We start from the raw sequence: 52,230 nt of genomic DNA, 5'->3' as shown, positions 1-52,230 counted from the left end.
TGCGCCAGCTGTTCATTGCGCTGGCGATGATCGTCCTTTTCTTCAGGCGCTGCGTCGATCTGGTCGTAGGCCTTGGCCGAGCCGCCGAACTTGGCTGCCAGCACGGTGGTGATGGCCGCCGTCAGCGTGGTCTTGCCGTGGTCCACGTGACCGATGGTGCCAACGTTCACGTGGGGCTTGGTCCGTGCGAATTTCTCTTTTGCCATATCAAATCTCCAAAGAGCATGTCCCGTGACGAGGTTTTACGTCTGCACGGCATTGCTGGTTCGTCACGCACGGGCACGTGACGGCATGCCGTCGCAGACAGGGGAAAGTTACTTGGCGCGGGAAGCCACGATGGCTTCGGCCACGTTGCGCGGAGCTTCGGCGTAGTGCTTGAACTCCATCGTGTAGGTCGCGCGGCCTTGCGTGGCCGAGCGCAGCGTCGTGGAGTAGCCGAACATTTCGGACAACGGCACTTCGGCACGGATGGCCTTGCCGCCACCGACCATGTCGTCCATGCCCTGCACCATGCCGCGACGCGAGGACAGATCGCCCATCACGGTACCGGCGTAGTCTTCAGGCGTTTCGACTTCCACGGCCATCATGGGCTCGAGGATGACCGGGCCGGCCTTGCGGCAGCCTTCCTTGAAACCGAAGATGGCGGCCATCTTGAACGCCAGTTCGTTGGAGTCCACGTCGTGGTACGAACCGAAGTGCAGCGTGACCTTGACGTCGACGACCGGGTAACCAGCCAGCACGCCTTGCGTGACGGCTTCGTTGATGCCCTTTTCCACCGCAGGAATGAACTCGCGCGGCACCACGCCGCCCTTGATCGCGTCGACGAACTCGATGCCCTTGCCGGCTTCGTTCGGTTCGATCTTGAGCACGACGTGGCCGTACTGGCCCTTACCACCGGACTGGCGCACGAACTTGCCTTCGGCTTCGTCGACCGTCTTGCGGATGGTTTCGCGATAGGCCACCTGGGGCTTGCCCACGTTGGCTTCGACGCCGAACTCGCGCTTCATGCGGTCCACGATGATTTCGAGGTGCAGCTCGCCCATGCCGGCGATCAGGGTCTGGCCCGATTCCTCATCGGTCTTGACGCGGAACGACGGATCTTCGGCGGCCAGGCGTTGCAGCGCGATGCCCATCTTTTCTTGGTCAGCCTTGGTCTTGGGCTCCACGGCCTGCGTGATCACGGGCTCGGGGAACACCATGCGCTCCAGGATGATCGGCGAGCCGACATCGGCAAGCGTCTCACCCGTGGTCACGTCCTTCAGGCCCACGCACGCGGCGATATCGCCGGCACGGATCTCATCGACTTCCACGCGGTCGTTGGCCATCATCTGCACGATACGGCCGATGCGTTCCTTCTTGCCCTTGACGGAGTTGAACACCGTGTCGCCCTTGGCCAGCACGCCCGAGTAGACGCGCACGAAGGTCAACTGGCCCACGAACGGGTCGGTCATCAGCTTGAAGGCCAGCGCGGAGAACTTCTCGGCGTCGTCGGCCTTGCGCGTGACGGGCTGCTCTTCCTCGTCGGTACCGGTCACGTCCGGAATGTCCACGGGCGACGGCAGATAGTCGATGACGGCATCCAGCATGCGCTGCACGCCCTTGTTCTTGAACGCCGTGCCGCACAACATCGGGTGGATCTCGGTGGCGATCGTGCGCGTGCGCAGGCCCAGCTTGATCTCGTCTTCCGACAACTCGCCCTCTTCGAGGTACTTGTTCATGAGCTCTTCGGAGGCTTCGGCTGCAGCCTCGACCATCTTCTCGCGCCATTCGGCGGCCAGAGCTTGCAGCTCGGCGGGAATCGCGGTGTAGTCGAACTTCATGCCCTGCGAAGCCTCATCCCAGATGATGGCCTTCATCTTCAGCAAGTCGACCACGCCCTTGAAGCCTTCTTCGGCACCGATCGGGATCACGACGGGCACGGGGTTGGCCTTCAGGCGCAGCTTCATCTGGTCGTAGACCTTGAAGAAGTTGGCGCCTGTGCGGTCCATCTTGTTCACGAAGGCCAGGCGCGGCACCTTGTACTTGTTGGCCTGGCGCCAGACGGTTTCCGACTGGGGCTGCACGCCACCCACGGCGCAATAGACCATGCAGGCGCCGTCCAGCACGCGCATGGAACGCTCCACCTCGATGGTGAAGTCCACGTGGCCGGGGGTGTCGATGATGTTGAAGCGGTGCTCGGGGTAGGACAGGTCCATGCCCTTCCAGAAGCAGGTCACGGCCGCCGAGGTGATCGTGATGCCGCGCTCTTGTTCCTGCTCCATCCAGTCCATGGTTGCCGCGCCATCGTGCACTTCGCCGATCTTGTGGTTCACGCCGGTGTAGAACAGGATGCGCTCGGTCGTCGTGGTCTTGCCGGCGTCGATGTGCGCCGAGATACCAATGTTGCGGTATCGCTCGATGGGGGTTTTGCGGGCCATGAAATAACTCCTTTAACGGCATAGAGCCCGCCCGTCGGCAACGACGGGTCGGGCTCCACGCCTCTCAGACAGGGGGGATGAGGATCAGAAACGGAAGTGGCTGAAGGCCTTGTTGGCCTCGGCCATGCGGTGCACCTCGTCGCGACGCTTCATCGCGCCACCGCGGCCTTCGGTTGCTTCCATCAGCTCATTGGCCAGGCGCAGGGACATGGACTTTTCGCCGCGCTTGCGGGCGGCTTCCTTGATCCAGCGCATCGACAGCGCCAGGCGACGCACCGGTCGCACTTCGACAGGCACCTGGTAGTTCGCGCCACCGACACGGCGGGACTTGACCTCGACCATGGGCTTGACGTTGTTGATGGCAATGGTGAAGGCTTCCAGCGGGTCCTTGCCCGGGTTCTTCTTCTCGATGAAGTCGAGCGCGCCGTAGATGATGCGCTCGGCGATGGCCTTCTTGCCACCTTCCATGATCACGTTCATGAACTTGGACAGCTCGACATTGCCGAACTTGGGATCCGGCAGGATTTCACGTTTGGGGACTTCGCGACGACGTGGCATTTCTCACCTCTTTGCTTCAGTTGGCCTTCTCTCGAAAGCCGCGGGAGCCATCTGGACCCCCACTTACTCGACCCGAACTTGGGTCACTACGCTGCGTCACCGCGCCACGCGGGAAACAGCACCTTGTTACATTCGAACCGACAGAAGGACTTACTTGGCCTTCGGCTTCTTGGCACCGTACTTGGAGCGCGATTGCTTGCGATCCTTGACGCCTTGCAAGTCGAGCGAGCCGCGCACGATGTGGTAACGCACACCGGGCAGATCCTTGACACGGCCGCCGCGGACCAGCACCACGCTGTGTTCCTGCAGGTTGTGGCCTTCACCGCCGATGTACGAGATGACCTCGAAACCGTTGGTCAAACGCACCTTGGCGACCTTGCGAAGTGCCGAGTTTGGCTTCTTCGGGGTCGTGGTGTAGACCCGGGTGCAGACGCCGCGGCGCTGCGGCGAGTTTTGCATCGCGGGGCTCTTCGAGTTGATCGTCTCGACTTGGCGCCCTTGACGCACGAGTTGGTTGATGGTTGGCACTGAAGCCTCCTCTTACTATGACGTCCCAATAACGTCGATGGAGCCGTTTAAAAACGGCAAACGTGAATCCCTCGGAATTTTCCGAAAAGCCCGCGAGTATAGCCAGATTACGGCTGGGCCGCAATCGACGCGCGGGCCTGCGCGGCTATTTGATCCACAGCCGCACGGCGTCCCACGCGCGGCCGAGCACGCCGGCCTGCTCGACAGGCTCCAGCACCACGAGCGGCACGCTGGACAGCTGCTGCTCGCCGAGCATGACCTTGAGCGTGCCGACGGGCTGCCCCTTGGTGAAGGGCGCGACCAGCGGGTCCGGGCGCGCGATGTCGGTCTTGACCTTGGCGGCGCTGCCCGCGGGCACGGCGACCACGACGGCCTCAGGCCGGCCCAGCTTGACCGTGTTCTCCTTGCCCTTCCAGACGGCAGGCGACACGATGGCCTGGTTGGCGTCGAACAACTTCACGCCCTCGTAAGCGGTGTAGCCCCAGTTCAACAGCTTTTGCGACTCGTTGGCGCGCGCGGTTTCGCTCGTGGCGCCGAGCACGATGGACAGCAGCCGGCGGCCGCCGGTCAGGTTCGGGAAATCGCGCTTGGCCGTGGTGATCATGCAGTAGCCGGCCGCGTTGGTATGGCCGGTCTTCAGGCCGTCGACCGTGGGATCACGGAACAGCAGCTGGTTGCGGTTGGTGTCGTTGGAGACCGGCGTGCCCTGGTAGCGGTACTTCTTGATGCTGTAGTAGTGCACGTACTCCGGAAAGTCGTGGATCAGCCGCGTCGACAGGATGGCCAGGTCGCGTGCCGTCGTCGTGTGGCCGGCCTCGGTCAGGCCTTCGGGGTTGCGGTAGCCCGTGTTCTTCATGCCAAGCGCCTTGGCCTGCTCGTTCATGAGCTGCACGAAGCGCTCGGACGTGCCGCCGACCGCCTCGGCCAGCGCCATCGTGGCGTCGTTGCCGGACTGCACGATCATGCCCTTGATGAGGTCTTCGACGGGCACCTGCATCTTCGGGTCGATGAACATGCGCGAGCCCGGCATCTTCCAGGCCTTGTGGCTCACCGGCAGGGTCTGGTCCAGCGTGAGCTTGCGGGCCTTGAGCGCGTCGAACACCAGGTAGGCGGTCATGAGCTTGGTCAGCGACGCCGGCTCGACGGGCATGTCGGCGTCTTTTTCCAGCAGCACCTGATTGGCGGTCACATCGACCAGCAGATAGGCGCGTGCAGCCACTTCGGGGCCTTGCGGCGCCTGGGCCGAAGCCAGGGAAACGACGACAGCCAGCAGCGGCGCTGCCAGCATTTTCAGAAAACGGTTCATGGAATCAGGGCAAAGAAAAAAGCACCGTCGCTCAGGCGAAGGTGCAGTCAGACAGCAGGCGAGGCTCGCAGGTGGCGCACCACCAGGCTCTTGAGCAGCGGCAATTGTCCGTGAAAGAAATGGCCGCCACCTGGCACCACGGTAACAGGCAGTGACTGCGGCCGCGCCCAATCCAGCACGGACGACAGGGGAACGGTGTCGTCCTGCTCGCCATGCACGACCAAGCAGCGTTCGTGCAGCGCGGGCGGCAGCACGGCGACCTCGAAGCGCGAAGCGGCCGTGCCGATCAGCACCAAGGTCTCGATGCTGCGCCGGGCATGGACGGCCAGCGCCGCGTGGCTGGTCACGAAGGCGCCGAACGAAAAGCCTGCCAATGCGACCGGCACCGTGGTGTCGGCCGCCACCTGGGCCAGCACGGCCTGGAAGTCCTCGGCCTCGCCGCGTCCTTCGTCGTAGGCGCCGCCCGTCTTGCCGACGCCGCGGAAGTTGAAGCGCACGGCCGCCCAGCCGCATTGCACGAAGGCCCGTGCCAGCGTCTGCACGACCTTGTTGTCCATGGTGCCGCCGAACAGCGGGTGCGGGTGCGCGATCAGCGCGACGCCGCGCGCAGGCACATCGGGCGCCGGCGCGTCGCGCAGCACCTCGATGGGGCCGACCGGCCCATCGAGCATCAAGCGCTCGGTCGCTGCGTTCATGGCTGCACCCCGGTCACCGGCCGACGTGCGGCGGCGTGAGCAGGCGCTCGACCACGCGGCCATTCTTGAGGTGGGACTCCACGATCTCGTCGATGTCCTCGGCGTCGACGTAGCTGTACCAGACGGCTTCCGGATAGACAACCGCGACCGGCCCGCCAGCGCAGCGGTCCAGGCAGCCGGCCTTGTTCACGCGCACCTTGCCAGGGCCGGCCAGGCCGGCCGCTTTGACCTGTGCCTTGCAGCGGTCGAAGCTCTGCTGGGCGTTGTGGATGGCACAGCAGTCCTCCCCATTCTTGCGTTCGTTCAGGCAGAAGAAGATGTGCCGCTCGTAGTAGGTGGGGTCGCTCATGCCTGCATTCTAGGAAGCTCGAGGACGGCGCGCCGCCTCGCTGCGCGACAGCCGCAGCACCAGGTACACCCCGGCGGCGAACGGCCAGACCCAGCCCAGCCACTGGGCCAGGCCGTGGAAGCGGATGAAGCGCCCTTGCTCCCAGGTCTGCAGGGTCTGTGCGAAGTAAGCGCTGGTGGGCGCCTGGTTCAACAGGCTCAGGTGCAACGCCAGGGCGAACAGGGCCAGCGCCGCGCAGGCGCGCGCGGACACCGGCAGCAGCAGCACGGACAGCAGCACCGCCGCCGTCCAGCCCACACGCACGGGCAGGCTCCACCAGGCCCAGGCATGGGCCGGGCCATAGCTCAGCGCGGCCGACAAGGCGGTGGCGCCGACGCCGACCAACGTCAGCGCGAGCAGGAACCAGGCGCGCCGCCGAACCACCGTGACGACGCCATAGCCGATCAGGCACGGGATCAGCGCGCCCAGCAGCACGCACAGCATTTCGGCGCCCGGCACCAGGGGCTGCAGCTCCACGTCGCGCACGGGCAGCCATTCCAGGAACGGCGTCTCGGCGAGCTCCTCGGCCAGGCTCGTTTCCAGGCGCTCGAACACCTGGCCCAGGCCGAGCGGCACGGCGGCCGGGAACAGCAGTGCCAGCGGCCACAGTGCCAGCAACACCATCGCGCCACGGGCATCTGCGCTCAGCCAGCCGGCACGGAAGCGGCTCCAGCGGTCGATGGTGCCCAGGCGCTGCAACAGGCCGGCCAGCACCGCGCCCAGGAACGTGCCGGCCACATTCAGCGCGAAGTCCACGTTCGAGGGCACGCGCCGCGGCAGGTAGGCCTGCAGCGTCTCCATCAGGAACGACACGCTGGCCCCGGCCAGCGTGGCCAGCAGCAAGGGCCAGCGCGTGCGCCCCGCGCGCAGCCCGCCGAGGGCCAGCAGAAAGCCCAGCGGCGCGTAGCCCACGACGTTGACCTGCACGTCGAACCAGGTCCACCAACGCGGCAGCGCGGCCGTCAGGAAGGCCCAGGGCACGATGCCCTGGTCGCGCCAACCATCGAACGGGAACAGGCTGGCGTAGACCACCAGGCCCATGTAGAGGAGCGCCAGAGGCCACGCCGAAGTCTTGTGCATCGCGTGCAGGCTGCGTGCAGCCGCGTCAGAACGGCTTGACAACGACCAGCACCACCGCGGCCAGCAGGAGCAGTACCGGCACCTCGTTGAACCAGCGGTACCAGACATGGCCGCGTGTCGAGCGCCCGTCGCGCAGGCGGCGCAGCTGCAGGGCGCAGGCGTGGTGGTAGGCCAGCACCAGCAGCACGACCAGCAGCTTGGCATGCATCCAGCCGTTGCCCGGCCCGCGGCCGATGCCGTAGTACAGCCAGAGCACCAGGCCCAGCGCCAGGGCCGGCACGGCCAGCAGGGTCGTGAAGCGCAACAGCTTGCGCGCCATGAGCAACAGGCGCGCGCGCTCGGCCTGCGAATCGGCCGGCACCATGGCCAGGTTCACGAAGATGCGCGGCAGATAGAACAAGCCGGCGAACCAGCTGGCGACGAAAACGAGATGGAATGCCTTGACCCAGAGCATCGCCAAAGTGTAGGGGCTGGCAAGGGGCGGCGCCGTCGCCCCGCGGCCGGGCAAAAAAATACCCCGACCGGCGCAGTGCGATGGGTCGGGGCCGCAAGCCTGTCGACTCGAAAGCTTCGAGGCCCCCGCTCAGGGAGGTGAAGCGGGTGGGCGGCAAGCCGCCCGCAGGCAATCTAGCAGCCGCCGCATGCCGCAGCAAGAGGGCTTGTCCGCTCCGGGAACGACTGCCGGGCGCGATCAGGCACAATTTTCGGCATGAGCCTTCACGACCTGTCCGCCCTCGCCTCCTTCCCCGCCGCCCGGCCCCGTCGCCTGCGGCGCGACGCGTTCACGCGCAACCTCGTGCGCGAGCACGCGTTGAGCGCGCACGACCTGATCTACCCCGTGTTCGTACTGGACGGCCAGGGCCGGCGCGAGCCCGTGGCTTCCATGCCCGGCGTGGAGCGCCTGAGCCTGGACCAGCTGCTGCCCGTGGCCGAGGAATGCGTGCGCCTGCAGATCCCGGTCATAGCCCTGTTCCCGGTCATCGACGCATCGCTGAAGACCGAGGACGGCCGCGAAGCGCACAACGACCAGGGGCTGATCCCGCGCATCGTGCGTGCGTTGAAGGAGCGTTTTCCCGAGCTCGGCGTGATGACCGACGTGGCGCTGGACCCGTACACCAGCCACGGCCAGGACGGCCTGCTGGACGCGACCGGCTACATCCTGAACGACGAGACCACGGCCGTGCTGGTGCGCCAGGCCCTGACCCAGGCCGAGGCCGGCGTGGACCTGGTCGCACCCAGCGACATGATGGACGGCCGCATCGGCGCGATCCGCCAGGCGCTGGAGGCGCGTGGCCTGGTGCACACGCGCATCATGGCCTACAGCGCCAAGTACGCCTCGGCCTTCTACGGCCCGTTCCGCGACGCGGTCGGCTCGGCGGCCAACCTGGGCAAGAGCAACAAGAAGGTCTACCAGATGGACCCGGGCAACACCGACGAGGCCTTGCGTGAGGTGGCCATGGACATCGCCGAGGGCGCAGACATGGTCATGGTCAAGCCCGGCATGCCGTACCTGGACGTGGTGCGCCGCGTGAAGGACCAGTTCGGCGTGCCAACCTTCGCCTACCAGGTCAGCGGCGAGTACGCCATGCTCAAGGCCGCAGCCGCCAACGGCTGGCTGGACCACGATGCGGTGATGATGGAGTCGCTGCTGGCCTTCAAGCGCGCCGGCGCCAACGGCGTGCTGACCTATTTCGCGCTGGACGCGGCCCGGCTGCTGAAGACCGGCTGAAGCCGCCGCCACTGCCCATGCGGATTTTCACGCTCCATGGCGGCCGCATCGCCGAGACAGACGTGCTGCCCGACGCGCCGGCCACCGGCGGTTTCCATTGGGTGTCCTGCGCGCGCGACGAGCTCAAGGCGCGCCTGCCTGAGATCCAGGCCGCGCTGCTGCGGCTCACCGGCACGGCGCTGGTCGACCTGCATGTGTCGGACCTGTTGAACCGGCAGCTGCCCTCGCACTACGACTACACCTCGCAGTACGACCTGCTGGTGTTCCGGCGGCTCGCGACCGGGCACGACAGCGGCGAGCCGACCCTGCAGCGCGGCGGCCCGCCCGTGCTGCGCCGTATCGACACGAGCGCCGTGGGCTTCGCCGTGTTCGACCAGGTGCTGCTCAGCGTGCACCCGCAGGACTGCAGCGTGCGCGATGCCTTCGCGGCCCGCATGCTGCAGGGTGCGGCCACGGAGATGCGCGAACTGAGCCTGGTGCGCCAGCCTGGCTCGCCGGCCGACCTGATGCTGCGCATCGTGAACCAGATGGTGGACGGCTACCTGGAGCTGCGCCGCGAGCTCACGCGGCAGATCGACCACTGGCAGGCCGAGCTGCTGCATCCGCGGGCGCGGTTCGAGAACTGGTCCACATTGCTGGACGTGCGCCTGGGCCTGCACCACCTGGACGAGATCTGCGAGGACCAGCACACCGCGATGCAGGACTGGATCGATGCGCTGGAAGCTTGGCCCCCGGCCGAATCACCCGCGGCCCAGCGCGAGCGCGACCTGCTGGCCGTGCGCAGCCGCGATGTGCTGGAGCACATCGAGCGCGTCGTCCATCACGTGCAGCGGCTGGAGCACAGCTCGGAGACCGCGGTGCAGATGCACTTCAGCATCCAGGGCAACCGCACGAACGACATCATGCGCACGCTGACGGCGCTGACGGCGATCTTCCTGCCGCTGAACCTGATCGCCGGCATCTTCGGCATGAATTTCGAGTTCGTGCCGCTGCTGCACAGCCAGCGCGGCTTCTGGTGGGCGATGGCGGCCATGGGCGCCATCGCCGTGCTGCTGGGGCTGCTGTTCTGGCGCAAGCGCTACCTGGTGTCGCGCGGCGGGCGCTGAGCGGCACGGCCAGGACGGGCGCTCCAGATTCGGCGGCCCGGGCGGTGGCCGTCAGTCGGCCAATGCCAGTTCCAGCGGCTGCTTGGCGCGGAACGCCCATTTCGGCCCCAGGCGAAACGACTCCAGCTTGGTCGACGATGCCGTGGCGAAGAACAGGTCTTCCGACAGGCCGAGCCGCTCGAACGCGCGGCGCTGGCGCACCGAGCGGCGGCGCAGGTCGCCTTCGAAGGCATTGCCCTCGCCGCGGGACTGGTCGAAGAACGCTGCCGCACGCGCTAGGTTCTGCAGGGCCTGCGCGGTCAGCGCCGGCACGGCGCGCGGCGCCGACAGGCGCGCCTGCGTGATGAACGGGTTCTGCCCGACCAGCAGGCCCCAGGGGCGCCGGCCCTCGACCGGGTCCACGCTCAGCGCCTCCAGCTTGGTCAGGCCGAAATCGCGGGCCAGCGTCAGGCGCACGGCCAGCCAGGGGTCGGCCTGGCGCACCTGCTCGATGGCCTCGCGCGCGGCTGCGTCGTCGCCACCCAGCGGCAGCACCAGCGACGCCAGCAGCCCTTGGGCGTGGGCATCGTCCTGGCTGGCCGCGGCATGCAGCCAGGAAATGGCCTGCTCGGATTCGGCCAGCGAGGAGGCCGAGCGCAGGATCAACGCGCCCAGCTTGCGCTGCGCCTCGGCCTGGCCCAGCGCCGCCGCCTTTTCCAGGAAGAACCGCGCCATCTGCGGGTTCGACACCGAGAGCCGGTGGTCGGCATGCGTGGCATACAGGTCCAGCCAGGCGTCGTCGCGGCCCGCATCAGCCGCGCGCAGCAGCAGGGCCACGCCCTTGCGCATGTTGGAGCTCGCCGTCAGCCGGGCCGGCGCCAGCATGCCGCTGTCGATGCCGCACAGCGCGCGGCCCAGCAGGCAGGCCGCGTCGCGGTCGCCACGCGCGATCGCCAACTCCAGGCTGGCCTCGACCTGCGCGGGCGCCAGGCCATGCAAGGCATGGCCTTGCGTCTCGGCGCGCAGCACGGCCGCCACCACCAGGTCGGACAGGGCATGCGTCAGCCGCGGCGCCACCAGCAGCGCGATGTGCAGGCAATCGGCCTGCAAGTCCAGCGAGCCGCCCTCACGGGCCAGGCGCGCTGCCATGACGGCGACCTGGACCACGTCCACCGCCACGCTGGACGCGATGGACCGCACCATGGCCGGCAGGGCCTCGTCCGCGGGCGCCTGGCGCACGGCGGCCATCGCCTGGCGCGCTTCGATGTGGCCGCCGGCGGCTGCGGCTTCCAGCCAGGACTGGCCCGCGGCCACACGGCTGCTCTGCAGGCTGGCCCACACGCCGAGCTTGAACTGCGCGAGCAGGCTGCCGTTGGCCGCGGCCTTGTGCAAGGCATCCTCCTGCTGCAGCTGCAGCAGATCCTGCAGCGGCAGGTTTTCGGCGATCGTGCGCGCGGTCTCGGGCCGGTCGCGCACGCTGGGATGCGACAGGTACTCCATGCCCGTTGCCACATGCCGCGGGAAGCCGTCGCCACCGACCAGGTAGCGCCTGCCGGCCTCGCTGCGGGCGGCCGCGTCGCCTTGGCGGGCCAGGGCCAGGAGTTGGATATCTTGACGGCGCATGTTGCATCTCCAGTATGTTGCGGGGACCCAACACCGAGAGGCGATCCAGGCGCCAGAGCCAGGGTCGGCCCCCGTGTTCGGGACTGGTTTGGAGAATAGAAATGCGCGCCTGACAGCAAGATTGCACCGACATGACATCCCTGTAATGCAGCGATGCGGCCCGCCCAACACGAAAAAGCCCGCTTCCCTTGCGGGAAGCGGGCGAAGAAATCACCTTGGAGAAGCTCGCTACCCTCAGGCAGCGAACTTGGTGAAAGCTTGCTTAGAACGCGTGGCGCAGACCGATGTCCAGGCCCTTGGAGTTGCCGCCGGCGCTGGTCGACGAACCGTTCAGGGACAGGCTGGAACCGTCCTTGTTCTTCAGGTAAGCGAACGTGGTGTACAGAGCGGTACGCTTGGACAGGTTGTGCACGTAGCCCACTGCGAACTTGTCGGCACGGGCGTCGCTGTCACGCTCGCTCACGCGGGTCCAGCCAGCGCGGATCAGGCCCACGCCAACGGGCACGGTCGTGCCGACTGCGTAGTAGCGGGTCTTAGCGCTGTCGCCAGGAACTTCGCCCTTGTCTTGACCAGCCGTCAACAGCAGCTTGGCCACGCCGAAGTCGTAGGAACCACCGATGTTCACGTTCTTGGTGTCGACGCGGGTCACGACGGGGGCACCCGTATCGAAGTCGGTTTCGCCGTAAGCGACGCCAACGTTGACCGGGCCGTTTTCGTAACCGACGCGGATGCCGTAGCCGTTGCCGACGGAGTCAGCGTTGTTCGTGGGGCTCAGGCTACGACCGTTGCGGTAGTACTGCAGCTGGGCGTTGAAGCCACCCAGGGTCTTGGGCGTGAAGTACGAAATGGCGTTGTCGGTACGCGTTTGCACGCCGTACGTCACGAGGTCAATGCCTTCCAGGATGGCGCCGGTGCCGTTGTCGCCGAACGCGTCGTAAACGTTGTTGTAGACAGCCGTGAAATCACGGCCCAGGCGCACTTCGCCCCAGCTGTCGCCCATCAGGCTGACCGTCGAACGACGCTTGAATGCCAGGCCGGTTTGCGCGCCTTGACCGTTGCCATTGCCGTTGTTCAGGTTGTAGCCTGCTTCGAGCCAGAAGCCAGCCTTCAGGCCGCCACCGAGGTCTTCGACGCCACGGAAGCCGATGCGGCTGGAGTTCAGACCACCGCTGCCCATGCCGCTGTTGTTTTCGAGGTTACCGCGGCCGAATTGCACCGTTGCGTCGGCGATACCGAACAGGGTGACGGAAGATTGTGCGTAAGAGGAAGCGCTGACTGCTGCGAGCACTGCCAGTGCGGCGAATTTTTTCATGGTCATCCTTGAATAAGAGGTTCGATCGGGGTCATGTCTCGGCCGTCTTGGCAGGACATGGGTGAAGCGTAGGGACCGGCCGCCCGTGCCGACAGGCCCGGCGATCCAAACCCGGGGGGTGTGCATGCACCACCCCACCGTTTTTGGTCCACGCTGTTTCGCAGCCGCCACAAAACGGCTGCAGACCGTCTATTTCTGGATTGGCAACAGTGCGTTGCAAATGTTCGCCTTGCTCAGCGCCTCGGGCCCTAATACAGTCAACCCGTAATTTCCCCTAAGAGGCTCAAAAATCATCGTCTTTCCCACAGACGGTGCTGAAAAGTTTGCTCGTATGCGTTTGCTGTCCATCGAAGACGAACCCAAAACCGCGGCCTATCTGCACAAAGGCCTGACGGAACACGGCCATGTCGTGGACACGGCCCATGACGGCGTCGAAGGCCTGCACCTGGCCAATTCGGGCCAGTACGACCTGATCCTGCTGGACGTGGGCCTGCCGGGCGCCGACGGCTGGCAAGTGCTGCAAGGCATCCGTGCGCACCAGCAGACGCCGGTGTTCTTCCTGTCCGGCCACGACGATGTAGAGGACCGGGTCAAGGGCCTGCAGCTGGGCGCCGACGACTACCTGGTCAAGCCATTCGCGTTTTCCGAGCTGCTGGCGCGCATCCAGGTGGTGGCGCGCCGCACCGCGCCGCCCGCGCCCGTCAGCGCCGTGTTGCGCGTGGGCGACCTGGAAGTCGACAGCGCGCGCCGCCGCGTCAAGCGCGCCCAGGAGCGTATCGACCTCACCACCAAGGAATTCGTGCTGCTCGACTACCTGGCGCGCCATGTGGGCCAGGTGGTGTCGCGCACGCTGATCGCCGAGAATGTCTGGGACATGCATTTCGACAGCGACACCAACGTCATCGACGTGGCGGTGCGCCGGTTGCGTGCCAAGATCGACGACCCCTTCACCAACAAGCTGATCCACACCATCCGCGGCGTCGGCTATGTCCTCGATCCCCAAGCCGCCTGAAGCCCAACCCGCCGCGCCGGACAGCGCGGCCCCTTCCGCCGCGCCCCCCGCCTCCCTGACCACCCGCCTGATCGGCCACGCACGCCATTCGATGGCGACGCAGATCGCACTGGCGATCTCGGGTGTCACCGTGCTGCTGATCGTGGCCGGCTGCTGGATGGTGGGCCGCCTGCTGGCCCAGGAATTCGACGACATCCAGCCGCATGCCATCAGCGCGCAGGCGCTGACCACCGAGGCCGACGCCTTGCAGGACGCCGCGCTGGACGCCCGGCGCCGCGATTTCGCCGCCCGGGCCTGGCGCATCATGTTCATCACGCTGGGAGCGGGCGCGCTGGCGGCCAGCCTGTTCGCCTGGTGGATCACGCGGCGCATCCTGGCCGCGGCTGAGCGGCTGGGCGACACGGCCAACCGCATCAGCGCCCAGGCTTTGCACGAGCGACTGCTGCCGGGCAACAGCCCGACCGAGCTGGAACCGGTGACCGAGGCCTTCAACCACATGCTGGACCGGCTGCAGGCCGCGTTCGACCGGTTGTCCGACTTTTCTTCGGACCTCGCCCACGACCTGCGCGCGCCCATCCACCGGCTCATGACGGCCACGCAGGTCACGCTGGCCCGCCCGCGCAGCGCCGACGAATACCGCGCGGTGCTGGAATCGGCCGTGCAGGACTACGAACGCATCGGCCGGTTGATCGACAACATCTTGTTCCTGGCCCGCGCCGACCATGCGCAGGCCACGCTGCGCCCCACCGCGATGCCACTGGCCCAGCGGCTGGGCGCCATCGCCGAGTTCTTCGAACTGCTGGCCGACGAACACGGCGTGCAGCTGGCGCTGCAGGTCGAGGGCGAGCCGCGCATCTGGGCCGATGACGTGCTGCTCGGCCGCGCCGTGGGCAATCTGCTGACCAATGCCCTGCGCCACGCGCGCGCGGGCAGCACGGTGGTGCTGTCGGCCGCGCCCGCGCCCGACGGCGGCTGCAGCATCTCGGTGGCCAACGAGGGCGAGCCGATCGCGCCCATCCACCAGGCCGGCATCTTCGAGCGCCGCTACCGCATCGAGAACGCGCGCACCCAGGCCGAGCCCGGCAGCGGCCTGGGCCTGGCCATCGTCAAGAGCACCATGGATCTGCACGGCGGGACGGCCGGCGTCAGCAGCGCGCCGGGCCAGCCGACGGTGTTCACGCTGCGCTTTCCACCGCCGCAGCGCGTGGTCGACCTCAGACCAGAACGTCGCCGATTTGCTCGGTAGCGTAGGCGCGCTGCACGGCGGGCCGGGCCAGCACGCGCTGCAGGTACCGGCCCAGGTACGCATGGTCGCGCGCCGGGTGGCCGAAGTTGCGCGTCCAGCGGCCCAGCATCAGCAGGTATGGGTCCAACGCGGTGTAGCGCTCGCCCAGCAGCCAGGGCTGGCCGTGGCGCTCGAACTCCTGGTCCAGCAACTGCAGCAGCTGGCCGACGCGCGCCTCGGCCCGTGCCTTGACGGTGGTCGCGCCGTGCACATGGTCGGGCGAGGCCCAGCGCTCGGGATAGAAGTACAGGTTCAGCGTGGCATGCAATGTATTGCTGAGCCACATCAGCCACTTATAAAAATGCGCGCGCTCGGCCGTGGCGAGCGTCGGCGCCAGCCCGGCCTGCGGATGCGTGTCGGCCAGGTGCAGCAGGATGGCAGCAGTCTCGTAGAGCACGAGCTCGCCGTCCACCAGCACCGGGATCAACCCGTTCGGGTTCAGCCGCAGGTAGGCCTCGGACTTGTGCTGCTGGTTGGCGCGGTCCACCAGCTTGAGCTCGAACGGCACGCCGAGTTCCTCCAGCAGCATGTGCGGCGCCATGCTGGCGTCCGTGGGGTGGTAATACAGCTGCAGCATGGCCAGGCCCTGCCCTACTTGGCGGCGACCACCATGATCTCGACCAGCAGCCGCGGGTCGGCCAGCTTGGATTCCACGCACGCGCGCACCGGCAGGTTCTTCGGGTCGACCCAGGCGCTCCAGGCTTCGTTCATGGCCGGGCGGTTGCCGATGTCGGTGAGCCAGATCTGGGCCGACAGCAACTTGGTCTTGTCGCTGCCGCAGGTGGCCAGCAGCGCGTCGATGCGCTTCAGGATCTGCTGCGTCTGGCCTTTCACGTCCGCCGAAGGATCGTCGGCGACGATGCCGGCCAGGTACACGGTGTTGCCGTGCTCGACCGCGTTGGACAGGATGGGCGTGGGTTCGTGGCGGGTGATGCTCATGTCGGTTCCTCGAATGAAAAAAGTGGAGTCAGTTGGGCGCAGGCACGCCGAACAGCTCGGCGGCATTGTCCCAGGCGATGCGGCGTGCCAAGTCGGGCGGCAGGTCGCCCAGCCAGCGGCGGTAGCCCTGCATCAGTTCGTCGTACATCTGCCAGCGCTGGTTGACCCAGGTATCCGAGCCGACCAGGAAGCGCGTGGGGTACTTGTGCAGCAGCGCGCGCCAGGCCGGGCACAGCAAGCCGCCCTCGCAGGTGAGCCCCGGCCGGTACGACAGCTCGCCCATGAGCTGCGGGTACTGCGTGAACAGCGCGTCCACACGCTCGGGCGATGCGCCGCCGATGCCGGTGTGGGCCCAGATCAGCCGCGCCTGGGGCGCGTGCGCGAGCAGCAGGTCGATGGCCACGTCGTCCACATGGGCCATGACGGCCAGCCGGTGCTGCTGCGCGAACTGCATGAGCTTCTTTGCGACCGGGCCGTTGGCGTTGGCGCTCTCGTACAAATGGAACTCGCCGATGCCGCGGTACGGCCCGCCGGCCGTGCCGCGCGCGAACTCGCGCTGCACCATCGCGTAGATGCTCTCGTCGCGGAACCAGTTGCTGTAGTCGTCGCGGTTGCGGTAGAGGCGAATGAAGGGCACGACGGCCACCCCGGCCGCGCGCGCCTCGGCGCTCTCGGCCAGCAGCCGCGTGCCGTCGTTGGTGCGCGAGTTGGCCACGATGCCGCGCACGCCGTTGCGCTGGAAGCGCTGCAGCACATCGGCCGGCGGATGCGGCCCGCTCGTCATGTTCCAGGCCTCGACGTTGTAGTGCAGGTGCGCGTCGAACAGCGGGCCCGCGTAGTCGGCCGCGCGCGCCGGCCAGGCGGCTGCCAGCAGCAGCGCAACGCAGGCAGCGAGCCGGCCCAGCATGCTCAGCCCACGTGCTGCTGGAAGAACGACAGCGTGCGCTGCAGCGCCAGCTGCGCCGCGGGCGCGTCGTAGGAGCCGCGCTGGTCGCAATTGAAGCCGTGGTCGGCCGCGTACACATGCACCTCGACCTCGGGGTGCGCCTTCTTGAACGCCTCCACCGACTCCAGCGAGATCCAGTGGTCCTTCTCGCCGAAGTGGGCCAGCACCGGCACCTGGGGCGTGCGCGCGATTTCCTCGGGCGTGGTCACGCCGCCGCCGTAGTACGGCACGGCCGCCGACAGCCCCTTCAGCACACAGGCGCTGCGCCAGGTCAGCAGGCCGCCGTAGCAGTAGCCGACGATGCCCACCTTGCCGCCGCTCAGCTCGGCCGCGTGGTCGATGGCGGCCTGGATGTCGGCCAGCACGCCGGGCGCGGGCAGCGCCTCGACCGCGGCTTTCAGCGCCGAGCCGGCCTGCATGTCCTCGCCGCTGTAGCCCAGCTCCACGCCGGGCTTGACGCGGTGGAAGGTGGCCGGTGCCACGGCCAGGTAGCCCTGGGCCGCATAGCCGTCGGCCACGCTGCGGATGTGCGAGTTCACGCCGAAGATCTCCTGGATCACGACGATGGCGCCCTTGGGCTTGCCCTCGGGTGTGGCGACATAGGCCGGGAAGACGAAACCATCGGCGGACGTGAGATTGGTGGACTGGCCCATGCTGCTGCGCTCCTTTTAAGTGGTGGGGGTGCGGGGATTCCCGCGAGGCCCTGGGTTGTAGCAGCATTCGCGTTGACCCTGCGGCCGATGGCGTCATGCGCGCGACCCGCACTACCATGCGCCCACATCGAACACCCGGAGGAAGACATGGCCCAGGACAAGATCGTGCTCATCACCGGCGGCAGCCGCGGCATCGGCGCCGCCACCGCCCTGCTCGCCGCGCGCCAGGGTTGGGCCGTGGCCGTGAACTACACGCGCGACGCGGCGGCGGCCGAGGCCGTGGTGCGGCAGATCACGGATGGCGGCGGCCGCGCCATCGCGGTGCAGGCCGACGTGGCCGACGAAGCCCAGGTGCTGGCCATGTACGAGGCGGTCGACGCACAGCTGGGCCGGCTCACGGCCCTGGTCAACAACGCCGGCGTGGTGGACACCACGCAGCGGCTGGAAGACATGAGCGTGGCGCGCCTGCGCCGCATGTTCGACATCAACGTGATCGGCGCGCTGGTCTGCGCGCGAGAGGCCGTGCGCCGCATGAGCACGCGCCATGGCGGCCAGGGCGGCGCCATCGTCAACATGTCCAGCGCAGCCTCGCGCCTGGGCGGCGCCGGCCAGTACGTGGACTATGCGGCCAGCAAGGGCGCGATCGACAGCTTCACCATCGGCCTGGCCAAGGAGGTGGCGTCCGACGGCATCCGCGTCAACGCGATCCGCCCCGGCCTGATCGAGACCGACATCCACGCCTCCGGCGGCCTGCCGGATCGCGTGGCCCAGCTCGCGCACCAGGTGCCCATGGGCCGCGGCGGCTCGGCCGACGAGGTGGCGCAGGCCGTGGTGTGGCTCATGGGGGAAGGCGCGAGCTACACGACCATGACCTTCATGGACGTGTCCGGCGGACGCTGACGCTCAGTTGCCCGGCGTGAGCCGGATGCGCTCCACGGTGGCGCGCTCCACCGCGGCACGGCTGTAGACCAGCGGCACGTACTTGCCGTCCAGCCACAGCGGCGCCAAATCGCGGTAGTTCGGGCTGGCCGGGTTGCCGGACTGGCCCGGCGTGTTGATCACGCGCGAGGCGTCCCAGTTGCCCACGTCCAGCACCATGCGGAACGAGGCGCCCGAGGTCAGCTTGTAATCGCTCGCGCGGTAGGTGGCGGCCATGGGCGTGAAGGCCGAGCCGGACATGGGCCAGTCGCCCACGTCGAGCTGCTTGCGCGTGGCCGCATCGACGACCGCGCCGAGCGGATGGCGGAACTCGGCGCGGTGCAGTGCGCCCCAGGTCCAGCGCGCCGGGTCGGCACCGAGCTTGGTGGTCAGCTCCGCCATCGCGGCCGGCAGGCTTTGCAGCAGCAGCGCATCGCGTTGCGCAGGGCTCATCCAGCCCGTCGGGTCTTCGAGCAGCAGCACCATGCGCGTGTTGTCGCCCGTGCCGGCCAGCGCGGCGGCCTCGCCGGCACCGGCCTTGAGCACGGCCTGGCGCAGGGTCTTGCCTGCCCACACTTCGTACAGCGCGGCGGCGGCGCTGTCCTTGTCCATCGTGCCGTCCCAGCCTTGCAGCAAGCGCAGGCCGGCTGCGGTCTGCGCATCGTCGCTGCGCAAGCCCCTGAGCAGCACCAGCACGCGCTGCGCGGGCGTGGACACGATGTCGTTCTGCATGCGCTCGGAGTCTTCCAGCGTGAAGCGCCCGCCCGCAGCGGCCTTGTCCTGGAACAGCTTCTTCAGCCGCAGCGCACGCGCCGCGTCGCTCCACTCGTAGCCCACGCCCTTGGTGGCTGCGGGGTGGCCGGGCGGGATGTTGTTCTCGTTGGCCGTGACCACGTAGCCGCGCGCGGGGTTGAACTCCCACGGCAACTCGTCGCCGTTGCGAAAGCCCGACCACTCGTAGCGCCCGTCGCCGGGCACGGGCGACAGGCCGTCCCAGTTTGGCCGGATCGGCGTGAGCCCGCCCGGGATCCAGCCCACGTTGCCGTGGCGGTCGGCGTAGACCTGGTTCTCGCCCGGCGCGCCCCAGCGGTTCATGGCGGCGCGGAACTGGTCCCAGTTCTGCGCGCGCATGTAGTCCATCGAGCCGAAGTAAGGCGCCATGCCCTGCTCCAGCCAGGCCGCGCGCAGCGCATAGGCGCGTTGCTTGCCGGGCTCGGCCAGCAGCACCGGGCCATGGCGCGTGAAGTGGTTGACGAGCTCGCGCGGCTGGGCCTCGCCGCGCACGGCGATGCGCTCGGTCACGCGCGTCATGGGCTCCCAGCGGCCCTGGTAGCGGTACTCCTGCGGGTTCTGCGGGTTGAGCTCGTACACGTACAGGTCTTCCTGGTCCATGTAGAAGCGCGTGAGGCCGAAGGCGATGGTGCCGTTGTGGCCGATCGACAGGCCCGGCAGGAAGGGCTCGCCCGCGCCGATGGCGTCCATGCCGGGCGCGCTCAGGTGCGCCATGTAGCGAAGGCTGGGCGCGCCGTGCGCGCGGTGCGGGTCGTTGGCCAGGATGGGCCGGCCGGTGGCACTCAGGCGCGGCGCGATGACCCAGTTGTTGCTGCCGTACGCGCCCAGCGGGTCGCCCTGGGCAACCTGCTGTTCGACGGCCGCGTCGGCCGTGGCCGAGGCCAGCGGCGTGTTGGCCTTGGTGAATTGCGGCGACTCGGTGGCGCGCAGGTAGGCCGCGCGCAGCTCGGCGGCCGGGATGCCGCAGGGATCCAGGCCCTCGGCCAGCTTGGGCGTGACGGGTGGGTCCAGCTCGCGGCGCAGCCACTCGGCCCTGGCGCCCGCCAGGCCGGCGCAGAAGGTGCGCGCGCGCTCCAGCTCGGAGGTGAAGTTCAGCGTGAGCCCGTGGTGGCGGATGCGTACCACGTCCTCGGGCGACCAGGCCGCGGGTTGGTAGCCCAGCAGCTTGAACTCGGGCGGCAGCAAGGCCGGGTTGGCGCGCACCTGGCCCACGTAGGCGTTCACGCCGGCCGTGAAGGCCTCGGCCACGCGCTTGGCGTCGGACCCATAGGCCAGCCACTCGCGGTACATGTCGCCGCGGTACAGCACGGCGCGCGCGGCACGGTCGCGCTCCACCCACTCGGGGCCGAAGTCGCGGGCCATCTCGCCCAGGCCGCGCTTGCGCCACAGGTCCATCTGCCAGAGCCGGTCGCGCGCGGCGATGAAGCCCTGCACGAGGAAGGCGTCGTACTGGTTGCCGGCGTAGACATGGGGCACGCCCCAGCGGTCGACCAGCACGTCGGCCGGTTGCGCCAGGCCCGGCACGGCGAAGGCCGAGGGTGGGCGCATCTCCATGGGCGGGCCGCTGGCGCAGCCGGCCAGGGCCAGCGCGAGGGCGCAGAAGGTGAAGCGTGCGGGCATGGCGCGGCGCGCCTTCTCGTTGTGCATGTTGTCTCCTCTGGTGGTCGGGCCGGGCCAGTCTATCCACCGGCACTGCGGCGTGCTCAGCGCTGCACGACGCGCCAGGCTTCGGTCTTGGCAGCCAATGGCATGCCGGCGTGCGCCGGGCTGGTCGAGGGCAGGCGCAGGAACTCGATGGGCTGCGGCAGCGCGAGCCCGGGCGCCACATGGCGGCGGAACACGGCTTCGGCCTTGGCGCCGTTGAAGCACACGCGTGCAATGCGCGGGTGCGCCTGCAGGAAGGCCGCGAAGTCGTTGGGCACGATACTGTCCGGCACGATGGCGCTGTCCAGGCTGCCGGGGCGCTCGCAGCGGGCCAGCACGTCCCACAGCGCCACGCCATGGGCCTGCAGCGCGGCCAGGCGTTCGGCATAGGGCGTGAGCGCGGGGTCGAAGCCGAACAGCGCGCCCATGATTTTCCAGAACGCGTTCTGCGGATTGCCGTAGTACTGCTGCAGCGCGAGCGAGCGCGCGCCCGGCATGCTGCCCAGCACCAGCACGCGCGCATTGGGCCGCGCCACGGGCGCGAAGCTCTCCAGCGGCGCGCTCACCACGGCAGCAGCGCCTCGGCATGCAGCCAGGCGATGAAATCCTGCGCGTCGGCATTGGCCGCGGCCTGCGGCGAGGCCGCGACGAAGTAGCCGCGTTGCGACTGGCCGCTGCCCCCGAACGGCGTGACGAGCTGGCCATCGCGCAGCAGCGCCGCCACCAACGGTAGCCGGCCGATGGCCACGCCCTGGCCGGCCAGGGCGGCGGCCACGGCGTCGTTGTAGTTGGAAAAGCGCAAGGTGTTGGTGCCGCGCAGGCCACTCAGGCCCATCACCTCCAGCCAGGGCGCCCAGTCGGCCATGGGCGGCATGCCGTGGTGGGCCTCCATGACCAGCAGCGTGTGGCGCGCCAAATCGGCCGGCTGGCGCAAAGGGCGGGCCGCGTCCTGCAGCAGGCGCGGCGCGCAGACGGGCAGCACGGTCTCCTCGAACAGCGGCGCGCCCTGGCCGGCGCCGATGGCGCAAAAGCGCACCGCCACGTCGATCTGGCTGCGCTCCAGGTTCAGCAGGTCGTTGGTGGCCGAGACCAGCACGTCGACCTGCGGGTGGTCGGCGGAAAAGCGCGCCAGCCGCGGGATCAGCCACAGCGAGGCGAAGCCCGGCGTGGTGGTGACGGCCACCTGGCGCGCGCGCTGGCTGGCCCGCACGCTGGCTGTGGCGTCTCGCAATCGCTCCAGGCAGTCGTGCACGGCACGGGCCATGGTCTCGCCCGCGGGCGTGAGCGCCAGCGCGCGGTGGCGGCGCTCGAACAAGGCCACGCCCAGGCCCTCCTCCATCTGCTGGATCTGCCGGCTGACGGCCGACTGCGTGAGCGCCAGCTCGTGCGCGGCCTGCGTGAAGCTCAGCGTGCGCGCGGCCACGGCAAAGCTGCGCAGCAGATCCAGCCGCGGCAGCTCGTCGCGTGCCGTGGCAGCGGGCAACAGGGGTTTCGCATTCTCTACACGCATGCAAGCCATTCGGAATGACCGTTTGAAGCGGCGGATTCTAGAACCTACATTCATTCCACCCAAGCATGCATGGAGCATCACCATGAACCACCCCACCCACTACGAACTGGCCCCGCGCGGCATGCTGCGCCTGCCCGCCGGGAGCACGCTGGCCTGCGACAGCGGCAAGCTGTGGATCACCGAAGACCACCAGGTGCACGACACCGTGATCGGCGCCGGCCAGGTCTTCACGCCGGTGGCCGACGGCGCGCTGCTGGTCTACGCCTTCACGCCGGCCCAGCTGCACACGCACTAAGGAGCTGCGAACGAATCCTCACGCCCATGCGAGGCCCCCAATGAACAACCGTTCCATCGCATCTGCCGCGCCCAGGGGCCTCGCCCTTCGGGCCGGGGCGCGCCAGGCTGCATGCGGGCGTTGCAGTCCTGGCCCTGGCATCAGCCAGGGCGGCGGACTGCGCCTACGCCTGCAGCCCTTCGCACCCCGTCGTGGTCGCGATCGATTCATTCACAGCTTCTAGCCATGGACACCGCCCCCCGCCTGCCCCCTGCGCCACACCAGCGGCGTGTGGGCATTGCCCGATGGCCGCGCCGTCACCGTGCGTGCCGTGGAGCCGCAAGACCTGCAGCTCGAGTCGGACTTCGTCGCGCGCGGGCTCACGCAGCAGTCGCGCTACCAGCGCTTCCAGACCGCGCTGCAGGAGCTGCCGCCTGGCATGGCCAGGTACTTCACCGACATCGACTTTCGCCAGCACGTGGCGCTGCTGGCGCTGGCCGCCACCAGCGACGGCCCGCGCCAGGTGGGCGAGGTGCGCTATGTGTGCGATGGCGCCCTGCCCGACCAGGCCGAGTTCGCGCTGGCCGTGGCCGACGACTGGCAGGGCCAGGGCCTGGGCGCGCGGCTGCTGCGCCAGCTGGTGCGCATCGCGCGGCGCCATGGCGTGCGCACGCTGTATGGCGACGTGCTGCGCACCAATGAGGCAATGGTGGCGCTGGCCCGCGCGCAGGGCTTTATGCCGCAGCGCGCAGGCGATGCGCGGCTCACGCGCATGGCCTTGGCGCTGGACGCGGTCACTCCTGCAGCAGCAGCCAGGCCAGTTCCTGCCGCGTGAAGCCGTCAAAGCGCAGGCCGCCCAGGGCCGTGGAGCACAGCGCCTCGTAGGGCTCGCTACCGTTGTCCAGGTGCTCGACCAGCTCGAGCACGACCATGTTGGCCAGGTGGCAGAAGGCCTGGGCCTGCAAAGCCTCGCGCCGGTGCTCGGGCATGGCGTCCAGCCGCTCGCAGATCCAGCGCAGCACCTGCGAGGCCTGGCGCAGTTCGGCGTCGGTCATGTCGACCCCTTCACCAGACACAGCCCATCCGCACGCCTGGCGCGCACCGCCATCGCACAGCGCTGGGCCTGCCTCCTGCTCCGCTCCATTTTTTGATCTCGTCGGCTCAAAAACTTGCACTACCTCTGAATGAGTGGTCAATTAAGACATGGACTGGGCGTGCAAAGCCCGGTCGTACGCTCAACTTTCAGACGGATTAAGGAAGCCGTGCCGCGCCTGCGCCAGTGCCGCATCCAGCGATCCGAAACACAGGGGCGCCGCCTCATCACACGACCGTTCCACGCGTTGCGCTTGCTGGCCGGCGTGTTCGAGGCGGGCCTGATGCTGAGCCTGCCCATCCTGGCCGGCGCGCGGGTGTTGGCCGCGCCGCCGATGCGCTTCGTGCCGCCGGCCAGCGCGCTGCCGCTGCGCGCGGCGTCTGCCTGGCGAGCGGCGGCCCGAAGCCGCCCGCTGCGCCGCTCACAGCGCCGGTGGCAGGCTGCGGTAGGCCGACTGTGCGCGCTCCCAGGCCGCGGCACGGCGCTCCAGGTCGGCCTGGCTGGCGGCCTCGGCCAGGTAGGCGTTGCGTGCGGCCTCGCTGTCGGTGCAGACCGTGCGGCCCACGCGCTCCAGGGCCTGGTGCGCCAAGCCGGCCAGCAGCGTGCGCAGGCTCGGCGTCTGGACGACCGGCGGGTAGGGGCTGAACACGTCGACGAGTTGGGCGGAAGTGGTCTTCATGGCGATCTCCTCAAGGGCTTGCGGTTAGGAGGCTCCAGCTTCTGCGCATGCGACTGCGGCGTCCTGAATGCGCGCTGAATGGCGCTGAAACAGGCTGAAGCCCGCGCCCGCCAGCCGGTTTCAGGACGCTTCAGGCGGGCTTCAAGACCTGCGGCCACGCCGCGGACACAGTCGGGCTCCCATCCCAAGCGAGTGCCCCGCCATGAACGCCTTCCCGATCGAACTCCCCCTGGCCACGTTGGCGCTGGTCGGCGTTGCGGCGCTGGCCTACCTGGCGGTGTGCAGCTTCATCGCGCACCGCTTCACGCACATCCAGCGCAAGCTGCCGCAACTGCAGAAGGACCATCCGGACCTGAACGAGCAGCTCGTGCACTTCCGCTCGCGCGACGGCCGCGCCCGCATCGACGCCTGGTACCTGCCGGCCAAGCCGCGCCAGGGTGCGGTGATCCTCGTGCACGGCAAGGACGCCTGCCGCGGCAACGAGCTCAAGTCGCCCACCTTCGCGCTGGCGCAGCGGCTGTACGACGCCGGCATCTCGGTGCTGATGATCGACCTGCGCGGCCACGGCACCAGCAGCGCCGCGCGCCTGAGCTACGGCTGGCACGAGCGCCACGACGTGCTGGGCGCGGTCGACTACCTGCTCGAGCGCGGCTACGCACCGGGCCGCATCGGCGTGCTCGGCGCCTCGCTGGGCGGCGCCGCCGCGGTGCTGGCCACGGCCGAGGAGACGGCCATCGGCGCGCTGGTGAGCGACAGCGCCTTCGCCAGCTTCGAGGGCATGATCGAGCGCCAGTACCGCAAGCTCGCGCACCTGCCGCCCTGCTTCCTGCCGGGCGCGCTGGCCATCGGCCGGCTGCTGCTGGGCGTGGACGTGCGCCGCGTGCAGCCGCTGGCGCTGATGCCGCTGCTGCGCGGCCGGCCGGTGCTCGTGATCCACAGCGAGGGCGACCGCTTCGTGCCGGCCAGCGACGCGCAGGCCCTGGCCGAGGCCTGCGGCGCCGAATGCTGGCGCACGCAGAACGACGGCCACATCGGCTCGTACCGGGCACAGCCGCGTGCCTACGAGCAGCGCGTGGTGACCTTCTTCGCGCGGCACCTGGACGTGCTGCCGCAGATGCACCACGTCCTGCGCGGCGAATCGGAGCTGGACGAACTCTTGCTCGCCGCCTAAAAAGGCGGCCTCGCTCCGAGAACGCCCGATGCCCCACTGCACCCCACGCTACGTCTGCCTGTCCGACCTGCACCTGGGCGCGGCCTACAGCACGCTCAGTGGCGCCGACCCGGCCCGCTGCAGCGACACGCTGGCCGCGCTGGGCGCCGCCATGCGCCAGCTGCTGGCGCAACTCGCACCGCCCGCGGGCGAGCCGCCGCCCACGCTGATCCTGCTCGGCGACGTGCTGGACATGGGCCTGTCGCCCATGGGCGCCGTGGCCCAGGCCTTTGCCGTGTTCGCGCGCGAGGTGCTGGTGGACGCGCAGGGCCGCCCGCTGTTCGCGCCGCGCGTGCTGTGCGTGCCCGGCAACCACGACCACCACCTGTGGCGCGCCGCCCAGGACGCGCAGTTCCAGGGCGCGCTGGACGCGGGCGCCATCCCGCGCGACCTGCTGGAGCACACGGCGCTGTTCGATACCCCGGGCGCCACGCTGCCGCCCTCGCCGCTTCTTACGCGACTGCTGCGCAGCGTGCCGGGCCTGGCCGGCGCGCAGTGCGACATCGCCTACCCCAACCTGGCGCTGCTGGACGGGCCGCGCCAGCGCTGCGTGGTGCTGCACCACGGCCACTACGTGGACCCGATGTACCGCCTGGTCTCCAGCCTGAACGCGCAGCTGCCCGGCCCCGGCGGGCGCAGCGCGCGGCCGGCCGACACGTTGACGGTCGCGCAGCTGGAGGCGCAGAACGGCGCCTGGGTCGACTTCCTGTGGTCCGACCTGGGCAGTGCCGGCAGCACCGGGCAGTCGGCCACGACGCTCTACGAAATCATGCGCGACGGCGGCGCCTCGCATGCGTTCTCGCAGCGCGTGGCCAGGCAACTGGTCGCCGCAATCGGCGCCACCATGGGCACCAGTGGCCGCGCGGCCATAGTGCAGGGCATCACGCTGGAGCAGCTGGTGCTGGGCGCGGTCGACGCCACGCTGGGCCAGGCCGCCGAGTCGCAGCGCGGCAGCTACGCGCAGGTGATGGCGCCGGCCGACGTGGACGACCTGCGCTGGTACCTGGCCGGCCCGGTGCGGCGCCAGTTGCGGCGCGAAGGGCTGCAGCATCCGGACGCGCTGGACCTGGCCTTCGTCTTCGGCCACACGCACAAGCCGTTCGAGGACCAGCTGCCCGTGGCCGGCTTCGCGCGGCCCGTGTCGGTCTACAACACCGGCGGCTGGGTCATGGACCAGCCCACCATGGCCGCCACGCAGGGCGCCTCGGCCGTGTTCCTGGACGCCGACCTGAACATGGCCGCGCTGCGGCTGTTCAACGACCCCGTGAACGGCCGCATCGCGCCCGTGCAGGCGCGCGGCACGGGCGGCTTCGGCGACGCAGGCAACCCCATGCTGGCCGCGCTGGCCGACGCCGTGGCGCAGACCGCGCCCACCTGGCAGGCGTTCTCGGCCTGCGTGCAGCAGGCCACCGAGCAGCGCGCGGCGACGCTGCTGGACGACTTCTTCCATGCCCCCACCCAGGAGCGTGCATGACCATGGAACGCATCGCGCGCCCGCTGGCGCAGATCGGCGGGCGCTACACGGCCGTCGTGGTCGGCTCGGGCTACGGCGCCGGTGTCGCGGCCTCGCGGCTGGCGCGCGCCGGGCAGACGGTGTGCGTGCTCGAACGCGGCCGCGAGATCCTGCCCGGCGAGTACCCCGACACCCTGGCCGGCGCCCAGGCCGACATGCAGGTCGACACCGCGCGCGGCCTGCTCGGCCCGGCCGACGGGCTCTACAACCTGCACATGAACCCCGACATGCTGGCCATGGTCGGCTGCGGCCTGGGCGGCACCTCGCTGATCAACGCCAACGTGGCGCTGGAGATCGACCCGCGCCATTTCGCGGCCACGCCCTGGCCCCGCGCGTTTCGCGACGACCCGGACCTGCTGGCGCCCTACATCGCACGCGCGCGCCAGATGCTGGACCCCTCCCCCTACCCCGCGAGCTTCCCGCCGCTGAACAAGCTCAGCGCGCTGGAGAAGTCGGCGAAGGTGCTGCGCAAGCCCTTCCTGCGCCCACCCATCGCGGTGAACTTCGAGGACCAGATCAACCCTTTCGGCGTGCCGCAGCCGCGCTGCACGCTGTGCGGCGACTGCACCAGCGGCTGCAACGTGGGCGCCAAGAACACCACGCGCATGAACTACCTGCCCGATGCGCATGCGCACGGCGCGGAGATCTTCACGGGCGCGCGCGTGCGCCATGTGGCACGCGAGGGCGCGGGCTGGCGCGTGTTCTTCGAGGCCGTGGCGCTGCGCGGCAGGCAGCCGGCCACCACGCCGCGCAGCGTGTACGCCGACCTGGTGCTGCTGGGCGCGGGCGCGCTGGGCTCCACCGAGATCCTGCTGCGCTCGCGCGATCAGGGCCTGGTGCTGTCCAGCCGGCTGGGCCAGCGCTTTTCGGGCAACGGCGACGTGCTGGCGCTGGGCTACGACAACGATTGGGACCCCACCACCGACGCGAACGGCCAGCCCGTGCGGCGCAACATCAACGGCGTGGGCACGGGCAGCAACAGCGTGCCTGCGGCCAACCTGCCCGGGCCGTGCATCACGGGCGTGATCGACCTGCGCGGCACCCCCATGGTGGCCGACGGCCTGGTGATCGAGGAAGGCGTGATCCCCGGCGCGCTGGCCGCGCTGCTGACACCGGCGCTGTTCTTCGCCGATGCGCTGGCCGATGGCGGTGAGTTCACCTACGGCGCGGCCCAGGCCAGGGAGCGCCTGATGGACGCCCAAACCATGGCCGCGGCGGTGCAGCACCCGAGCCAGCTCGTCGCCGCGGCCTACACCGGCGCCGTGGCGCGCACGCAGACCTACCTGGTCATGAGCGTGGACGCGTCCGCCGGCCAGCTCAAGCTGGAGAACGACCGCCTGGCCATCGTCTGGCCCCAGGCCGGCGCCAGCCCCGTGATCGCGCGCGACAACGACTGGCTGAACCTGGCGAACCAGGCGATCGCCGGCCAGTTCGTTCCCAACCCGCTGTGGAGCGCGCCGCTGGGCAACAAGCTCATCACCGTGCACCCTTTGGGCGGCTGCGGCATGGGCGACGACGCCACGACGGGCGTGGTGGACCACCAGGGCCGGGTGTTCGCCGGCACCACGGGCGATGCCGTGCACGAGGGCCTGTTCGTCTGCGACGGCGCGGCCGTGCCCGGCGCCGTAGGCGTGAACCCGCTGCTGACCATCACCGCGCTGGCCGAGCGCGCCTGCCAGCGGCTGTGCGATGCGCGCGGCTGGGCCATCGCGCTCGACCTGCCCGCGCGCCGCCCGCTGCCGCCCGGCGAGACGGCCGCGCCGCCGCCCGCGCACCGCAGCACCTGGCAGCGCTTCGTGGGCGATCTGGAGGACGGCGCGCTCGACGTGGCTAAGCGGGCCGTCCAGGAAATCATCGCCAAGGACCCGGCCCTGCTGTCGCCCAGCTTCCAGTTCACCGAGACCATGGCGGGCTGGATCAGCACCGAGGCGCTGGCGCCGCGCAGCGACCCGGGCCAGCGCATGGCCAGCGACGACGTGCTGGCCTGCGCCTGGGGCCAGGCGGCGGGGCAAACGCTGTCGTTCGCGCTGACCATCCACACCGACGACCTGCACCAGCTCGTGACCGACCCCACGCACCCGGCGCGCATCCGCGGCAGCGTGACCTGCCCGGCCCTAAGCGCGGCGCCCATGCAGGTGGCCAGCGGCGTGTTCCACCTGCTGCCCGTGGACCCGCGCGCGGTGGAGACCTGGACCATGGGCTACGAGATGGTGCTCAAGCGCGAGAACGCCTCGCGCCTGCGCTTCAAGGGCCACAAGATCCTGCGCCAGCGGCCCGGCTCTTCGCCGTGGACCGACACCACGACGCTGTTCGTGCAGCTGTACGACCTGGACGACCCGGCCATGCCCATGGTGGCGCGCGGCGTGCTGACGCTGGGCCTGGAAGACCTGCTGTGGCAGGCCTCCACCCTCCGCCTGGAGCCGCCTGCGAATGGCCTGGGCGCGTTGGAGAACAAGATCCCGCGCGCACGCGATGCGATCAACCAGGTCTACCTGGGCCAGTTCGCCGGCTTCTTCGGCACCACGCTGTTGCGCGCCTACGGCGGCCTGCTGGCGGACCTGAACAACTTCCCGGCGCTGGACGCGCCGGGCCTGCCGCGGCGCGCGCTGCAGACGCCCACGCCCGTGGCCTACGGCCTGCCCGTGGGCGACGCGGCGCGCGGCTTTCGCATCCACCTCACGCGCTACCGCGGCGGCACGCGCGGGCCGGTGGTGCTGGCGCCGGGCTTCTCGGTGCGCGCCGCCTCGTTCGCCACCGACACCGTGGACTGCAACCTCGTGGAGGCCCTGTGCGCGCAGGGCTACGACGTGTGGCTGTTCGACTACCGGGCCAGCGCCGATTCGGGCAGCCCGGTCGCGCCGTTCACGATCGACGACATCGTGCGCGAGGACTGGCCGGCCGCCGTGCGCTTCATCCTGGCCACCAGCGGTGCGCGCGACCTGCAGGCCATCGCGCACTGCGTGGGCGCTATGAGCCTGCTCATGGCCCTGCTGGACGGCATGGCCGGCGTGCGCTCGGTGATCGCCTCGCAGCTCACGCTGCACCCGGTGACGGGCTGGCTCAACGAGGCCAAGGCGGACATCGGCCTGGCGCGGCTGCTGGAGGGCTACGCGCCGCTGGCCGACCGTTTCGACAGCGTGCCCGGCACCACGGACCTGGACCGCAGCATCGACACGCTGGCCTGGAAGCTGCCCGTGCCGGCCGGCGAGGCCTGCAAGAACCCGCTGTGCAGGCGCGTCTTCGCGATCTTCGGCCCCTCGTACAAGCATGCACAGCTGAACCACGCCACGCACACGGCGCTCTCGCGCATGTTCGGCACGGTGTCGCTGCACCCGTTCGAGCAGCTGAGCCTCATCATGCAGCAGGGCAAGGCCGTGGACGCGAACGGCGACGACGTGTACCTGACACCGGCCCACGCGCAGCGGCTGGCGATGCCGATCAGCTTCGTGGCCGGCGCGGACAACCAGCTGTTCTTCCCCGAGACCTCGCTGCGCACGCAGACCTGGCTGGCCCACTTCAACGACCCGGCCCTGTACCGGCGCCAGGTGTTCGGCGGCTATGCGCACATGGATCTGTTCGTGGGGCGCGATGCGGCGCGCGACATCTACCCCTGGCTGATCGCGGAGCTGGCGCGCACTAGCTGCCCAGGATGAGGGCCTGCGTCTGCTCTTCGTCCAGCGCCGTGCCCTGCACGCGCCAGACCGCGATGCGTTCGTGCGGATGCGTGGCCCCCACCAGCGCCAGCGTGCCGGCCATGGCACGCGCGTCGAACGGCGTGCGCGCCTCGCCGCGGCGCTGGCGCGCGGCGTCGTCGCAGCCCAGCAGCAGCGCGGCCTCGCGCAGCCGGCCCTGGCGCGCGGCCAGCAGGCTCAGCATGCCCGCGAAATGGCGCAGCCCCAGTGTGCGCCGGCAGTGCGGCACGCTGCGCCGCACCTGCACCAGCGCCTCGTCCAGCGCGCCCTGCGCGGTTAGCGCATGGGCATACCAGTTCAGCGCGAAGGCCAGCATCTCCGAGTCGGTGCGCGGCGAGGCCTGCAGCAGCGTGAGCGTGGCGCGGTAGCGCTCCACGGCCTCGTCCAGGTGGCCCATGTCGTGGTGCACGGCTGCCAGGTTGTTGTGCAGGTAGAACAGCGTGCGCCCGTCGCCGGCCCGCCGCACGTAGGGCAGCGCCTCGGTGAACGAGGCGAAGGCCTCTTCGGAACGGCCTTCGTAGCGGCAGACCATGCCCTGGATGTAGAGCCACACGCCGCGCAGGATCGCCAGGTGGGGCTGCTGCACGAGCTCGCCCGCGCGCACGAGGCTGCTGCGCGCCAGCGCCAGGTCGCCGCAGATGCCGGCCACGTAGGCGCGCATGCACATGGTGTAGAGCAGCACCACCTGCGGCGGCGGGTGCTGCTCGAACGTGGCGCGCGCTTCGTCGAGCAGCTGCAGCCGCGTCGGCCCGTCGATGCCGCCGTGCAGGCCGACCATGGCCAGGCCCAGCTTGAAGCGGGCAGCCACCAGCGGCGGGGTTTGCGCGTCGATCAGCGGCTGCACGCGCCGCATCCACAGCACGCATTCGGGGTAGCGCCCGGCCTGGTACATGAACTCGGCGGCCAGGTTCACGAGGTCCAGCGCCAGCGCCCGCTCGCCGGCGTCGGTCGCCCACTCGATGGCGCTGTGCAGGTTGTCGATCTCGGGCGTGCAGTGCAGCACCCACTGGTCCATGGGCTCGAAGCCGGCCGTGGCGATGCGCGCGCGCCGGTCGAACACGGCCAGCATGCAGCGCGCGTGCGCCAGCTGCATGGCGCGCCACTCGCCGGTCAGCTCGAGCTGGTCGCAGGCGTAGACGCGTGCCGTCTCCAGCAGCCGGTAGCGCGGCACATGGCCGGTCTCCAGCACGACCATGGACTTGTCGATCAGGTTGCCGAGCAGGTCCAGCACGTCCCAGGCGTCGGTGGCCTCGTCGGCCGCCACCTGCTGGGCCAGCTCCAGCCCGAAGCCGCCGACGAACACGCCGAGCCGGCGGAACACCTTCTTCTCGTCTTCGCGCAGCAGCGCGTGGCTCCAGTCCAGCGTGGCGCGCAGCGTGCGGTGCCGCGTCGGCGCCTCGCGCGTGCCGCTCTTGAGCACGCGCAGGCGCTGCGCCAGGTGCTGGCGCACGCCGGCCACGCCCAGCAGGGGCACGCGCGCCGCAGCGAACTCCAGCGCCAGCGGCATGCCGTCCAGCTCGCGGCAGATGTCGACGACGGCCGCCTCGTTGCCGGTGTCGAGGTCAAAGCCCGGCTGCACGGCCTGCACGCGCGCGGCGAACAGCGCCACCGCGCCGTGCGAGCGCGCCTCGTGCACCGCTTCGGGCCCGGGCACGGCCAGCGCCTCCAGCCGCAGCGTGCGCTCGCTGGGCAGGCGCAGCGGCTCCTGGCTGGTGGCCAGCACGCGCAGGGCGGGCTGGGCCTGCAGCAAGTGCTCGACCAGCGCGGCCACGGCCCAGACCAGGTGCTCGCAGTTGTCCAGCAGCAGCAGCTCGTGCCCCTGCAGCCGCGTGGCCAGCTCGTCATGGGGATCGCCGCGGCCCGGCAGGTTCAGCTGCAACGCGCGCGCCACGGCGCCGGGCAGCGCGGCCGGGTCGGACACATCGGCCAGCTCGACCATCCACACGCCGTCGGCAAAGGCATGGCCCACCTGCTGCGCCACGGCCCGCGCCAGGCTGGTCTTGCCGATGCCGCCCGCGCCCAGCAGGGTCACGAGCCGGTGCTCGCGCAGCAGGGCCGGCACGGTCACGAGCTCGGCCTCGCGCCCCACCAGCGCCTGCGCCGGACCCGGCAGGTTGCCGGCCTGCCCGCGCGCGATGGGCAGCGACAACACCGACATGGCCGGCGTCTCGGGCTCGGGCTCGGAACGCACCTCGTGCAAGGTGGCGGCAAAGCGGTAGCCGCGGCCGGGCACGGTGACGATGGTCTTGGCGCCGAGCAGCTTGCGCAGGGTGCTGACCTGCACCTGCAGGTTGTTCTCTTCCACCACGAGCTGCGGCCACACCATGTCGAGCAGCTCGTTCTTGCTGAGCATGCGCTCGCGGTGCGCGACCAGGGCCTGCAGCAGGTCGAACGCGCGCGCGCCCAGTTGCACGGGCTGGCCGTCCACGCGCAATTCACGCGTGGCCGGGCGCAACTCGGCGCGGTCGAACCGGAAAACAGTGTCAGCCATGGCCAGCGAAGCAGTCCTCGTGTGCAGTGCAGCGCACCAGGCGCTCGTTGTAACTGATGGCAAGTAAATTCGCCGCATTTTCGTGGATTCGTTGCGCTCGAGAGCGACAGACGGCAGCAGAACGGTGCTGCGCGCGCCCAGGCGCCGGCCGGGCGACACTCGGCCCCATGGAACTACGCGTCGAAGTGCTGCGCCTGTCGCCCGGGGAAGACCTGCGCAGCGCGCTGCAAGCCTGGAGCCAGGCGGCCGCCACCGCCCCCATGCCGGTGCAGGCCGCCTGCGTGCTGTCGGCCGTGGGCAGCCTGACCCGGGCGTCGCTGCGCTACGCGAACGCGCCCACGGGCACGGCCATCGACGGGCCGCTGGAGCTGCTCACCATCTCGGGCACGCTGGGCGTGGGCGGTGTGCACCTGCATGCCAGCGTGGCCGACGCCGACGGCAAGGTGCTGGGCGGGCATTTGATGCCGGGCTGCAACGTGCGCACCACGGCCGAGATCGTGCTCGGCCTGTTGCCGGGCCATGTGTTCGACCGGGCACCGGACCCGATGACCGGTTTCCTGGAGCTGCTGGCCCACCGACGGCCGCTCTGAGCCTGCGCACGCGGCGAGCCCGCGTGCAACCTCTGCCGCCTCATGACACGTCGCCCCGCGGGCCGTGCCGCGCCGCTGCGAGCGCCGTATACACATGGGAAGCGCCTAACCGGTCGTTGCACTTTGTAAATAATCGAAGCTCTACCGATTCGATATTTACGAAATTCACATCTCCGTGACACTTGTGATGCAACGGTTTTTTCAGGATGGTTGGGCGGCCCTGGTCTGTGTCGTCGCAGCCGTGTCGGCAACGCTGCTGTCGGGCATGAACTTCCCGGAGCAGAACAATCTCTGGCATTTGCCCGTGGTGCTGAACTACCCGGCGACACAGGAGGGCCCGCACGACCCGTACCACGCCACATTCACCAACTTCATCAGCGTGTTCTGGCTCGTCGTTCGGCAGTTCGCCACCGAGCAGAACGTGCAGACAGTGTTTTACGGCCTGCAGCTGGGTGGCAATGCGCTGCTGGCGCTGACGCTGTACGGCTTCGCCCGCATCGCGCAGGCCAGCCGGCGCGCGACGCTGCTGGTGTGCATGGGCCTGCCCTTTTGCTATGGGCTGTGGGGCGCAACGCGGCTGGGCTTCTCCGAGCTGTTCGTGACCTACGCAACGCACACGCAGTACGCCATCGTGCTGTGTCTGCTGGGCCTGTTGCTGCTGCTGCACGGCCGGGTGCTGCTGTCCGCGCTGGCCGTGGGCGCGGCGGCCAACACCAATCTGTTCATGGCCGCCTGGACCTTTGCCACGGCGCTGCTGTTCATCGCCGCGGTCCAGAAGAAGCCGCTGGCGCGTGACACGGTCCGCTATGCCGCGGTCTTCCTCGTGGCGGCCACGCCGACGCTGCTGTGGCTGCACAGCATCCCGCGCGGCCCGGCCCTGCCGATGGCGTTCTTCCAGGAGTTCCTGCGCGGCCACGTCTATGCGCTCGATTACCCGCGCGCGGCGCTGCAGACCGTGCTGCTGGGCGCGACCGCCGGCATGGCCCTGTGGCGGCATGCGCCCGGTTCGCCGGGTCTTGTGCAACTGCTCGGCCTGCTGAACCTGTGCTGCACGGCCGTGCTGGTACTGGCCATGGCGGCACCCTATGTCTGCGAACTGCCCGCCATCGGCCTGCTGCACCCCCTGCGCTTCGCCAGCATCACGGTGCTGCTGTCGGCAGCCTGCGCGGCCGTCCTGTTGCTGCAGAGCCTGGCCACGGGCGGCGCGGGTGCCATGCTGCCTGCGCTGGCAGCGGTCGCGGGCTTTCTGATCAAGGAACCGCTGGTCAGCATCCTGGGCCTGGCGCTGGCGGCCCAGGGCGGCCGGCCTGCGCGCCCTTGGCGTGCCGCCATGCTCGCCGCACTGGCATCGCTTCTGCTGGACGCGCCCACCGCCGCGCTGTCGGCCAAGCTGGCGGTGTTCTGCAGCCTGCTGGCGGCGCTGCTGGCGGCTGCCTGGTTGGCCGATGGCGCCGGCCCCCGTGGCGCTGCGGCGGCCGCCAGCCTCGCCGTGGCCGGCGTGCTGACCCTGCTCGACACCACGGTGTGGACGGTGGTCGCCACACTGGCGCTGATGGCGTGCCTGATGCTCGCCGCGCCGCGCTGGCAGGTGGCGGCTCTGGCCGCTGCCCTGCTGGCGGCCTTGGCCGGCGTGCGGCAGCAAGGCACCGATGGGCCCACGGCCGCCTTGCTGGTCGCGGCCCTGCTGCTGGTGCCGGCCGCGGCGCTGGCGGCCAGGCAGCTCGGCAGTTCCGGGCGGGGCGCCATGCGCCTGGCCGGCGCCGGGCGCCTGTGCATCGTCGCGCCGCTGCTGCTCGCGCTGCCGGCCGGCTATGCCAGATTCGCGCTCGAGCATGCGCGAGCACCCACCAAACGGGCCGACGCGCTGACCGACGCCGCGTCCTGGGCCCGGCAGCACACGCCGGTGGGCGCCAGCTTCTTCCTCGACGTGCCAGACAACGGCTTTGCCAACCAGGCCCGGCGCGCCGTGTGGTGGCTGCCTTCCCAGGGCGCGGCGGCCATGTGGTCCACCGCCTTCCACGCCACGTGGGTCTGCCGGCGCGATGCCGCCGCCGCCTTCGCCGCGCGCGGGGAGACGCTGCAGCTGGTGCAGCGCGCGCACGTGGACTATGTGGTCACCAGCGCGCCGCAGCCGCTGCCCGAGGCGCAGTTCGCGCTGGTCCACGCAAGCGGGCCTCTGCGCGTGTACCGGTTGCTGCCCGCTGCGCGCCAGCAGCCAGAGCTCTGCGCCGCCGTGGCCGCTGCGCCTTGAGCCGTCACAGCGCCAGCACCAACCGCCCGTCGCATGCCCGCGAACAGCAGCTCATCATCCGCTGCCCCGCCTCGCGCTCGCTGCGCGTGAGCACCACGTCGCGGTGGTCGATGGCACCGGCCAGCACGCGCACCTCGCAGGAGCCGCACAGGCCCTCTTCGCAGTCGCTTTGCACGTCGATGTTGGCGCCGCGCAGCGCGGCCAGCAGGGTCTGGTCGGCGTGCACGGGCACGGTGATGCCCGAGTCCCTGAGCTCGACCTCGAAGGCGTGTTCGCGCGACGGGTCCAGCGTGCCGATGGTGGACTCGAAATGCTCCACGTGCAGCGCGTCCTCGGGCCAGTGCGCGGTGGCCGCCTCCAGCGCCTGCACCATGCGCAGCGGGCCGCAGGCGTAGACCTGGGTGCCGGGCACGGGCTGGCGCAGCAGCGCGGCCAGGTCGTGCCGGCCGCCCTCCTCGGTGATGTGCAGCCGCAGTCGGTCGCCGTGCAGGGCCACGAGCTCCTCGACGAAGGCCATGGCGGCGCGGCGCCGGCCGCTGTAGTGCAGCTGGTATGGGATGCCGAGTGCGCGCGCGCGCCGCGCCATGGCCGCGATCGGCGTGATGCCGATGCCGCCGGCGACGAAAACCAGCGCCGGCGCGGCCTCGTCGAGCCGGAAGTGGTTGCGCGGCCCGCGGATGCGCAGGCGATCGCCGGGCTGCACGCCGTGCAGGAAGGCCGAGCCGCCGCGGCTGGCGGCCTCGCGCAGCACGGCGATCTCCAGCGCCTGCGCGTCGGCCGGGTCGCCGCACAGCGAGTACTGGCGCGACAGGCCGGTGTCGCCGCAGGCCACGTCGATGTGCGCGCCCGGCGCCCAGCGCGGCAGCGGCCGGCCGTCGGGCGCCACCAGGCGCAGGCGCACGATGCCCTCGGCCACGCGGTCCACGCGCTGCACCAGCACGGACCTGGTGATGGCCTGGCCCGAGGGCTCGCCGATGCGCACCGTTGCCTTGGCCTGCAGCACGGCCGCGTCCGCGCGCTCGGGGTTGCGCGCGGGGTCCCACTCCACCCACAGGTGTTCGGGACCGCGGAACGAGGTGTTGGGCACGTAGGTGAACTGCTGCTCGGCCAGCCGCATGTGCGGCAGCCGGCGCGTCAGCTCTTCGAGGAAGACCTGCATCTCCATGCGCGCCAGGTTCTTGCCCATGCACTGGTGCGCGCCATAGCCGAAGGTCAGGTGCTCGCTGGCGTTGGCGCGGCGGATGTCCACCGCGTCGGCATCGGCGAAATGGCGCTCGTCGTGGTTGGCGGACGAGGTCACGATGAGCAGCTTGGCGCCGGCCGGGATGTCCACGCCGCCAACCTGCACGGCCTTGGTCGCGAGCCGGCGCCAGGCCGCGACCGAGCCGTTGTGGCGCAGGCATTCCTCGACCGCGTTGGGGATCAGGCTGGCGTCCTCGCACAGCTCGCGCCAGATCCCGGGGTGCTGCAGCAGCAGCTTCAAGGCATTGGCCGTCGCGTTGGCCGTGGTCTCGTGCGCGGCGACGATGCCGGCCATCATCATGGAGTGCAGGTAGGAGTCGGTCACGACATCGGGCAGCTCGCGCTGCTTGCGCAGGCCGTACTGCATCCAGCCGGGCGCATCCGGGTCCTGGCGCATCTTGTCCAGCACCTGGCCTGCGTACTGCCAGAAGTTGCCGACCGCGTGCGCCACGGCCACCTGCTCCTCGGGCTTGGGCCGGCCCCAGGTGTTGACGGTGTGCGCGATGGAGTAGCGGCGCAGCGTATCCATGTCTTCCTCGGGCACGCCGAGGAAATGCAGGGCCACCGTGAGCGGCACCTCCCACAGCAACTGGTCCACGAGGTCGGCGCGGCCGTCGTCGATGAAGCGGTCCACGTAGGCGCGCGCCAGTTCGCGCACCAGCGGCTCGTGCTGCTGCAGCGCCGCCGGCGTGAACGGCTCCATGAGCGCGCGGCGGCGCGGCATGTGGGCCGGCTCGTCCTCGTTGACCAGCGTGCGGTTGAGCGCAAAGCCATACGAGGCCAGCACGGCATTGGCCGCCTCGCCGGTGGGCGTGATCTTCTCCAGCGCGATGGAAGGGCTGAAGGTGTGGTGGTCGCGGAAGATGGCCTGGATGTCGGCATAGCGCGTGACCACCCAGTAGCCCAGCTGCGGGCTGTAGAACACCGGCTCCTGCTCGCGTGACCAGCGCAGGTAGTCGGGCGGGTCTTGCTGGTAGCCGTCGCCGAAAGGGTCGAAGTCGGCGGCGCGCTGGCTGACGGGGCAGCCGGTGGGCGAGACGCCGTGTGCCGGACAGAGCGACATCAGTCCAGCGTGATGTTCAGGTCACGGATCAGCTTGTGCCAGCGCACGGTCTCGGTCTTGATGAGATCGGCGAACTGCGCCGGCGTGCTGCCCACGGGCTCCACGCCGAAGTCGGTCAGCTTCTTGTGCACGCCGGGCTCGTGGATGGCGGCGACCACGCGCTGCTGCAGCGCGGCGATGGTGTCGGCCGGGGTGGCCGCGGGCACGACCATGCCGACCAGCGCCGCGGCCTCCACGTTCTTGAGGCCGAGTTCGGCGAAGGTGGGCACGTCGGGCAGCTGCGGCAGCCGCGTGGCGTTGGCCACGGCCAGCGGGCGCACCTTGCCGCCCTTGATGAAGCCGGCGCCGGCCGCCATGTCGACCATCATGGCCGGCACCTGGCCGCCGGCCACGTCGGTCAGGGCCGGCGCGGCGCCCTTGTAGGGCACGTGCGTCATCTTCAGGCCCGCCTCGGTCTTGAGCAGCTCCATGGCCAGGTGGTGCGGGCTGCCCGCGCCGGCCGACGCGAAGTTGATGCCCTCGGGCGCGGCCTTGGTCTGCGCGATGAACGCGCGCGCGTCCTTGGCGGTGACGGCCGGGCCCACGACCAGGATCATCGGGAAGCGGCCCATCAGCGTGACGGGCGCGAGGTCTTTCGTGGGGCTGTACGACAGGCTCTTGTACAGCGCGGAGTTGAAGACCATGGTGCCGTTGTCGGCCGACAGAACGGTCGTGCCATCGGCCGGCGCACGCGCGACCTCGGACGCGCCGATGGCCGTGTTGCCACCGGGCTTGTTGTCCACCAGCACGGGCTGGCCGGTCTGCGTGGCCAGGGCCTGGCCGATGGTGCGGGCCAGGAAGTCGGAGCCGCCGCCAGCCGGGTATGGCACGACCCAGCGGATCGGTTTGGACGGCGCGTTCTGCGCGTGCGCGGCCAGCGGGGCCAGGGCCAGCAGCGGCAGGGCCAGCAGGGCGCGGGCGATCAGCTTGTTCATCGGGTGTCCTCGGGCGAAGGGGAAGGCAGGGTGCGGCATTCTGGTGCGCCGCGCCAGCCCTGCGCGCCCGGGATAACCCCGTGGGCCGCTAGCGCGTGGGCGCGGCCTTGGGCACGGCCTTCGGTGCCGCCCTGGCCGGCTCGCGCACCTTCACGCACGACACGGTGCCGATGCCACCCGGATAGTGGATGGCACAGGGCTCCTGCCCGGTGCACACGCGCGCGGACGGCACGCTGGTCGGCACGTAGAGGTAGCAGGCCACGCCGTCCTCGGCGTCCAGCAGCTTGAGGATCTTGGTGTCCTGGAACGGGCCCTGCCACTCGCCGACCACCGCCATGGGCGGGGAGCCGGCCGGGGCCGCGGCAGAAGCCGCCGAGGCCGGCGCGGCGGGCGCCGCAGGCTGCGCCATGGCCAGCGTGAGGCCGCCCCAGGCCACGGCCAGCACCACCAGCGTGCGCACGGGGTGCATCGCCACCGGCCTCAACGCGCCACCGTCTCCAGCCACTGCGACAGCTCCGCCGCGGCCGCGTCCGTGGCCTCGGCCAGTGCACGCACGCCACCGGAGGCATCGGCCGTGGCCGCGGGCTTTTGCACGATGAACTGGCGCTGGGCGAGGATCTTCTCGCCGGCCGGCAGGTTGTCGACCACGGTCACGCGCAGGCGCAGCAGGCCGCTGCTGGTGGCCGGGGCCGTGAACAGCTGGCTGAACTCCTCCAGCGCCATGCGCAGCACCAGCGGCTGCTGGCCTTCGCTGCGCAACAGGGCCGCGCCCTCGCCCGCGCTGACCACCGTGCGGCGCTGGCCCAGGTGCTCGCGCAAACGCAGGGCCACCAGCTGGGCCGGCGGCATGCTCCAGCGCGCCAGCGCGTAGGGGCGCAGCTGCTGCGCGTCGGCATAGCCCAGGCGGTACAGCACGGCGGTGGCGGCCTCCAGCGGGCCGCTGGCCTCGATGTCGGCCAAGGCCAGCGGCGGCAGCGGCGCGCGCCGGTCCATGGGCTGCTGGGCCACGGCGCCGGGGCCGAAGTCGTACTGCGCGGGGCGCTGCGGCTTGTCGGGCAGGGCGGAACAGCCGGCCAGCGCGGCGGCCAGCACGATCAGGGACAACAAGGGCTTGCGGTTCATCGGTTTGCTCCTGGCGCGGCGAAGCCTGGTTCACCCGGGCCGGGTTGGACGGTGCCGCTGCCGAAGATCAGCGACTGCGGGTTGTCGTTGATTCCGTTCACGGTGCGGCTGAGCTGGCGCGCGGCGCGCGAGGCGTCTTCGGTCACGCGGTTCACACGCGGCAGCGTGGCGGCGCCGAAGGTCTCGACCACGCGCGACAGGGCCGCCGTGCCCTCGGCCAGGCGGTCCAGCGGGCCATCGGGCTGGTTGAGGCGGTCGGCGGTCTTGTCGATGTTGGTGGACATGCGGGCCACGTCGTCGGCGGCCTTGCGCACCGCGGCCAGGCTGGCGCTGACCTCCTGCGTCATGGCGGGCACGCCGGCCAGGGCCGGGTCCACCCGCGTGCGCATGGTGGCCTCCAGCTGCGCGGTGAGCTTGTTGACGTTCTGCGCGGCCTCGCCGATGCGGGCGGTGGCGGTGGCGGTGTTGTCCAGCACGGCGCCGACCTTGTCCACGTTCTGCTGGCTCAGCATCTTGTTCATGTTGTCCAGCACGTCCTGCACCTTGGCCAGCAGCACCGGCGCCTGGTCGGTCAGCTCGCCCAGGCGCGAGTTCTTGAGCGGCAGGCGCGGCACGCCGCTGGAGCCCGGGGCCAGCGCGTCCAGCTGGTCGCCGGAGTCGTCCAGCTGCACGAAGGCCAGGCCCGTGATGCCCTGGTAGCTCAGCGTGGCGAAGGTGCTGGGCGTCAGCGGCGTGGTGTCGTCCACGTTGAGCCGGATCACGACGTTGCCGGGCACCTGGGGGTCGAAGCCGATGTAGGTGACCTTGCCGACCGCCACACCTTTGTAGCGCACGGGCGCCTGCAGCTGCAGGCCCGTGACGGAGTCGCTGGTGGACAGCTCATAGGGGTGGCTGCTGCCGCTTTCCCGGCTGAGCCAGACGGACAGCGCGATCAGCAGCGCGGTGACCACCAGCACGAAGGTGCCGGCGGCCAGGGCATGGGATTTGTTTTCCATCTCAAGTGTCCTGGGTGGAAGGGGATGCGGTAGCGGGCACGATCTGCGCGATCGGCGTCATGGCGCGGCGGCCACGCTCGCCCTGGAAGAAATCGTGCACGAAGGGGTGGTCGTAGGTGGCGACCTCGGCCGGCGCGCCTTCGACCAGCACGCGCTTTTCGGCCAGCACCAGCACGCGGCTGGACAGCGCGAACAAGGTGTCCAGGTCGTGCGTGACCATCACCACGGTGAGGTTCAGCTCGCGGTGCAGCGAGCGCAGCAGCTCGACGAAATCGTCCGAGCCGTGCGGGTCCAGCCCGGCCGTGGGCTCGTCCAGCAGCAGCAGCGGCGGGTCCATGGCCAGCGCGCGCGCCAGCGCCACGCGCTTGATCATGCCGCCGGACAGGTCGGCCGGCATCTTGTTGGCATGCTGCGGGCCCAGGCCCACCATCTGCAGCTTGACCAGGGCCGTGTCGCGCACCAAGTCGTCGGGCAGGCGGCGCAGCTCGCGCAGCGGAAAGGCGATGTTCTCCAGCACGCTGAAGGCCGAGAACAGCGCGCCCTGCTGGAACAGCATGCCCACGCGGCTGGCCGCGCCGCGCCGGCCCAGCTGCGCGGCGGGCTCGCCGAGCACGGTGACCTCGCCCTTGAACGGCTTCTCCAGCCCCAGCATCTGGCGCAGCAGCACGGTCTTGCCGGTGCCCGAACCGCCGACCAGCGAGACCACCTCGCCAGGCTGGATGGTCAGGTCCAGGTCCTTGTGGATCACGACCTGGTTCTTGCCCGTGCCGAAGGCCGTCCACAGCCCGCGCACGGTGACGACGGGCTCGGCGCTGTCGGTCGATATCTTGTTGTCGCTCATGGCCTCAGATGCCCACGCTGCGGAACGCGACCGCGAAGAGCGCATCGACCACGATCACCGCCGTGATCGCCGTCACCACGGCCGAGGTCGTGCCCTTGCCCAGGCTCTCGGTGTTGGGCTTCACACGCAGTCCGTAATGGCAGCCGATCAGCGCGATCAGGATGCCGAACACGGCCGACTTGCCGACCGCCAGCGCCAGGTTGGCGCCGCTCACCGCATCGGGCAGCGCGTTCAGGAAGAAGGCCGGTGTGATGCCCAGCGCCAGGTCGGCCGCGAGCATGCCGCCGGCCAGGCCTGCGAGCGTGGTCCAGGTGGCGATCAGCGGCATGGCGATGGCCAGGGCGATGGCGCGCGGCATGACCAGGCGAAAGCCGTGCGCGATGCCCATCACGCGCATGGCGTCCAGCTCCTCGGTCACGCGCATCACGCCGATCTGCGCCGTGATGGCCGAGCCGGAGCGGCCGGCCACCAGGATGGCCGCCAGCATCGGCCCCAGCTCGCGCACCAGCGAGACGCCCAGGATGTTGACGATGAAGGACTCGGCGCCGAACTGGCGCAGCTGCAGTGCCGTGAGGTAGGCCAGCACCACGCCGATCAGCGCGCCGACCAGGCTGGTGATGGGCAGGGCCATGGTGCCCATCTGGAAGAGGTGGCCCGAGATGTCGCGCCACGGGCCCTGGTGCGGGCGGCGGATCAGGCGCCCGATGTCCAGCGTGAGCTGGCCGACCAGCCGCACGCCGACCTTGGCCTGGGCCAGGCCCTCCAGCACGCGCACGCCCAGCGCGTCGAAGTGCTGGGCCAGGCCGGCCGGTGGTGCCGGCTCGGGTGTGGTCGTGAACTCGGCCACGCGCTCCAGCATGCTGCGCTGCTCGGGCAGCAGCGCCACGCGCGCGGGCCAGGTGCGGCCCCACTGGTTCCACAGCAGCTGCGCGCCCAGGTGGTCGAGCCGGTCGATGCCCTGCAGGTCCCAGCCGTGCGAGGCCGGCAGCGCCGCCAGGCGGCTGCGCGTCTGGCCCAGTGTGCTGCCAGCGGCCAGGTCGGCGGCCGTCCAGCGGCCCGTCAACACGGCCGTGGGCCCGTCGGACTGGTCCTGTTCAGCGATGCGGGGGCTGGTGGGCGGGCGGGAATCGTCCATGCAGATGGGCGGGGTCCGTGTCAGCGGGTGTGGTGGATGAGGCAGGCATCGTACCAAGCTGTTTCGAGGCGCCCCGTAGGACGGCGCGCTCGCGATGACCGCTGACTACAATCCGCGCGCCTCACCCATCCGACATGGACCCCACAACGGCACGCCAGCGCTTCCACGACGATCTGCTTTCGCGGCATCTGAAGGCGATCTTCGGCGAAGTCGAGGCGGCCTCGCTGCAGCACCTGCGCCAGCACCTGCGCTGGGTCGAAATCGCCGGTGGCGACACCCTGATGCACCAGGGCGAAGAAGGCGACTCCATGTACCTCGTCGTCAGCGGCCGGCTGCGGGCCTACACGCGCGGCGACGACGGCAGCGAGCGCCTGGTCGGCGAGATGGCGCGCGGCCAGACCGTCGGCGAGCTCAGCCTGTACACCGGCGAGCCACGCGCGGCCACCGTGGTCGCGGTGCGCGACTCGGTGCTGGTGCGGCTGGCCAAGTCCGAATTCACGCAGCTGCTGCAAAGCAGCGCCCAGGTCTCCATCGTGCTGACCCGGCAGATCGTGCACCGCCTGAAGGGCGAGGGCCGGCACAACACGCACGACCGGCCCGTGGCCATCGGCCTGGTGCCGATCACCGCCGGGGTGGACCCGGCTGCCTTCGCCGCCGGCCTGTCGGCCCAGCTCAGCGAGCGGCTGATGGCGTCCACGGGCCATGGCCGCGTGCGCGTGGTCGGCGGCGCGGACATCGGCGCCGCGCTGGCCGATGCCGGCGTGTCGCTGGACGACGCCGACCCCGAAGCGCAGGCCGAGGCCAGCCGGCGCGTTGCCCTGCTGCTGGACGAGATCGAGGCCACGCACGACGTCGTGCTGCTGCTGGCCGATGCCGCCCCCAGCGCATGGACGCAGCGCTGCTGCCGCCACTGCGATGAGCTGCTGCTGCTGGCCGATGCCACGCAGCCGATGGCGCTGCACGCGACCGAGGAGCGCTTCCTCATGCACCGCCCGCCGCGCACCGAGGTGGCCGAGATCCTGGTGCTGCTGCACCCGGCCGACCTGCGCTCGCCGCGCGGCACGGCCGGCTGGCTGGCGCGGCGCCCGTTGGCCGGCCATGTGCACCTGCGCCCCTCGCTGGCGCGCGACATGGCGCGCATGGCCCGCTTGCTCACGCGCACCGGCATCGGCCTGGTGCTGGCCGGCGGCGGTGCGCGCGGCTTCGCGCACCTGGGCGTGTACCGCGCGCTGCGCGAGCGCGGCATCGAGATCGACTGGGTGGGCGGCACCAGCATCGGCGCCGTCATGGCGGCCTACGTGGCGTCCGACCAGTCGCTCGACACGGTGATGGCCAACGCGCGCCGCGCCTTCGCCGTGAACCCGACGGGCGACTACAACCTGTTCCCGCTGATCTCGCTGTTCAAGGGCGTGCGGCTGCGCGGCGTGCTGCGCCGCGCGGTCGACGAGCTCACCGGCTTCGATGCCGACATCGAGGACCTGTGGAAGAACTACCACTGCGTGGCCACGAACTACTCGCGCGCCTGCGAGCACCGCATCGACGACGGCAACCTGGTGCAGGCGCTGCTGGCCAGCATCTCCATCCCCGGCGCGCTGCCACCCGTGGTGCGCGGCGGCGAGTTGCTGTGCGATGGCGGCACCTTCAACAACTTCCCGGTCGACGTGATGCGCAGCATGCGCGGCGTGGGCCAGGTGATCGGCATCGACCTGAACACGCGCACGGCACAGGCCGGCTTCGAGGCCATCCCCGGCAACATCAGCCTGTGGCGCGACCGCCTGCGCCCGCTGGCCCAGCGCCGCTACCGGGTGCCCCTGCTGCCGACCTATCTCATGACCGTGACCGCGCTGTACAGCATGTCGCGCCAGCGCCAGGCGCAGCAGAACTGCGACCTGTACTTCCACCCCGCACTGGAGCGCGTGGGCATGCTGCAGTGGCAGCGTATCGACCAGATCGTGGCGCGCGGCTATGCGCATGCGAAGACGGTGCTGGCCGCCATGGACGCGCGCCAGGCGGCGCAGCTGGGCGTGGCCCGCGCCGACGACGCCCCGCCCTGAGCTTTAGCGCCGGTTGCCCAGCGCCAGGATCGACAGGCTGGACGCGATGAAGGTGGCACCGGCGCCGTAGTTGAGCCAAGCCGTGGCGCGCGGCCGGCGTGCCAGCCAACCCGACAGCCGCGCCGCGTAAGCGCCCAGGATCGAGAAGATCACGGCCGTCAGCACCGCGAAGATCGCGCCGTACACCAGCATCTGCACGCCCACGGGCCCGCGCTGCGCGCTGACGAACTGCGGGATGAAGGCCAGCACGAACAGGCCGGGCTTGGGGTTCAGCACGTTGGACAGCAGGCCCGTGAGGAACACCCGGCCCAGGCCCTGGTGCGCGACCGGCGTGAACGAGATCAGATTGCGCGAGCGCAGCGCCTTGACGCCCAGCCACAGCAGGTAGGCCGCGCCGACGATCTTGACGGCCCAGAACGCGAGCGGCGAGGCCTGGACCACGAGCGTGAGCCCCAGCGTCGCGGCCAGCGTGTGGACCATGATGCCCAGGCCGGCACCGACCGCGGACATCGCCGCCGCGCCGCGGCCCTGGCTCAGCCCGCGGCTGATGGCGAGGATGTTGTCCGGCCCCGGCGCGAGCACCACGAGCAGCGTGGCGAACAGGTAGGCGATCAGTGTGTCGAGGGGGAACATGGCGGGCGGGGATCGGTGACGTTGGAGGATGCGGGGTGGATTGTCACCATCCCGGAGCATCGGGCAAGCGCGTATACAGGCGCAGCGAGCGCGCGCCCACGGGCACCATGCCCTGGAACGCGAAGCCCAGCTTGTCGAGCAGCCGGTCCGAGCGCTGGTTGGTGACCGCGGTGATGGCCAGCACGCGGTCCAGCCCCAGGTCGGCGAAGGCATGGCGCAGCACGGCCTGGGCGGCCTCCTGCGCATAGCCCAGGCCGGCATGCGCATCCAGCAGCGCGAAGCCGAGGTCGGGCGCCGGCAGCGCCTCGCGCTGCACCAGGCCGCAGATGCCCACGGGCGCCGCATCGGCCCTGCGCTGCACGAGGTACATGCCGAAGCCCCGCTCGGCATAGGGCGGCAGGATGTTGGCGCGCAGATGGGCGTCGGCATCGGCCAGCGTGTGCACCTGGCGGTCGCCGATGTGGGCCAGCCACGAGGGCTCATTGAGCTGCTGCCGGTAGAACGGCGCGTCGTCGGGCGTGAGGTGGCGCAGCACCAGCCGGTCCGTCTGCGCCACTTGCACCATGTTCAGAGCGTGAAGATGCGCGCCGACACCGCACTGCCGTCCACCAGCAGCTCGGCCACCGCGATCGGCAGCTTGAAGCGGCGCGGGCCGCAGCTGCCGGGGTTCACGTAGAGCACGCCGCCGCGCGTCTCGGCCACGGGCTTGTGCGAATGGCCCGAGACCACGACCTGCGCGTCGGCCGACGCCTGCGGCGCGAGCTCCCCCAGGTCGTGGACCACGCACAGCCGCACGGCGCCGAATTGCACGTGCGCCGTGTGCGGCAGCCGCTCGGCCCAGGGGCCATGGTCGTTGTTGCCACGCACGGCCGTCACGGGCGCGATGGCGGCCAGCTGCTCGAGGATGGCCGGGTCGCAGATGTCGCCGGCATGCACGATGGCGTCACTGCCGCGCAGGAAGGCCAGCGCCTCGGGGCGCAGCAGCCCGTGGGTGTCCGAGAGCAGGCCGATGCGGGGCATGTCAGTCGCGGCACCAGCCCTCGCCCACTTCCACCACCAGGCAATCCTTCTTCTCCTGCAGCCACTTCATGCCCGTGCCCGGGCCGTCGGTGGCGCGCAGGGTCTGCGGCTTGCCGTCGCGCTGGAAGGCGATGCGGTCGCCCGCGGGCGTGCCGCTGAAGATCAGCGGGCCGTCCAGGTTGCGGATGGTCAGCGTGTAGCCGTCGGTGGCCTTCTGCACGTCGATGAAGGTGCCCTCCGGGCCGAGCCAGCGGCCCAGCCAGGCGTCGGTGGCGGGCGCCACCGGCGCGGCGGGCTTGACCTGCGACACGGGCGCGACGGCAGGGTTGCGCGCAGCCGGCGCCGGCCGCTCGCCGCAGCCGGCCAGCGCCGTGGCCAGGCCCGCCATGCACAGCCAGCCCCTCATGCTCGCAAGCCCCGCAGCACGACCCCGGGGAACGCGGCATCGCTGGTGGCGGCAAGCCGTGTCGGGCCGGGGATGACCGACACCACCGCGGACGCGGCGACGAGGGCGAGCCAGAGTTCGAAGGGCATGGGGCGGGTCCTTGCGCTAAGGGACTGGAAGTTATACACGCATGCGGCGGCGTCAGGCGCGGCGACTCGCGGCCCGTGCCGCCACGCGCTTGTCGCCCTGCGGCTGCGCCGCGCGCGCCAGCAGCCAGTCGACGAAGCTCACGAGCTCGGGCCGCTGCGCATGCCGCGCCGGGTACACGAGGAAATGCGCCTGCACCGGCAGCGCTTCGCCCGCGGCGAACACCGGCCGCAGCCGGCCCTGGCGCAGCAGCGGCTCGCCGATGGAGGTGCTCTCCAGCGCCACACCCAGCCCTTGCACGGCCGCGTCCAGCGCCATGAAGGCGCGGTCGAAGCGGTAGGCGTAGCTGGCCGGCGTGTGCGCCATGTGGTGCAGCGAGAACCAGTCCGGCCACTGGACGACGCCAACGGTGGACTGGATCAGCGGCACGCGCAGCAGGTCCTCGGGCGTGGCGATGCGGTGGCGGCGGATGAAGGCTGCGCTGGCGAGCGGCATGACCTGCTCGTCGAAGATCGGCCGCACAGTCAGCTGCGGCCAGTGCGGCGCGCCGTAGCGGATGTCGATGTCGGACTGGCCGACCGCGAAATCCGAATGGTCGACGGAGGCCGACATCGTCAGCGCGATGTGCGGGTGCTCCTTGGCGAACTCCGCCAGCCGCGGCATCAGCCACAGCGTGGCGAAGCTGGGCGTGGAATGCACGTGCAGCGCGTTGCGCACGCCCTTGCGCGCGTTGTCGGTGGCCGCGCCCAGCGCCGCCAGCGCACCCGTGATGCGCTGCAGGTAGTCGGCGCCGGCCGGCGTCAGCTCCACGTTGCGCGCATTGCGCTCGAACAGCCGCATGCCCAGGAACTGCTCCAGCCTGGCGATCTGGTGGCTGACGGCAGACGGCGTGAGGTGCACCTCGTTGGCCGCGGTGGTGAAGTTGCGGCGCCGGGCCACGGCCTCGAACGCGACCAGGCAGCCCAGGGGTGGAAGCGATGTGCTCATGGCGTGGAATCAGGGCAAACCCATAGATGACGAGAAATCATCCTTCACTGAAATCATATCGTTTGTCTTCATGCATGGGTGTTTCCACAATCACGCCATCAACCACTCGGAGACATGCATGTTGCTCACCCACAAGGTCGTTCTCATCACCGGCGGCGCAGGCCTCAACGGCCTGGGTTTCGCCACCGCTTTGCAAATGGCCAGCCACGGCGCACGCGTCGCCATCATGGACCTGGAGGCCGCCGAGCCGGCCCAGGCCGCCGCGCAACTGGGCGCCGAACACCTGGGCGTCGTGGCCAGCGTGACCGACAAGGCCGCCGTGGACCGCGCCGTCGCCCAGGTGCTGCAGAAGTTCGGCCGCATCGACGTGCTGGTCAACAACGCCGGCATCACGCAGCCGCGCAAGACCGTGGACATCACGGCCGCCGACTACGACGCCGTGCTGGACGTGAGCCTGCGCGGCACGCTGCTGTGCTCGCAGGCCGTGATCCCGGCCATGGAGCGCCAGGGCAGCGGCTCCATCGTCTGCATCTCGTCCGTCTCGGCGCAGCGCGGCGGCGGCATCCTGGGCGGGCCGCACTACTCGGCCGCCAAGGCCGGCGTGCTGGGCCTGGCCCGTGCCATGGCGCGCGAGCTCGGCCCGGCCGGCATCCGCGTCAACTGCATCACGCCCGGCCTGATCGGCACCGACATCATCAAGGGCAAGCTGACCGAAGAGAAGAAGGCCGAGATCGCCGAGACCATCCCGCTCGGCCGCCTGGGCCAGCCCAGGGACATCGCCGGCGCCTGCGTGTTCCTGGGCAGCGATCTGTCCGCCTACTGCACCGGCATCACGCTGGATGTGAACGGCGGCATGTTGATCCACTGAGATCACGAGGCCCGCGCGCCGGGCCTGCCTCCCCCTGCATTTCGAGTTCCGAAGCCGACGAGCGGCAGCGGCCGGTCGCGGCCGTCTGTGGCCCATCACTCACCCCTGGAGACAAGCACCATGAAGCAACCCAAGACTGGCCTGACCCGCCGCTCCATCCTGGCCGGCGCCACCGCGCTGCCCCTCTTCTCGATCGCCACGCGCCGTGCCGACGCGGCCGAGTTCGAGCTGAAGTACGCCACCGGCCAGGACCCGACCCACCCCGTCAACCTGCGCGCCAAGGAGGCGCTGGAGCGCATCCGCGAAGCCACCTCGGGCCGCGTGAACATCAAGCTGTTCCCGGCCAACCAGCTCGGCAGCGACACCGACCTGCTGGCCCAGGTGCGCAATGGCTCAGTGGAGTTCTTCAACCTGTCCTCGCTGATCCTGTCCACCTTCGTGCCGGTCTCGGGCATCACCAGCGTGGGCTTCGCGTTCAAGAACTACGAGGACGTCTGGAAGGCCATGGACGGCGAGCTGGGCAACTTCATCCGCGCCGAGATCGCCAAGACGCCGATCTTCACGGTGTCCAAGATCTGGGACAACGGGTTCCGCCATGTCACCTCGTCCACGCGCGAGATCAAGACCGCGGCCGACCTCAAGGGCTTCAAGGTGCGCGTGCCCGCCGCGCCACCCCTGACCTCGCTGTTCAAGGCGCTGGACGCGGCCCCCGCGCCCATCAACTTCAACGAGGTCTACACCGCACTGCAGACCAAGGTGGTCGAAGGCCAGGAGAACCCGCTGGCCATCATCGCCACGGCGCGTTTGTACGAGGTGCAAAAGACCTGCAGCCTGACCGGCCACGTGTGGGACGGCTACTGGGTGCTGGGCAACAAGCGTGCCTTCCAGAAGCTGCCGGCCGACGTGCAGCAAATCATCACGCGCGAGCTGGACAAGTCGGCCACCGACCAGCGCGCCGACGTGGCCAGGCTCAACACCAGCCTGGCGACCGACCTGAAGGCCAAGGGCATCAGCTTCCTGACGGTGCCGCAGGAGGACTTCCGCAGCAAGCTGGCCAGCACGGGCTTTTACGGCGAGTGGAAGAGCAAGTACGGCAACGCCGCGTGGGACCTGCTGGAAAAAGTCTCCGGCAAGCTGGGCTGAGCGCCTGATCGGAGACATGCCATGAACATCACAAGTGAAGTGCCCGGCGTGGCCGGGCATGCCGAAGAAGCCGGCCGGCGCACACCGGTCGCCTGGCTGGACAAGCTGAACCGCTTGATCGCCGTGCTGGTCGAAGTGCCCGCCGCCCTGCTGGTGCTGGCCGAGGTCGTCGTGCTGCTGATGGGCGTGACCAGCCGCTACGTGTTCCACGAGCCGCTGTCGTGGTCCGACGAGCTGGCCTCCATCCTGTTCCTGTGGCTGGCCATGCTGGGCTCCATCGTGGCCTTCCAGCGCGGCGAGCACATGCGCATGACGGCCATCGTGGGCAAGATGGCACCGAAGCGGCGCGCCTTCTTCGACCTGGTGGCGATTGCCGCGGCCGTGGCCTTCCTGGCCTTCGTCGTGCACCCGGCCTACGAGTTCGCGCAGGAGGAGGTCTTCGTCACGACGCCGGCCATGGGCATCGTGAACTCCTGGCGCGCCGCGGCCCTGCCCATCGGCCTGGGGCTGATGCTGCTGGTCGGCCTGATGCAGATCTTCCGCCTGGGCTCGGTGAAGGACGCGCTGCTGGCCCTCGGCCTGGTCGCGCTGATCGCGGGCGCCCTGTCGCTGATGGGGCCGCTGCTCAAGCCGCTGGGCAACCTGAACCTGCTGCTGTTCTTCGTGGTCGGCGTGCTGGCCATGGTGCTGGGCGGCCTGCCCATCGCGTTCGCGTTCGGCCTGGCCACCTTCGGCTACATCGCGCTGACCACCAGCACGCCCACCATCGTGATCGTGGGCCGCATGGACGAGGGCATGAGCCATCTGATCCTGCTGGCCGTGCCGCTCTTCGTGCTGCTGGGGCTGTTGATCGAGATGACCGGCATCGCGCGGGCGATGGTGGCCTTCCTGGCGAACCTGCTGGGCCATGTGCGCGGCGGGCTGTCGTATGTGCTGATCGGCGCGATGTACCTGGTCTCGGGCATCTCGGGCTCCAAGGCGGCCGACATGGCGGCCGTGGCGCCCGCGCTGTTCCCCGAGATGCGCAAGCGTGGCGCCAAGCCGGGCGACCTGGTGGCGCTGCTGTCGGCCACCGGCGCGCAGACCGAGACCATCCCGCCCTCGCTGGTGCTGATCACCATCGGCTCGGCCACGGGCGTGTCGATCGCCGCGCTGTTCACGGGCGGCCTGCTGCCCGGCGTGGTGGTCGGCATCACGCTGGCCGCGCTGGTGTGGTGGCGCTACCGCGGTGAAGACCTGTCGGGCGTGCAGAAGTCCACCGGCCGGCAGATCGCCGCGTCGCTGTGGGTCGCCATCCCGGCGCTGGCGCTGCCCGTGATCATCCGCGCCGCGGTGGTCGAGGGCGTGGCCACGGCCACCGAGGTGTCCACCATCGGCATCGTCTACGCGGTGCTGACGGGCCTGTTCA

At 70.1% G+C, this 52,230-nt stretch carries 50 protein-coding genes (1 of these 50 only partly in view); 16 read left to right on the top strand and 34 right to left on the bottom strand.

Annotated elements, in window-relative coordinates:
* From ASF43_RS27220 to ASF43_RS27180, 9 genes are all read right to left on the bottom strand, one after another.
* A partial coding sequence (locus ASF43_RS27220; protein ID WP_056188656.1) for a GTP-binding protein occupies positions 1 to 206 on the bottom strand: 206 nt, incomplete at its 3' end.
* Positions 207 to 314: 108 nt separating this feature from the next.
* Entirely contained in the window at positions 315 to 2,417 is a 2,103-nt protein-coding gene (gene fusA, locus ASF43_RS27215) for an elongation factor G (RefSeq protein ID WP_056188518.1), read from the bottom strand.
* Positions 2,418 to 2,501: 84 nt separating this feature from the next.
* Complete coding sequence (gene rpsG, locus ASF43_RS27210; protein ID WP_056188516.1) at positions 2,502 to 2,975, bottom strand: 30S ribosomal protein S7; 474 nt, start codon at positions 2,973 to 2,975, stop codon at positions 2,502 to 2,504.
* A gap of 150 nt (positions 2,976 to 3,125) precedes the next feature.
* Positions 3,126 to 3,503: a 30S ribosomal protein S12 gene (rpsL, locus tag ASF43_RS27205; RefSeq protein WP_056188513.1), complete on the bottom strand. Its 378-nt coding sequence runs from the start codon at positions 3,501 to 3,503 to the stop codon at positions 3,126 to 3,128.
* Between the two features lie 145 nt (positions 3,504 to 3,648).
* Positions 3,649 to 4,809, bottom strand: coding sequence for a D-alanyl-D-alanine carboxypeptidase family protein (locus ASF43_RS27200; protein ID WP_056188511.1), 1,161 nt, complete (start codon positions 4,807 to 4,809; stop codon positions 3,649 to 3,651).
* Positions 4,810 to 4,856: 47 nt separating this feature from the next.
* Positions 4,857 to 5,504: an alpha/beta hydrolase gene (locus ASF43_RS27195; RefSeq protein ID WP_056188508.1), complete on the bottom strand. Its 648-nt coding sequence runs from the start codon at positions 5,502 to 5,504 to the stop codon at positions 4,857 to 4,859.
* Positions 5,505 to 5,517: 13 nt separating this feature from the next.
* Entirely contained in the window at positions 5,518 to 5,853 is a 336-nt protein-coding gene (locus ASF43_RS27190; RefSeq protein WP_056188505.1) for a ferredoxin, read from the bottom strand.
* Positions 5,854 to 5,862: 9 nt separating this feature from the next.
* Complete coding sequence (locus ASF43_RS27185) at positions 5,863 to 6,972, bottom strand: VanZ family protein (RefSeq protein ID WP_056188502.1); 1,110 nt, start codon at positions 6,970 to 6,972, stop codon at positions 5,863 to 5,865.
* Between the two features lie 25 nt (positions 6,973 to 6,997).
* On the bottom strand, positions 6,998 to 7,426 hold the full coding sequence (locus tag ASF43_RS27180; protein ID WP_056188498.1) for a CopD family protein: 429 nt from the start codon (positions 7,424 to 7,426) through the stop codon (positions 6,998 to 7,000).
* Between the two features lie 255 nt (positions 7,427 to 7,681).
* On the opposite strand from ASF43_RS27180, the gene hemB reads away from it, so the two are divergent.
* Together hemB and ASF43_RS27170 are read left to right on the top strand one after the other, a co-directional pair.
* Entirely contained in the window at positions 7,682 to 8,701 is a 1,020-nt protein-coding gene (hemB, locus tag ASF43_RS27175; RefSeq protein WP_056188495.1) for a porphobilinogen synthase, read from the top strand.
* 17 nt (positions 8,702 to 8,718) lie between these two features.
* Positions 8,719 to 9,807: a magnesium transporter CorA family protein gene (locus ASF43_RS27170; protein WP_056188492.1), complete on the top strand. Its 1,089-nt coding sequence runs from the start codon at positions 8,719 to 8,721 to the stop codon at positions 9,805 to 9,807.
* A 51-nt stretch (positions 9,808 to 9,858) separates the two neighbouring features.
* Here ASF43_RS27170 and ASF43_RS27165 read toward each other — a convergent pair whose 3' ends face one another.
* The gene (locus ASF43_RS27165; RefSeq protein ID WP_056188489.1) at positions 9,859 to 11,409 is read right to left on the bottom strand and encodes a tetratricopeptide repeat protein; all 1,551 of its coding nucleotides are present in this window, start codon (positions 11,407 to 11,409) and stop codon (positions 9,859 to 9,861) included.
* A 262-nt stretch (positions 11,410 to 11,671) separates the two neighbouring features.
* Complete coding sequence (locus ASF43_RS27160; protein ID WP_082498209.1) at positions 11,672 to 12,721, bottom strand: porin; 1,050 nt, start codon at positions 12,719 to 12,721, stop codon at positions 11,672 to 11,674.
* A gap of 331 nt (positions 12,722 to 13,052) precedes the next feature.
* Between ASF43_RS27160 and ASF43_RS27155 the strand changes: the two genes are divergently transcribed.
* Both ASF43_RS27155 and ASF43_RS27150 read left to right on the top strand, forming a co-directional pair.
* Entirely contained in the window at positions 13,053 to 13,733 is a 681-nt protein-coding gene (locus tag ASF43_RS27155; protein ID WP_056188484.1) for a heavy metal response regulator transcription factor, read from the top strand.
* A complete protein-coding gene (locus ASF43_RS27150) occupies positions 13,708 to 14,979 on the top strand; it encodes a heavy metal sensor histidine kinase (RefSeq protein ID WP_056188481.1) in 1,272 nt (423 codons plus the stop codon). The genes ASF43_RS27155 and ASF43_RS27150 overlap by 26 nt, the downstream gene beginning before the upstream one ends.
* Here ASF43_RS27150 and ASF43_RS27145 read toward each other — a convergent pair.
* The 4 genes from ASF43_RS27145 to ASF43_RS27130 are packed head-to-tail and all read right to left on the bottom strand — an operon-like array spanning position 14,948 to position 17,556.
* The gene (locus tag ASF43_RS27145) at positions 14,948 to 15,595 is read right to left on the bottom strand and encodes a glutathione S-transferase family protein (protein WP_056188478.1); all 648 of its coding nucleotides are present in this window, start codon (positions 15,593 to 15,595) and stop codon (positions 14,948 to 14,950) included. The two genes, ASF43_RS27150 and ASF43_RS27145, sit on opposite strands and share 32 nt — an antisense overlap.
* Before the next feature lie 14 nt (positions 15,596 to 15,609).
* Positions 15,610 to 15,957 carry a RidA family protein gene (locus ASF43_RS27140; protein WP_056188477.1) on the bottom strand — a complete coding sequence of 116 codons (348 nt, stop codon included), beginning with the start codon at positions 15,955 to 15,957 and terminating at the stop codon, positions 15,610 to 15,612.
* A 28-nt stretch (positions 15,958 to 15,985) separates the two neighbouring features.
* Positions 15,986 to 16,864 (bottom strand): amidohydrolase family protein, encoded by an 879-nt coding sequence (locus ASF43_RS27135; protein WP_056188474.1) that lies wholly within the window; start codon positions 16,862 to 16,864, stop codon positions 15,986 to 15,988.
* Between the two features lie 2 nt (positions 16,865 to 16,866).
* Positions 16,867 to 17,556, bottom strand: coding sequence for a dienelactone hydrolase family protein (locus ASF43_RS27130; protein ID WP_056188469.1), 690 nt, complete (start codon positions 17,554 to 17,556; stop codon positions 16,867 to 16,869).
* 147 nt (positions 17,557 to 17,703) lie between these two features.
* Between ASF43_RS27130 and ASF43_RS27125 the strand changes: the two genes are divergently transcribed.
* Positions 17,704 to 18,456 carry an SDR family oxidoreductase gene (locus ASF43_RS27125; RefSeq protein ID WP_056188466.1) on the top strand — a complete coding sequence of 251 codons (753 nt, stop codon included), beginning with the start codon at positions 17,704 to 17,706 and terminating at the stop codon, positions 18,454 to 18,456.
* A 3-nt stretch (positions 18,457 to 18,459) separates the two neighbouring features.
* Here ASF43_RS27125 and ASF43_RS27120 read toward each other — a convergent pair whose 3' ends face one another.
* The 3 genes from ASF43_RS27120 to ASF43_RS27110 are packed head-to-tail and all read right to left on the bottom strand — an operon-like array spanning position 18,460 to position 22,393.
* Positions 18,460 to 20,913 carry a penicillin acylase family protein gene (locus tag ASF43_RS27120; protein WP_056188465.1) on the bottom strand — a complete coding sequence of 818 codons (2,454 nt, stop codon included), beginning with the start codon at positions 20,911 to 20,913 and terminating at the stop codon, positions 18,460 to 18,462.
* A gap of 56 nt (positions 20,914 to 20,969) precedes the next feature.
* Positions 20,970 to 21,476, bottom strand: a complete 507-nt coding sequence (locus ASF43_RS27115; protein WP_369803348.1) for a DNA-deoxyinosine glycosylase — start codon at positions 21,474 to 21,476, stop codon at positions 20,970 to 20,972.
* Entirely contained in the window at positions 21,473 to 22,393 is a 921-nt protein-coding gene (locus ASF43_RS27110; protein WP_235578382.1) for a LysR substrate-binding domain-containing protein, read from the bottom strand. Before ASF43_RS27110 ends, ASF43_RS27115 begins: the two co-directional genes overlap by 4 nt.
* Before the next feature lie 109 nt (positions 22,394 to 22,502).
* On the opposite strand from ASF43_RS27110, the gene ASF43_RS27105 reads away from it, so the two are divergent.
* Together ASF43_RS27105 and ASF43_RS27100 are read left to right on the top strand one after the other, a co-directional pair.
* Positions 22,503 to 22,715: a DUF2917 domain-containing protein gene (locus ASF43_RS27105; protein ID WP_056188456.1), complete on the top strand. Its 213-nt coding sequence runs from the start codon at positions 22,503 to 22,505 to the stop codon at positions 22,713 to 22,715.
* 268 nt (positions 22,716 to 22,983) lie between these two features.
* Complete coding sequence (locus ASF43_RS27100) at positions 22,984 to 23,529, top strand: GNAT family N-acetyltransferase (protein ID WP_162241861.1); 546 nt, start codon at positions 22,984 to 22,986, stop codon at positions 23,527 to 23,529.
* On the opposite strand, the gene ASF43_RS27095 is transcribed toward ASF43_RS27100, so the two are convergent.
* Complete coding sequence (locus ASF43_RS27095; protein ID WP_056188452.1) at positions 23,489 to 23,749, bottom strand: hypothetical protein; 261 nt, start codon at positions 23,747 to 23,749, stop codon at positions 23,489 to 23,491. The two genes, ASF43_RS27100 and ASF43_RS27095, sit on opposite strands and share 41 nt — an antisense overlap.
* Before the next feature lie 459 nt (positions 23,750 to 24,208).
* Positions 24,209 to 24,466, bottom strand: coding sequence for a hypothetical protein (locus tag ASF43_RS27090; protein WP_056188451.1), 258 nt, complete (start codon positions 24,464 to 24,466; stop codon positions 24,209 to 24,211).
* Positions 24,467 to 24,668: 202 nt separating this feature from the next.
* Between ASF43_RS27090 and ASF43_RS27085 the strand changes: the two genes are divergently transcribed.
* From ASF43_RS27085 to ASF43_RS27075, 3 genes are read left to right on the top strand one after another with little or no spacing between them, the layout of a single operon-like run.
* A complete protein-coding gene (locus ASF43_RS27085) occupies positions 24,669 to 25,637 on the top strand; it encodes an alpha/beta hydrolase (protein ID WP_056188448.1) in 969 nt (322 codons plus the stop codon).
* 28 nt (positions 25,638 to 25,665) lie between these two features.
* The gene (locus tag ASF43_RS27080; RefSeq protein WP_056188446.1) at positions 25,666 to 27,150 is read left to right on the top strand and encodes a metallophosphoesterase; all 1,485 of its coding nucleotides are present in this window, start codon (positions 25,666 to 25,668) and stop codon (positions 27,148 to 27,150) included.
* Positions 27,147 to 30,842: a GMC oxidoreductase gene (locus ASF43_RS27075; RefSeq protein ID WP_056188443.1), complete on the top strand. Its 3,696-nt coding sequence runs from the start codon at positions 27,147 to 27,149 to the stop codon at positions 30,840 to 30,842. The genes ASF43_RS27080 and ASF43_RS27075 overlap by 4 nt, the downstream gene beginning before the upstream one ends.
* Here ASF43_RS27075 and ASF43_RS27070 read toward each other — a convergent pair.
* On the bottom strand, positions 30,826 to 33,372 hold the full coding sequence (locus ASF43_RS27070; RefSeq protein ID WP_056188440.1) for a winged helix-turn-helix domain-containing protein: 2,547 nt from the start codon (positions 33,370 to 33,372) through the stop codon (positions 30,826 to 30,828). The two genes, ASF43_RS27075 and ASF43_RS27070, sit on opposite strands and share 17 nt — an antisense overlap.
* Positions 33,373 to 33,539: 167 nt before the next feature.
* Between ASF43_RS27070 and ASF43_RS27065 the strand changes: the two genes are divergently transcribed.
* Both ASF43_RS27065 and ASF43_RS27060 read left to right on the top strand, forming a co-directional pair.
* Entirely contained in the window at positions 33,540 to 33,962 is a 423-nt protein-coding gene (locus ASF43_RS27065; protein WP_056188437.1) for a PPC domain-containing DNA-binding protein, read from the top strand.
* Between the two features lie 187 nt (positions 33,963 to 34,149).
* The gene (locus ASF43_RS27060) at positions 34,150 to 36,213 is read left to right on the top strand and encodes a hypothetical protein (protein WP_056188434.1); all 2,064 of its coding nucleotides are present in this window, start codon (positions 34,150 to 34,152) and stop codon (positions 36,211 to 36,213) included.
* A 4-nt stretch (positions 36,214 to 36,217) separates the two neighbouring features.
* Here the strand turns inward: ASF43_RS27060 and ASF43_RS27055 are convergent, their stop codons facing one another.
* From ASF43_RS27055 to ASF43_RS27025, 7 genes are all read right to left on the bottom strand, one after another.
* A complete protein-coding gene (locus ASF43_RS27055) occupies positions 36,218 to 38,518 on the bottom strand; it encodes a cytochrome P450/oxidoreductase (protein ID WP_056188432.1) in 2,301 nt (766 codons plus the stop codon).
* Positions 38,518 to 39,492: a tripartite tricarboxylate transporter substrate binding protein gene (locus ASF43_RS27050; RefSeq protein WP_056188429.1), complete on the bottom strand. Its 975-nt coding sequence runs from the start codon at positions 39,490 to 39,492 to the stop codon at positions 38,518 to 38,520. Before ASF43_RS27050 ends, ASF43_RS27055 begins: the two co-directional genes overlap by 1 nt.
* A gap of 88 nt (positions 39,493 to 39,580) precedes the next feature.
* Complete coding sequence (locus ASF43_RS27045; protein WP_056188426.1) at positions 39,581 to 39,961, bottom strand: hypothetical protein; 381 nt, start codon at positions 39,959 to 39,961, stop codon at positions 39,581 to 39,583.
* A gap of 11 nt (positions 39,962 to 39,972) precedes the next feature.
* Positions 39,973 to 40,614 (bottom strand): ABC-type transport auxiliary lipoprotein family protein, encoded by a 642-nt coding sequence (locus ASF43_RS27040; protein WP_056188423.1) that lies wholly within the window; start codon positions 40,612 to 40,614, stop codon positions 39,973 to 39,975.
* A complete protein-coding gene (locus ASF43_RS27035) occupies positions 40,611 to 41,609 on the bottom strand; it encodes an MlaD family protein (protein ID WP_056188420.1) in 999 nt (332 codons plus the stop codon). The genes ASF43_RS27040 and ASF43_RS27035 overlap by 4 nt, the downstream gene beginning before the upstream one ends.
* 1 nt (position 41,610) lies before the next feature.
* Positions 41,611 to 42,450 carry an ABC transporter ATP-binding protein gene (locus ASF43_RS27030; protein WP_056188417.1) on the bottom strand — a complete coding sequence of 280 codons (840 nt, stop codon included), beginning with the start codon at positions 42,448 to 42,450 and terminating at the stop codon, positions 41,611 to 41,613.
* Positions 42,451 to 42,454: 4 nt separating this feature from the next.
* Entirely contained in the window at positions 42,455 to 43,585 is a 1,131-nt protein-coding gene (locus tag ASF43_RS27025; protein ID WP_056188414.1) for an ABC transporter permease, read from the bottom strand.
* 134 nt (positions 43,586 to 43,719) lie between these two features.
* On the opposite strand from ASF43_RS27025, the gene ASF43_RS27020 reads away from it, so the two are divergent.
* Complete coding sequence (locus ASF43_RS27020; protein ID WP_056188411.1) at positions 43,720 to 45,639, top strand: patatin-like phospholipase family protein; 1,920 nt, start codon at positions 43,720 to 43,722, stop codon at positions 45,637 to 45,639.
* Positions 45,640 to 45,642: 3 nt separating this feature from the next.
* On the opposite strand, the gene ASF43_RS27015 is transcribed toward ASF43_RS27020, so the two are convergent.
* The 6 genes from ASF43_RS27015 to ASF43_RS26995 are packed head-to-tail and all read right to left on the bottom strand — an operon-like array spanning position 45,643 to position 48,811.
* Positions 45,643 to 46,272: a LysE family translocator gene (locus ASF43_RS27015; RefSeq protein ID WP_056188408.1), complete on the bottom strand. Its 630-nt coding sequence runs from the start codon at positions 46,270 to 46,272 to the stop codon at positions 45,643 to 45,645.
* A 43-nt stretch (positions 46,273 to 46,315) separates the two neighbouring features.
* Positions 46,316 to 46,837: a GNAT family N-acetyltransferase gene (locus tag ASF43_RS27010; RefSeq protein ID WP_056188406.1), complete on the bottom strand. Its 522-nt coding sequence runs from the start codon at positions 46,835 to 46,837 to the stop codon at positions 46,316 to 46,318.
* Between the two features lie 2 nt (positions 46,838 to 46,839).
* A complete protein-coding gene (locus ASF43_RS27005) occupies positions 46,840 to 47,292 on the bottom strand; it encodes a metallophosphoesterase family protein (protein WP_056188403.1) in 453 nt (150 codons plus the stop codon).
* A gap of 1 nt (position 47,293) precedes the next feature.
* Positions 47,294 to 47,698 (bottom strand): hypothetical protein, encoded by a 405-nt coding sequence (locus ASF43_RS27000; protein WP_056188398.1) that lies wholly within the window; start codon positions 47,696 to 47,698, stop codon positions 47,294 to 47,296.
* On the bottom strand, positions 47,695 to 47,826 hold the full coding sequence (locus tag ASF43_RS32090; protein ID WP_255358166.1) for a hypothetical protein: 132 nt from the start codon (positions 47,824 to 47,826) through the stop codon (positions 47,695 to 47,697). The genes ASF43_RS27000 and ASF43_RS32090 overlap by 4 nt, the downstream gene beginning before the upstream one ends.
* Before the next feature lie 52 nt (positions 47,827 to 47,878).
* Entirely contained in the window at positions 47,879 to 48,811 is a 933-nt protein-coding gene (locus ASF43_RS26995; RefSeq protein ID WP_056188397.1) for a LysR substrate-binding domain-containing protein, read from the bottom strand.
* A 118-nt stretch (positions 48,812 to 48,929) separates the two neighbouring features.
* Between ASF43_RS26995 and ASF43_RS26990 the strand changes: the two genes are divergently transcribed.
* From ASF43_RS26990 to ASF43_RS26980, 3 genes are all read left to right on the top strand, one after another.
* On the top strand, positions 48,930 to 49,679 hold the full coding sequence (locus ASF43_RS26990) for an SDR family NAD(P)-dependent oxidoreductase (protein WP_056188394.1): 750 nt from the start codon (positions 48,930 to 48,932) through the stop codon (positions 49,677 to 49,679).
* 120 nt (positions 49,680 to 49,799) lie between these two features.
* Entirely contained in the window at positions 49,800 to 50,822 is a 1,023-nt protein-coding gene (locus ASF43_RS26985) for a TRAP transporter substrate-binding protein (RefSeq protein WP_056188391.1), read from the top strand.
* Between the two features lie 21 nt (positions 50,823 to 50,843).
* Positions 50,844 to 52,230 carry the 5' portion of a TRAP transporter large permease subunit gene (locus ASF43_RS26980; RefSeq protein ID WP_056188388.1) on the top strand. Its footprint extends 503 nt past the window's final position, so 1,387 of the gene's 1,890 nt are visible here — the first part of the coding sequence; the start codon lies at positions 50,844 to 50,846; its stop codon lies beyond the right edge, outside the window.

The organism is Pseudorhodoferax sp. Leaf267, assembly GCF_001422405.1.
Taxonomy (GTDB): Bacteria; Pseudomonadota; Gammaproteobacteria; order Burkholderiales; family Burkholderiaceae_C; genus Pseudorhodoferax.
Note: the sequence above shows the minus strand (reverse complement) of the source record. Positions and strands in the feature narration are given on the sequence as shown.

What these genes read in the sequence shown, in the direction of transcription:
- fusA (WP_056188518.1), bottom strand. Translation starts at nt 2,417, where the DNA reads ATGGCCCGCAAAACCCCCATCGAGCGATACCGCAACATTGGTATCTCG.
- rpsG (WP_056188516.1), bottom strand. Translation starts at nt 2,975, where the DNA reads ATGCCACGTCGTCGCGAAGTCCCCAAACGTGAAATCCTGCCGGATCCC.
- ASF43_RS27200 (WP_056188511.1), bottom strand. Translation starts at nt 4,809, where the DNA reads ATGAACCGTTTTCTGAAAATGCTGGCAGCGCCGCTGCTGGCTGTCGTC.
- ASF43_RS27195 (WP_056188508.1), bottom strand. Translation starts at nt 5,504, where the DNA reads ATGAACGCAGCGACCGAGCGCTTGATGCTCGATGGGCCGGTCGGCCCC.
- ASF43_RS27190 (WP_056188505.1), bottom strand. Translation starts at nt 5,853, where the DNA reads ATGAGCGACCCCACCTACTACGAGCGGCACATCTTCTTCTGCCTGAAC.
- ASF43_RS27185 (WP_056188502.1), bottom strand. Translation starts at nt 6,972, where the DNA reads ATGCACAAGACTTCGGCGTGGCCTCTGGCGCTCCTCTACATGGGCCTG.
- ASF43_RS27180 (WP_056188498.1), bottom strand. Translation starts at nt 7,426, where the DNA reads ATGCTCTGGGTCAAGGCATTCCATCTCGTTTTCGTCGCCAGCTGGTTC.
- hemB (WP_056188495.1), top strand. Translation starts at nt 7,682, where the DNA reads ATGAGCCTTCACGACCTGTCCGCCCTCGCCTCCTTCCCCGCCGCCCGG.
- ASF43_RS27170 (WP_056188492.1), top strand. Translation starts at nt 8,719, where the DNA reads ATGCGGATTTTCACGCTCCATGGCGGCCGCATCGCCGAGACAGACGTG.
- ASF43_RS27165 (WP_056188489.1), bottom strand. Translation starts at nt 11,409, where the DNA reads ATGCGCCGTCAAGATATCCAACTCCTGGCCCTGGCCCGCCAAGGCGAC.
- ASF43_RS27160 (WP_082498209.1), bottom strand. Translation starts at nt 12,721, where the DNA reads ATGAAAAAATTCGCCGCACTGGCAGTGCTCGCAGCAGTCAGCGCTTCC.
- ASF43_RS27155 (WP_056188484.1), top strand. Translation starts at nt 13,053, where the DNA reads ATGCGTTTGCTGTCCATCGAAGACGAACCCAAAACCGCGGCCTATCTG.
- ASF43_RS27150 (WP_056188481.1), top strand. Translation starts at nt 13,708, where the DNA reads ATGTCCTCGATCCCCAAGCCGCCTGAAGCCCAACCCGCCGCGCCGGAC.
- ASF43_RS27145 (WP_056188478.1), bottom strand. Translation starts at nt 15,595, where the DNA reads ATGCTGCAGCTGTATTACCACCCCACGGACGCCAGCATGGCGCCGCAC.
- ASF43_RS27140 (WP_056188477.1), bottom strand. Translation starts at nt 15,957, where the DNA reads ATGAGCATCACCCGCCACGAACCCACGCCCATCCTGTCCAACGCGGTC.
- ASF43_RS27135 (WP_056188474.1), bottom strand. Translation starts at nt 16,864, where the DNA reads ATGCTGGGCCGGCTCGCTGCCTGCGTTGCGCTGCTGCTGGCAGCCGCC.
- ASF43_RS27130 (WP_056188469.1), bottom strand. Translation starts at nt 17,556, where the DNA reads ATGGGCCAGTCCACCAATCTCACGTCCGCCGATGGTTTCGTCTTCCCG.
- ASF43_RS27125 (WP_056188466.1), top strand. Translation starts at nt 17,704, where the DNA reads ATGGCCCAGGACAAGATCGTGCTCATCACCGGCGGCAGCCGCGGCATC.
- ASF43_RS27120 (WP_056188465.1), bottom strand. Translation starts at nt 20,913, where the DNA reads ATGCACAACGAGAAGGCGCGCCGCGCCATGCCCGCACGCTTCACCTTC.
- ASF43_RS27105 (WP_056188456.1), top strand. Translation starts at nt 22,503, where the DNA reads ATGAACCACCCCACCCACTACGAACTGGCCCCGCGCGGCATGCTGCGC.
- ASF43_RS27095 (WP_056188452.1), bottom strand. Translation starts at nt 23,749, where the DNA reads ATGACCGACGCCGAACTGCGCCAGGCCTCGCAGGTGCTGCGCTGGATC.
- ASF43_RS27090 (WP_056188451.1), bottom strand. Translation starts at nt 24,466, where the DNA reads ATGAAGACCACTTCCGCCCAACTCGTCGACGTGTTCAGCCCCTACCCG.
- ASF43_RS27085 (WP_056188448.1), top strand. Translation starts at nt 24,669, where the DNA reads ATGAACGCCTTCCCGATCGAACTCCCCCTGGCCACGTTGGCGCTGGTC.
- ASF43_RS27080 (WP_056188446.1), top strand. Translation starts at nt 25,666, where the DNA reads ATGCCCCACTGCACCCCACGCTACGTCTGCCTGTCCGACCTGCACCTG.
- ASF43_RS27075 (WP_056188443.1), top strand. Translation starts at nt 27,147, where the DNA reads ATGACCATGGAACGCATCGCGCGCCCGCTGGCGCAGATCGGCGGGCGC.
- ASF43_RS27070 (WP_056188440.1), bottom strand. Translation starts at nt 33,372, where the DNA reads ATGGCTGACACTGTTTTCCGGTTCGACCGCGCCGAGTTGCGCCCGGCC.
- ASF43_RS27065 (WP_056188437.1), top strand. Translation starts at nt 33,540, where the DNA reads ATGGAACTACGCGTCGAAGTGCTGCGCCTGTCGCCCGGGGAAGACCTG.
- ASF43_RS27060 (WP_056188434.1), top strand. Translation starts at nt 34,150, where the DNA reads ATGCAACGGTTTTTTCAGGATGGTTGGGCGGCCCTGGTCTGTGTCGTC.
- ASF43_RS27055 (WP_056188432.1), bottom strand. Translation starts at nt 38,518, where the DNA reads ATGTCGCTCTGTCCGGCACACGGCGTCTCGCCCACCGGCTGCCCCGTC.
- ASF43_RS27050 (WP_056188429.1), bottom strand. Translation starts at nt 39,492, where the DNA reads ATGAACAAGCTGATCGCCCGCGCCCTGCTGGCCCTGCCGCTGCTGGCC.
- ASF43_RS27045 (WP_056188426.1), bottom strand. Translation starts at nt 39,961, where the DNA reads ATGCACCCCGTGCGCACGCTGGTGGTGCTGGCCGTGGCCTGGGGCGGC.
- ASF43_RS27040 (WP_056188423.1), bottom strand. Translation starts at nt 40,614, where the DNA reads ATGAACCGCAAGCCCTTGTTGTCCCTGATCGTGCTGGCCGCCGCGCTG.
- ASF43_RS27035 (WP_056188420.1), bottom strand. Translation starts at nt 41,609, where the DNA reads ATGGAAAACAAATCCCATGCCCTGGCCGCCGGCACCTTCGTGCTGGTG.
- ASF43_RS27030 (WP_056188417.1), bottom strand. Translation starts at nt 42,450, where the DNA reads ATGAGCGACAACAAGATATCGACCGACAGCGCCGAGCCCGTCGTCACC.
- ASF43_RS27025 (WP_056188414.1), bottom strand. Translation starts at nt 43,585, where the DNA reads ATGGACGATTCCCGCCCGCCCACCAGCCCCCGCATCGCTGAACAGGAC.
- ASF43_RS27020 (WP_056188411.1), top strand. Translation starts at nt 43,720, where the DNA reads ATGGACCCCACAACGGCACGCCAGCGCTTCCACGACGATCTGCTTTCG.
- ASF43_RS27015 (WP_056188408.1), bottom strand. Translation starts at nt 46,272, where the DNA reads ATGTTCCCCCTCGACACACTGATCGCCTACCTGTTCGCCACGCTGCTC.
- ASF43_RS27010 (WP_056188406.1), bottom strand. Translation starts at nt 46,837, where the DNA reads ATGGTGCAAGTGGCGCAGACGGACCGGCTGGTGCTGCGCCACCTCACG.
- ASF43_RS27005 (WP_056188403.1), bottom strand. Translation starts at nt 47,292, where the DNA reads ATGCCCCGCATCGGCCTGCTCTCGGACACCCACGGGCTGCTGCGCCCC.
- ASF43_RS27000 (WP_056188398.1), bottom strand. Translation starts at nt 47,698, where the DNA reads ATGAGGGGCTGGCTGTGCATGGCGGGCCTGGCCACGGCGCTGGCCGGC.
- ASF43_RS32090 (WP_255358166.1), bottom strand. Translation starts at nt 47,826, where the DNA reads ATGCCCTTCGAACTCTGGCTCGCCCTCGTCGCCGCGTCCGCGGTGGTG.
- ASF43_RS26995 (WP_056188397.1), bottom strand. Translation starts at nt 48,811, where the DNA reads ATGAGCACATCGCTTCCACCCCTGGGCTGCCTGGTCGCGTTCGAGGCC.
- ASF43_RS26990 (WP_056188394.1), top strand. Translation starts at nt 48,930, where the DNA reads ATGTTGCTCACCCACAAGGTCGTTCTCATCACCGGCGGCGCAGGCCTC.
- ASF43_RS26985 (WP_056188391.1), top strand. Translation starts at nt 49,800, where the DNA reads ATGAAGCAACCCAAGACTGGCCTGACCCGCCGCTCCATCCTGGCCGGC.